Source organism: Lacticaseibacillus zeae DSM 20178 = KCTC 3804, assembly GCF_000260435.1.
GTDB lineage: Bacteria > Bacillota > Bacilli > Lactobacillales > Lactobacillaceae > Lacticaseibacillus > Lacticaseibacillus zeae.
This window is the reverse complement of the sequence record NZ_BACQ01000015.1, coordinates 1-57,671: the sequence shown is the minus strand read 5'-3', so window position 1 is coordinate 57,671 and position 57,671 is coordinate 1. Positions and strand designations below refer to the sequence as shown.

Sequence of the window (57,671 nt, the reverse complement as noted above, 5' to 3'; positions counted from 1 at the left end):
AAATCATCAACTAAAGGAATGACACATTGTGAATCATTATTGGCAACTGATTCAAAAACAGCATTTATCTGATTTGGCATTGCAGACCCGGATTGGCGTTGTGCGGACGGTGAAGCCGGAATTACCGGAAGGCGCGCAGTTGGCTGCCTGGTCCCAATTAAGTCGGCATGCATTGGTTCAGCCATTGTCGGCCTTGACTTTACAGGTGGTAACACCATTGCTGGACGATTTTGCCGGTGTGATTGCTGAATTACGTGCGGGGCTTAGTCGCATTTGGGCAAATTTGCCTGAAGGCGGGCGTCTGCCGGTTTTTTCCGAAGAGCACGTGAATCAGCAAGTCGTTCGCATCGTTTTGCCGGAAACGTTGTTTGAACGCTTATATACTGCAGAAAACTTTCAGGGGCAGGGTCCGGATTATGTGACCTATCGCAATGAAGTTTACGACTTGGTTGCGAATGGTCTGATGCGCCAGTTGCCTTTACTGACGAATTTATTTGCTGCAACGCCCCTGTCCGGTCACCAAGCATTTTGGCCATCATCGGATCAGGAGCGCCAGCTGGTTCAAAAGGTGACCGATCCGGATCATCTGGATCGAACGCTGGCCTTGGATGTCATGGTCGAACTTGATCCTTATACAGCTAGCGGCATAACGCCTCAAATGCTGACTTTTTTGCGGGATAGTTGCTGGTTTGTGTTGAGTCAGCCAGCGATTCCGGTCGCGGTGGCCAGCGAGGTGCGTCGTCACGATCTGGAAGAAGCACGGAAAATTGCTGCAATGGCGCCGGCAACGCCGGTTAAGGAGCTGACAGCGACCATGGATGCCATGGCCACGTGGTTGAATCATATGGGAATGACAGCGCAACAAAAGCAGGCATTTGAGCTGATGCAGACCCGTTTGATGAAACCGGAGACGACGGTTGCCGGTCAGGTTGCGGCCGCTTTTGGCGATAAAAATGCCGCGGCCAAATCGTTAAGTGAGGAAGCCCGCGCGGATTTGGTGGGGACGGATGGGTTACCGGGCATGGTCGACTTGTCAGGTAATACGCAGGCCTTGGTGCAGGCCGCCATTGACGGTGGTTATCAATTTACGCTATTGGATCGGCAGCAGGGGCTGGTGCAAATTGCAACAGATACGCAAACACAAGTGATTGTCAACGGCACTATTACCAAATACACGCCGGGCAATGCGTTGATGATTGCAACGCACCGGCATGCCGCGAAAAAATTACTTGCTGCGGCTGGCATACCGGTTGCCCGCGGTGCGAAGTTCACCCGGTGGCCAGATGCCAAGTCAGCGTTTGAGCGAAGTTTTGCACACAAAAGTATTGTGGTTAAACCGGAAGCGCGCAGCCAAGGCGTTGCGGTGGAACAGTTTGCGGTTCCGCCGACTGAAAAACAGTTTGCCCGCGCTTTTCATGAAGCCAACCGCTATCATGGCGTCTTAATTGAGATGATGGCGCGTGGAACGACTTACCATTTTACCATTGTCAATCAGCAGGTTCTCAGTGTTTTGGAAACCGCGGCGGCAAATGTGGTGGGTGACGGCCGCAAAGCCATTAAAGAGTTGGTGGCACTGAAAAATGGAACCCGACCGACTGCCCGTCAATTGCAACTCGATGCCGCTGCTTTGCGTCAATTGAAGTTGCAATCGGTAACCCCGGAGATCGTTTTGCGTCGTGGTCAGCAGATTTTTCTGGCGACTGCAGCGCATCCGCAAACCGGTGGTGATCTTTATGATGTCACGGATGAGATTGACGCAAGTTATAAAAAGCTGGCTGTGGACGCCGCGTCAGCCCTTGATTTGACGGTGGCCGCGGTCGATATCGTGATTGATAATCTGTATGCTGCGTATGATCCGGATGTGGCAGGACAGGCGGTGGTGATCAGCGTCAATCCGGCGCCAGACCTAACCTCACCGCAACAGCCGGATATGGGCACACCGCGGTTTATTGCGCCGAAACTGTTGAGTTGGTTATTTGCTGAAAAGTAATTGATGTCATAAAAAGTTCTGCTCCTCCAGCTAAACAAAAGTACTCCCGGAAACGTGCGCGTTTCTGAGAGTACTTGCTTTTATATTTTTTATTGATGTGAACCAGTTCACTGATTTTTTGCTTACAGATGCTTGAACAAATCGAAGCCGCGTTTTTTGGGTTTGGTTTTGTCTTGATCCTGATCCAGTGGTGGCAGGTCAATCGTGTTTTGGTTGATGGCTTTGTCTGAAACAATCAGCAGGCCAGCAGCTTTGTCATCGGTTTGGGCGGTTTCATTTGCCACCAGGGTAAACGGAATGTTGGCGTCGGTGAGCAATTTCATGTAAGGACCCGTGACGGCGTTGTCGAGTTTACCGTTCAACAAGGCCTTGTAGCCGTGGTCATGGAAATCTTTTAGCAGCGGTGCTAGTTGTTTCTGGCGATCGGGATCTGCCAACTCCTGATTAGAAAGGCGCAGGGCCACTCTTTCGCGTAAAGAGCCCATAAACCGCCGCCGCTCATCGGGGTTGGTCTGCGGGGGACCGTAAAGTGCACTATTCAGATGTTCCTGCATGTTATCGTCTGACATGATTGATGCGTCCTCCTTCAATTGATTTATCTGTGAAGCAGTGATGATCTATTCACTAATCACCGCCACTTCATGTGTCTCATTGTAACATGATCTTTTGTAAAGAAAGGGATGAGAGGCCGGTGTTTACCCAAGCAGATTTCGAGGCTTTTGCAGCGCCAACACTAGAGGCGCGGATGGCCTTAATTCGCGCGCGGCTAGATCCAAAGTTTGCCGAGGCCGCCAAGACAATTGTGCCTTTGTTGCAAACGTCTAGTCACCCGATTTTTGCCCACATTGCCAAACACCAGCGTCGCCATAAGAATCCGCCGCCTAACACATGGGTTGCCTTTTCCACGAGTCAGCGCGGCTATAAAATGTTACCGCACCTAGAATTGGGCTTTTGGGATGATCGCCTGTTTTTGTGGCTCGCCTGTTTGCGTGAAAGTAAGGCGATACCGCAGCTGTTGGCAGGCGTGGAGCCGATGATCGAAAAGCTCTCCGGGCAGTGGTTGATGGCCGATGACCATACTAACAAGGCTACGGTTACGTTAAACCCACCCGCGTTGAAGCAGAAAATCACGCGGTTTGATACGATCAAAAATGCCGAATTTCTTATCGGCCAGGTGTATTTAGCCGAGGATCCTATTTGGACAAACCCGGATGGCTTGTGGGAAGAGATTCAGCGGCGCGTCACACTACTGGCACCGATATTGAATCAGCTCGTGCAAAACGTGGCGGCTTATCAGGCGAAAAAGTGATGAACAGACTGTCAATTAGCCGCGAGGAAGAAATAGAGCATAAGCTTTTAAAACCAAGCATACCGAAGTTCAGGGTGGTAAAATCACATTGAATAGGAACTCATGTTGTTTTTAAATGTCAGCCTGCATCGAGCGACTGGTAACACCCGCAAATAAGGAGAAAGCCATGCCAGATATTCGGTTTCACAGTGTCTTTGATATTATTGGCCCCGTCATGGTCGGGCCGAGCAGTTCCCATACTGCCGGGGCGGCACGTATAGGCAAAGTCGTACGTGATATTTTTGGCGAAAAACCGGAAGTCATCACGATTTACCTGTATGAATCGTTTGCCAAAACCTATCGTGGTCACGGAACCGATGTGGCACTGGTTGCCGGGCTATTGGGAATGGCGCCTGATGATCCGCGGCTGCCAGAATCTCTGAAGTTGGCATACGACCAGGGGATCAAAGTCAGTTTTGTGCCGAAAAGTGATAAGGTCGACCATCCTAACACGGCTCATATCGTCTTGCAAGCGGGTGATCATCGACTGGCGGTGACCGGCGTTTCGATTGGCGGCGGTAATATTCAGATCACGGAGATTAACGGCTTCAAGATTTCGTTGAGTATGGGCCAGCCGACTTATATCACGATTCACGATGATATTCCGGGGATGATTGCGCGGGTGACCAGTATTTTTTCCGATGCAGGTATTAATATCGGCACGATGACCGTCACACGAACGTCCAAGGGCCAACAAGCCATTATGATTATTGAGGCTGACGATTATCAAGCTGATATTCTGGCAAAGTTGAAGTTGTTACCACATATGCGCAATGTGACGTATTTCGAATAAGCTGGTCGCAAAGTTTGCCACGGGTTAGCTGATAAAGGAGTCAATTATGTTTTATACCGTCAAAGAGCTTGTTGAGCAAAGTCATGCGTTTCCTTCTGTTGCGGCGCTAATGGTGCACACGGAAGTTGAAAATTCGACGCGAACTGAAGAACAGGTCCGCCATTTAATGAGCCGAAATCTTGAAGTCATGGAGCGATCGGTGAAGGAAGGTATTGCCGGCGTTAAAAGTGTCACCGGTCTGACCGGTGGCGAGGCGAAGAAACTAAATACCTATATTAACGACCAGCAATTTATGAGCGGCCAGCCGATTATGGAAGCAGTGCGTAATGCGATTGCGGTGAATGAAGTCAATGCCAAAATGGGACTCATCTGCGCAACGCCGACTGCTGGTTCGGCAGGCGTTTTGGCCGGGGTCTTATTGGCGATGCGCGATCGGCTGCATTTGAGTCACGATCAGCAGCTGGATTTTCTTTTCACAGCTGGCGCGTTTGGCTTGGTGATTGCCAATAATGCTGGGATTGCCGGTGCGGAAGGCGGCTGTCAGGAAGAAGTCGGTTCGGCCAGCGCAATGGCTGCGGCGGCGTTGGTGACGGCTAATGGTGGCACGGCCGAGCAAGCGGCTACGGCTGTTGCGATCACCTTGCAAAATATGATGGGCTTGGTGTGCGATCCGGTTGCCGGTTTGGTGGAAGTGCCGTGTGTGAAACGGAATGCGCTGGGTGCCAGTCAGGCTATGATTTCCGCTGATATGGCGCTTGCTGGTTGTATCAGTGTGATTCCGGCTGATGAAGTCATCGAAGCCGTGAATCGTGTGGGGATGCAATTGCCGGCTACGTTGCGGGAAACCGGTGAAGGCGGTTTGGCGACCACGCCAACCGGCTTGCGGCTGAAGAAGAAGATTTTTGGCAAAGCGTGAGTGTCGAGGATAACCGATTGAAGCATTTGGCGAAAGACAGCTATGATTCACTGTGGATGTCGGTGAATGGCACGTTTTGAAAGGGAGCAAACTGTGATTAATTTATACTTAGTCCGACACGGAGAAACTGCAGGTAATGTTCGCCAGTTGATTCAAGGTGTGACTAATTCGCGCCTGGATGCCCATGGGCGTAAACAGGCATTTGCTCTGGGGTTGGGCTTAAAAGCAAGTGGCTTGAAGTTTGATCGGGTCGTGTCCAGCGACCTCATTCGCGCTCAGGAAACGGCGCAGCAGATTCTTTTGGGGATGGATGAAAAACAGCCAATTGAGACCAATAGCGGCTTACGCGAGGAAATGACGGTATTTTTGAAGGTCGTGAACTCAAAGACGTTTCACAGGAGGTCTTTGGCGTCCCGGATTACCATCAACTCGTAACAAGTGGCAAGGTACCGCTTGAGACGATTCCTGATCGCTTACATGCCGCCGATGTGACCGATCAGGCGGAAAACACCCAACAAATTGTTTCGCGCTATGATTTGGCATTGCGCCGGATTGTTGCCGCAGCAGAAGCCGCTCATGAGACGAGCGTTCTGGTCGTCAGCCACGGTACCGCCAGTTTGTTGTGGCTGCTGGCACATGGCGCTGACTTACCAAATCGCACCGAACTCACAAATGCCAGCGTCAGCAAGGTCACGTACCAAAACGGCCGCTTCAAAGTGGACTGGCTGGATAACACAACGTTTCGGGATCAGGGGTTACAGGAAGCTTGGTCACAATGACGGAATTTCAGAAACGCAGTCTGCTTGTGCATGTAAGCAGGCTTTTTTCATTTTCGAACTAATCCCGCTGATCAGGATTTAAAAAAGATTGTGCACTATCTAAAAACAATCAGCACGCGTATACTAATGGTGAATCAATCACTGGAGGCGATGTGCGATGAAGATGGCGCCGGAAGTCTACCTTGCAAAGTTAACGAATTTATTGCTGGCACCGAGGACGAGGGCCTTCGAGCGTGAGCAATTGCTGCGGGCAAAGCAGCAAGTTGAAGCAGGGCAAACCGTCGGGGCGAGTTAGGATCAGCTAAAAGCCAGTTTGCGGCCGCTTGCGATCCGCGATAACCTAACGCCGGATTTGGCCGATTTTTATCGAACCCAAACCGGGGATGCTGAAGCGGCAAGCGAAACTGACGTGAGTGCGCATTTTCAGCGGGATCTTGCTTATCAGGATCGGGCAATCTTTGCGGGCGGCTGTTTTTGGTGCATGGTGGAACCGTTTGTCGATAGGCCAGGTGTTGAATCGGTTGTTTCCGGCTATACCGGCGGCCATATCGATCACCCGACTTATGAGCAAGTGATCAGCGACACCACCGGCCATGTTGAAGCCGTTGAAATTATTTTCGATACCCGGAAAATGTCGTATCGACAACTTGTCGACCTTTACTTTCAACTGACGGATCCGACCGACGCCCTGGGCCAGTTTCAGGATCGAGGCGGTCATTATCGGCCGGTGATTTTCGTGCGCAATGATGACCAGCGCCTGATTGCCGAAGAAGCGAAGACTAAACTGGCAGCCTCGGGTCGTTATTTGCGCCCGATTGTGACAGCTATCGAGCCGGCTGCAACATTTTGGTTGGCGGAAAACTATCATCAGGACTTTTACAAAAAGAACCCGAAACGGTATCGAATGGTTGAAAAGACCCGCCAGCAGTTTCTGAAGTTTCAGCATGCACAAGGTGATTTAAGGATGCTGTTGAAAAGGCGAAAGCGGACTTAAAATAGTCACTGACGGAGGTGACACAGATGCAGGCGCCTAAACGACATTGGACGGAACGCGACATGCCAGATCTTACTGGCCGATATGCAGTAGTCACTGGCGGCACCAGCGGCGTTGGTTTTGCCATGAGTGCGGCATTACTGCGACATGGCGCAACTGTGATCATTATTGGGAAAAATCGGCTTAAAGGGAAGACAGCGGTTGAAACGTTGAAGCAGCAAACTCAGCGGCAACTGATCCGTTTCATCGCGGCTGACCTGAGTGATCAAACTGCTGTGAATCAGTTGGCGGATGAGCTTTTGGCAACCTTGCCGCACTTGGATATTTTAATCAATAATGCCGGCGTCATGATGCCAGCTAAGCGCACGGTCACACGTGATGGGGTTGAATTAATGTGGGCGGTTAATTACTTCGCTGGGTTTATGCTCACTTTGCGGCTAAGCTCATTGTTAGAAAAAGCGCCGAATGCCCGGGTGGTGAACGTTGCTTCAATTGCCATGGGGCGACCGCATTTAACCTTTAATCAATTTGATGGGCGTGATTACCGCCCGTGGACGTTTTACGCCAACTCCAAATTAGCCCAGGCGATGATGGCGGTGAAACTCAATCAACTGTTCCATGAGGCGGGACAATCGGTCATGGTCAATGGTTCGAGCCCAGGCTTGGCGGCGACCAGTCTTAAAACGATTCAGTCATGGGCAACAGCTTGGCCAATGCGGTTGGCAGCATTGAGTTTTCGCATCATGCCGTGGCTGCGTCAGTCGCCTCAACGAGCAGCATTGCCTGCGCTTTACGCCGCAACGGATGCCCATGCACAAGGCGGTGTCGTGTATGCGCCGGCTTCATGGCATGGGTTGCGCGGTTATCCGGGGCTATGGAGCTGGAACGGTCGGCCCGAATTGCATGATCAGGACTTATTAAATCGGCTGTATCGTGCATCGCGGCAAGTTACCGGCGTTTGAGGCAGGACATTTTCCTGGCGTGATCAAAACACCAAATGTATTCTCGGCTTCCTGAAAAGCCGAGTTAATCACGATGGAAACGGTTTTATACATGTAGCACATGTTGTGGTAGACGTTACTATTACCACCAATATGTTGTATATGCAAGACTTACATTTCAAAAAATCTTGCGGCATAATAAAGACGTTCGTTATCATACGACGAAATTCAAGCTTAAAGGGGTCTTATTTCGTGCAAACGTCTGGGAATTATTTTAGTTGGTTGCTGCATCAGTTAAAGGGATGGCCGCAACAAAATTATTATTTGTTTTGGTTTGCTTTTGGCTGTCAGCTCATGACGCTGGTGGATGCCAAAATAACGGCAGTGACGGTGATTACATTCATCGGGACGACACTTGGCGTTCTTTGTGTTTTGGCCATCAACGCGACCAAAGCCGTTAATGGCTGGCTTGGTTTGTTGAGTGCCGCGTGCTTTATTTTTGTCGGATTCACCGCCCGCAATTATCTTTCGATGTTTGAACAGGTTGCGTATGTCATCACCCTTGATTTGCCGGTGTTGATCAGTGTGCGGACCTGGAATGACGATACTAAGAATCATCTGAAGACCTTCAACTTGCAAAAGTGGGTGCTCTCGATTGGGTTTACGTTGGTTGTCTGGGCTGTCAGTGCTTACTTAATCGGCCAGTACACCAATGATCCGCGGCCGATTTACGATGGCATGGCGTTCGCAATTTCGTTGACAGGCGGCATTGTTTGCTTCTTGCGTTACAACAATCAGTACTTCTGGTGGTTATTCAGCGGCATTGCACAGCTGATTTTGTGGGCGGTCACGTTCGCGCAAGGTGATGCCAGCCTGGCGATGGCCATCAATTCCAGTATTTACGTCATCAACGATATTCTTGCTTTCACGGTCAGCCCATGGTTCAATCGCGGCCGCAAGCAACTTGGCTTAAAGGCACTTTAAGTGGTGTTTTGAGGGCCATTGTGGTAATGTTTTGATTTGTTGTGATCATTTTAATTCGGATAATTGAGGAGCGAGATTCGTGATCTACATTCTGGGTAGTATTGGTGCAGGAAAAACTTCGTTGACAAAAGTTTTGTCGAAAGATATGGAAGCCCCTGCGTATTATGAAGATGTTGAAGGCAACGGCATGATTGCCAATATGTTGCAGAAATTTTATGGCGCCGGGGCGGACAGTCGCAAGCGCACAGGTGCCATGTTGCAGATTGCTTTTCTAACCTTCCGTTATCAGCAATTAAAAAAAGCCGTTACCCAGGAAAATGCCATTATGGATTCGTCGCTTGAGTCCGACTTTGTGATGGCATCACAGTTACATAAGCATGGTGAAATCGATGATGTCGATTTCAATGTTTATGTCACGCTGTCGCAGGAGATGCAAAGCAACGTCAACGGCAGTCCGTGGAATGGTTTACCGGACCTGGCAGTTTATCTGAAAATCGATCCGGACCACGAGCTTGATGAGATCCAAAATCGCGGGCGGGATATGGAAGACATTCGCCAAAAGCCGGAGTTAGTGGATTATTATCGGCGGGTGAACACCGCGTATCAAGAATGGGCTAAAGGCTACACCCGATCGTCCATGATTACGGTGGATCGCGATCGTTACGATTTCATTCATTCCGCGACTGACCGCGCCACGGTGCTTGATCAAATCGAAACCAAGTTAGTTGATTTGGGTAAGCTATCACCAAAAGAATTCGACGCCTTACAAGCTAAGCACGCAGTTGGTCCTATTTCAAAATTTGCTTGATTAATTTTGGCTTCGTCAGTTGTAACGTTAAAAATGGTCTTCGGTAAACTGGCTCGATTTCGGGTAGGTTGCTGAAGACCATTTTTTGTATCGCTGGTTTGTATACGGCTTTGGAGGACTTGAGTGAAGATGCTCAAGCTTTTGCTAGAACTTGCCCGCCGATTGTTGCCAGTTACCGTTGTTGCGCAGCTTTTATGCTATGCTTAATGAAGCGATGACATTAAATCAAACGGAGCGTCATTGTCTGCACAGCGTGACTTTTTTTGGAGGAGGCAATTAATTGTGGCGATTTACGATCAACACATGCACACTTTATACTCATTTGACTCTGAAGCCCAATTGCGCGATTATCTGGCGCAAACCAAGGCGCCAGTTGTGACCACCGAACACTTGGAATTCGATAATCCTGACGATGGCGGTCGCGATGATCTACCGGATTATGCCGGGATGGTACGGACTCAAGCAGCCCTTGCCACGAATTATCATAATGAGTTGCTGCTGGGTATTGAGGCCGGCTATTTTGCCCCAGCCGAACCGCGACTGCGCGACTATTTGGCGCATCATGACTTTGATCTTACGTTGTTGAGCTTTCATCATGATGGCAAACATGATTATTTGGACACGCAAATCGCAACACTACCACCCAAGCAAGTGCTGACGGACTATTTTTCACGCATGTTAACTGGTATCCAACGCTTTCATGATGCTGATGTGTTGGCGCATTTTGACTATGGCGTGCGGCAGTTTGAAATAACTCCGGAGCAGTTAGAAGCGTGGGGAAAAGCGGCGCTTGATCAGATTTTTGCCATTGCCGTGGATCATGACCTAGCGTTAGAACTAAACACCAAGTCCATGTATAAGTGGCATAATGCGACTTTGTATGATCTGGCCATCACTTGGTATCAAGCGGCAGGTGGACATTTGTTTACAATCGGCAGTGATGCGCATGAAGGTCCGCACTATGAGGCTAATTTTGCGCAGGCGTTGGCCATGCTCAAACGTCATGGCGTCAAAGAGATCGCCACTTATCGCCATCACAAGCGAACCATGGTGCCTATCGAACCGCCAGTGATTGACGCAGATAATGCGTATTAATCCAAAAATGGAAACACTAAAAAGCCGGCTCGCGCATCGGAGTCGGCTTTTGGTTTACTTCAAATAGGCATAGACAAAGTTAAAACTGTTCCCGGGACTGGTTTTGAGATCATGCATTTTCGGATTCACCATACGGGCGGCGACGAGCTGATAAAGCGGAATGGCGCCGGCCTGATTGACTAACAGTTGTTCGGCTTGCGTCATGTCTTTGAACCGCGCTGTCGGATCATTCGCATCAGTTGTGTTGGCCTTGGTCATGAGCTTATCATAGTCGCTGTTTTGCCATTGACCGTGGTTGTACTCACTCGTGCTAGTGAAAAGATCCAGATACGTGTTGGGATCGGGATAATCGGCACCCCACGTACTCAGAACCATATCAAAATTGCGGTCTGACGCGCGTTGTTGGCGATTTTTGGCCGGCACACTGGCGATACTGATTTTAAGCCCCGGCAGATTTTCCTGTAACGTTCCCTGAAGATACTCTTGCGTGGCTTTAACCGCATCAACATCGTCACCGAGCAATTCAACACTGACACTCTTGAGGCCGGTTTCCTTCAACCCTTGTTCCCAAAGTGTTTGGGCCTTTTTCTTGTCGTAAGACGTGACAGCTTTAGTGCCTTTAGCGACGGCGGTTGCAAAATCCGTCGAGCTATTTGGCAATTGGCTGAGATCGGCGGGCGTAATACCGCGGGCAACGATCGAGCCGTCAGCAAGCACATTTTTGACAAAAGAGTTCCGGTTGATCGCCATGGAAATTGCCTGGCGAATTTTAGTGTTCTTAAAAGCCGGCACCTTATTTTCATTCAGTTCCAGAAAGTAAGTGCGCGCCCGCTTGTTGGCAACATACCCGGTTTTACCTTTTTGCTGAGCGGCGAGCTGACCGGTTAAGGTGGCGTCATCCAATTTGCCGGTATGATAAAGGTCAAGCGCGGTATTGCTGTCTTTGACAACCTGAACATCGATTTGCGTCAGGTGGACGTTCTTTTTATTCCAATACTGGTTATTTTTGACCTCCACCCATTTATCGCCGGTCCCGCTCCAGTCCTTAGATTTAAAGGCGCCATTGGAAAGCGTGTAGGCAGATTTAGTGCCGTACTTGTTGCCCCATTTTTGAACCTGTTTGGCCGGTTGCGGGAAAAAGGCGACGTTGTTTAACAGACTATTGAAATATGGGATGGGATGTTCCAAGGTAACTTCCAGTGTTTTGTCGTTAAGCGCCTTAACGCCCAACGTTGACGCAAGTTTCTTTCCAGCGCGAATGTCATCGGCGTTTTGAATGCCGGAATACATGTTGGCCTGCGATGATTTCGTGGCTGGGTTAACCGTGCGCTGCCATGCGAAAACAAAATCCTGAGCGGTCACCGGCGAGCCATCGCTCCATTTTGCATTTCGCAGTTTAAACGTATAGGTTAGTCCATTGTTGGTTGGCTTGACGATTTTCGTTGCCATCGCCGGTTGTAAATCATGTCCTTCGTACTTATAAAGGCCATTCATGGTGTCAATGATCGCCTGCCCAGAGACGCCTTCGGATGCTTTGCTAGGGTCGAGCGTTTGTAAAACATCCGATTCCATTCGGTGTCAGACCTGTTGTTTGCTCGCACTAGAACTGGTTTTAGCTGATGACTGGCCGCATGCAGCCAGAACCAGAGTCAGTGCAGCGGTCATCATCACGAGCCATTTTTGTTGCGTTTTCAAAGCGAGCCCCTCCATTTCGTAAACTGCTTTTAGGATAACAAGATACTTACAAAAAGCAAGTGTTTTATCTTGGGGAGGGAAGAATGAATTGACTCAGGAATTCGGCTAAACTTTTAAAATAATCGTCAGTTGGTGCGATTATTTTGTGCTTTCACGAAATATTAGTTTGACAGTGAAGGTATGATCATGCGCGTCAATGACCATTTTCCCACTAAGCGTTGTCGTCAATGATTGAACAATGCTCAGCCCTAAGCCAACACTTTGAGTGGTTCGCGCAGTGTCAGTGGTATAAAATCGGTCGGCCAACCGCTCAACGTGGCGAACCGGCTCTGCCGTTTTGTTCGCAAAAGTCATGACGATATGGTTGGCATCTTGGCGGGTGAGGGATAAACATGCTTGGTTTTTAGCGTATTTAAGCCAGTTGCCAATTAAGTTCTGGATAATTCGGCGTAATAGGGTCTCATCGGTGACAAGCGTCAGTCCATCGGCAACTTCAGGCTTGACCTGCAAACCATTGGCAGTGAGCTGATCGTAATAATCGAAAAGTTCTGTCTTAAGCAACGTCGAGACGTCAATTGGCTTGCGATTTAAAGTGCGCGTTTTTTCCTGGATTAGATTGAAGTCCATCAGGTAGTGCAGGTAATAGTTAACCGAGCGTAAATTATTGGCAATGCGGGTTAGGGAGGGTTTGGCATCGGCTTTGGGCTCGCGATCAAGTAACTGGACGTAGCCAGTAGCAACGGTGAGCGGTGTTTTGATATCGTGAGTCAGATCCATCAACATTTGATGAATCTTTTTTTCCTGTTCGATTTGTTCGATCTGTAGCTTGCGCATCGTATTGAGATTCCAATTAATACCAGCAGTCAGCCCGCGGATCAAAGGAAGGTTGGTGTTGCTGGTCACGCCAGCGTTTGTCTCGTGATGATTGATATAGTTTAAGTCGTGATTGATCCGTCTCAGGTCGATGATGACAAGCAAAAACAGACTGGTCACCAGCAAGCAAATAAGACTAAGTACGATAATGATTGCAAGCATCATAAAAAATCTCCTTGTCAGACGAGTCGAACACCGATGCCCCAGATCGAAATGATGTATTTCGGATTCTGAGCCAGATCGTTGATTTGGGTTCGTAAATTGCTGATGTGGACGTTAAGCGTGTTATCGGCATTTAAAAAAGGTTCGCCCCAGACCTGTTCGTAAAGTTGGCGTTTATCAAACACTTGATGAGGATCGCGCATCATGAGTGCCAATATGGCGTATTCTTTTTTAGGTAATGTCAATGGCTGGTGATTGACGGTGACGGCATGGCGTTTTGGATCGAGTAAAATTTCGCCAACTTGTAATGCATCATCTTCCTGTGCGGTGGTGGGTTTATTTTGACGTAGCTGAACCTGAACGCGCGCAAGCAGCTCGTCGATGTCAAACGGTTTAGTCAGATAATCATTAGCCCCTTGTTTGAGCAATGCCACGGTTTTCTGCTTATCCTGAATAGCGGTCAAAACAAGGACCGGAACTTGCGAAGTCTTACGGATTGTGGTCAGAACACTCTCGCCGGTGACATTCGGTAACATGAGATCGAGAATCACAAGATCAGGGTGTACGCGGTGAAATTGCGTTAAAGCCTGAATCCCATCGAAGGCTTGAACAACTTCGTAAGTTGGTGCCAGCACATCTTGTAAAAGCGCTTGTATATCTTTGTGGTCTTCAACAATTAAAATTTTAGCCATGACGTCGCGACCTCCTACTAATGACAGTGTAAACTAACAAGCCTGGATGCCACAATTTAGGTTTAATTAAGGATTGATTATGCTAGTAATTAAGAAAGACTCGGTAGTCTGGGATTGTAGAATAAAAGCAAATTAAAAATTTTGGAGGCTAAGCATCATGAGCGAACCAATATTAACGATTCAACAGGTTAGCAAACACTTCGGTCATTTTCAGGCATTAGATCACATCAACTTTACCGTTGAACGCGGCGATATTTTTGGGTTAATCGGTGAAAATGGAGCAGGGAAAACAACTCTCATGCGGCTTATTACGGGACTTTCGCCGATGCAAACAGGGACAATTACGTTATTGGGGGAAAATGCCGGACACTACCAGCGCGCATTGAGTCGCATTGGTGCTGTGATCGAAAGCCCAGCCGCGTTTGAAAAATTGACCGTCTTACAAAACTTACGTCTCTGCGCATTCAACACGGCATTGATGATCAAAAGGTGATTGCTGAAACCGTTGATTTTGTGGGCCTTCAGGAAAAACAGCGAACACAAGCACGCCACCTTTCATTAGGCCAGCGACAACGGTTAGGGCTAGCATTGGCTATTTTGCTGCGCCCAGATTTTTTGATCTTGGATGAACCGATTAACGGACTGGATCCATCCGGCATTATGGAATTTCGCCTTCTGCTCAAGCGGTTAAACGAAGAACGGCAGACAACAATGCTAATTTCGAGTCACATTTTGAGTGAGCTTTATCAGGTCTCGACAAGATTTGGCATTATTCACCATGGCAGGATGATCAAGCAACTGAGCAAGACCGAATTGGATCAAGCTAATCAATCAGGCCTGGCGATAACAGTTGATCAAGCGCCTTTAGCCGCGCAGGTGCTTGATCACAACGGTTATAAACCTTTCGACGTGCTTGACGATCATCACCTGTTGTTGCGCAAAGGGGATGTTGATGCTGGCCGTGTGAATCAATTACTGGTGACAAATGGCGTTTCGGTTCAGGACATTAGCCACCAAACTGGCTCACTGGAACAATTCTATATGCAACTGTTGGGTCAGACAGAAAAGCAGGAGGCCAACCATGATTAATCAAATTCGCGCAGACTTCTATCGGCAACTACATACGGTCGGCATGTATATCATGCTGACTGTGACAATCATTTATGCTTTATGGGCAGTGCTAGCCAAAAGTGTTGGTGGCGTCACGGTGTCTGTTGGCAGCAGCGTTTTTACTCAAATTGCTGATCGGCCATGGACGGTGTTGTTTGGTTTGAAAGCCGCCAATATGACCGCGACGCTATTGTTGTACTTCTTTATTGGCGTCTTCGTGATTGTCTTTGGGTACGAATTTACACAAAAAGTTTACAAAAACACGTTGATTTCCGGAATCTCGCGACTGCAATTCATATTGGCAAAGTATTTGGTGATGTTGTTGGACCTGTTGATTTTGTTTACGGTTAACTTTGGCATGGTGCTTATCGGTGGGTTAATCAAAGGCAGAGCATTAGGCGGAGATTGGTCAACAATTTTGCAGACAATGGGACTAAGTATTGTTGCAGCGACCTTTTTTCTGAGCGTTGTTTTCAGTTTCGGCGTTTTCTTGTTGATCGCAACCGGCTCGATGACAATTGCTACGATTGTCGTGGTGCTTTTCCCGATACTCATCGAAGTTCTCAATCTCATCGCACATTGGGGCTGGCTCAAGTATTTTAATTTCTTCGGTGTCTCGCAGAGTCTCGGCGTTGGCAGTATGAAAATGAGCGCGTTGCCGCCGTATATTGCCGTGAGTTTCGGGTTTTTGATTGTGATGATTGGGCTGTCGGTTTTGATTTTGCGGCGGAAGGAATTGTAGGGTGGTTTAAGAGGCGTTCCCTAGAAACGACTGAAGTGTCATTTCAGACTAATGACCGATATTTTCGCACAAAACTAATGTTAATATAAAATAAATCGTAAACAGGTGAGAGTGATGTGTTCTTTGTTTTAATTTGAGCTCTAATAAAGTTCAAAAATGCAGTTAAGCCTGTTATTCAATGATTTGTGAAAATAACGATCAAGTTGAAGACAATCAGAAGGGAATGGTAAAGATGATTAAAAAACTACAGTCACTACACGATTACGTTAAGAAAAATTACGAGGCTGGTAAGTACGATGCATCGGCAAATGAATATAAACAGTGGACGGAGGATTATCAAGCCGCAGCCACAACGAGTGGACATACAGATGATGACAGTGATTATGACATGGGTTACCAGCAGGCGATGACCGATCACGACCATGGCTTTAGTTTTCGAAATTACCCCGAAGCTGCGATTGATTTTGGGAATCTTGTCTCGGGCAATCGGATGCATGAAGTTGCCGATTTTATCAAGGGGTATAATGCTGCCAAGAAAGACATCATTGACAAGGGCCACTTGTGATTGTTGAATTTTGGAAAGGGTTAAGAATACGGCATGCCTGTTACTAATGTGACGGAGCTTTTGCCGTTTTTTGATGGGCAAATGATGGTACTGACATTTTGACCCATTTATTTACGAATAAGATTGGTTTTGGCATCGTCTTGTTTTAATGGCGTTAAAGAACTATGCTAGTTTTATGGATATCGAACAACGAGATCAAAAAATAGCAGATATGTTTAGAGTTCTCGGTGAACCGCACCGCATTGAGATTTTGCGGATACTTTACCATGCAGGACGAGAGCTGACGTGCTCGGAGGTTAGTGCGCAGCTTAATTTGAGTAAGTCGACAGTCTCGTATCATTTTCGTGCCATGCGATTAGCGGGGTTAACACATACACGCCAAGTAGCCCAAACCAAGTATTTATCGATTAACGAGACAACTTTTGATCGGTTTTTACCAGGATTTTTGGCGACACTTTAATTTTTTGCCTTTTAATTCGATATTCATCGAATAAAAGGAGATGCACAATATGCTTAGGTTATTTTACGCATCAGGCACCAGTGCAATGGCGCCGCATATTTTGTTGACAGATGCTGGTATGGATTTTGAGACGGAAAAGGTCAACCTGGATCGCAAAACTTGGCGAGGCGGTGATTATAATCAGATCAATCCCAAGTCATATGTACCAACGTTGCAGATTTCGCCGACAAAATATTTGACTGAATGCGCTGTGATATTGGAGTATATAGCCTTAAAAGCTGAAGGTGATTATCGAAGCCAGGAGAACGTTATGGCTTACTGGCAGGAACGCATGTGGCTAAATTATATTGCGACAGAATTGCACAAGAATTTTATATCACCATTTCGCCGTGGTAATTGGTTGCCAAATACCGCGGATTCAAAAAAGTTGGTGTGGCAGCGCGTGGTACCGAGATTGCGGTATGTTGAGGAACGTCTTCAGGGGCCATGGTTGATGGGTAAACGGTTTTCGATGGCGGATCCGTATCTATTCGTCATGACTAACTGGATGCGACGGCTTGGCTTTTCGTTTGATGGGTTGCAAAAGCTACGGGCGTTTGACGAATCAATGCGTGAGCGGCCTAGTGTTGAAGAGGTACTCAGGGTTGAGGGCAAGCCGCATAGTGTCACGGATGGGTGAAAAAAGACTAACACTATATTAAAAATCGCAAGATATCTAAAGAAATTAACTGTATGAACTATTAACGATATGAGCTGTAGACAACTTTGATGACTGCTATTATCTTGTCGGTTTTAGCTTTATGGCGAAAGGATTTGTAGGTAAATTCAGCAGACATTCCAAGCAAATAAGCCAGCATGTGCCAGACTTCCAGTCGGGTTTCATGCTGGTTTTTTTGCGGAGAAAGTGCAGGCTTCAAGCAATAATTTTGCTTTGCGCATCCCATTTAATTGGAATGATTTAACCCCCATATGCTTCTTCAAAGGGCGTATTTTAGCTCATGTAATTATGAGGATTACGAGACTTAATTGCCGCTATAATCAATCCTATTTCAATTCACGCAGTCACGTAGACTGCGACCTCCTTGCCCATCCGCAGATGTGCCTTTAGTTGCGATTTCAATTCACGCAGTCACGTAGACTGCGACGCAGACACCAACGAGACCAGACAGGTATTTTGGAGTATTTCAATTCACGCAGTCACGTAGACTGCGACGGTGAGCACACGCAAGGGCGGTCAATGGCTCAATTTATTTCAATTCACGCAGTCACGTAGACTGCGACGCGATCCATTTACGACAACGTTAAGCACAAGTTCCTGATTTCAATTCACGCAGTCACGTAGAGTGCGACTCGTGGTTATTACACGGCGGTGCTAAGGCCGGGAATTTCAATTCACGCAGTCACGTAGACTGCGACAAAGCAAAATTCAATCAACTCATTAAGAAGATGTATTTCAATTCACGCAGTCACGTGGACTGCGACAGTTTAGTAATAATCGGTTCCGCGCCGGCGACTATATTTCAATTCACGCAGTCACGTAGACTGCGACACAAAGTCAATCCGAGAGTGGAGGTAAGTGAGATTATTTCAATTCACGCAGTCACGTAGACTGCGACGGTGCAGATTCAAACGCGATTCTGAATGCTGTTATTATTTCAATTCACGCAGTCACGTAGACTGCGACGCTTATGCGTTTGCATATCCATTACCCTAACGGGATTTCAATTCACGCAGTCACGTAGACTGCGACACGAGGATATGTACCAGAAATGGTTATCTTCGGAATTTCAATTCACGCAGTCACGTAGACTGCGACGACCACTCATATCAATATTCAAGCCCATATCTTGAATTTCAATTCACGCAGTCACGTAGACTGCGACAAAACAAGATTTATTTAAACTTATTTAAATACGAAATTTCAATTCACGCAGTCACGTAGACTGCGACTTCCGGGGTTTTAGGGCGTCCGTTAAAAGAGGTAATATTTCAATTCACGCAGTCACGTAGACTGCGACGAAATATTGTCATTGCGTGCGCTTGCACAATAAATTTCAATTCACGCAGTCACGTAGACTGCGACTTATGAAATTTATGATTAATCAGGGGGTTAACACATATTTCAATTCACGCAGTCACGTAGACTGCGACAACAGCTAAAAACGGCTAAGCAAAATAAAATTGCGATTTCAATTCACGCAGTCACGTAGACTGCGACTAAGTTATCTAAGGCACAGACAGCCCACCAGCGCATTTCAATTCACGCAGTCACGTAGACTGCGACGTCCTCCCTCGCCTTCTTCTCGTTCATTTCCGGCTATTTCAATTCACGCAGTCACGTAGACTGCGACGCCCGCGAGCTTGACAACCGCGCCATCAGTCGTAATTTCAATTCACGCAGTCACGTAGACTGCGACCCGGCCGTTATTATATGACGGCAACCCTTGCCGATTTCAATTCACGCAGTCACGTAGACTGCGACAGGGGCGTACTACATGCTGATTCGTCATTCACAGCAATTTCAATTCACGCAGTCACGTAGACTGCGACGACGGCGCAAGCTTTATTAAGACCAACGCCAAAGCATTTCAATTCACGCAGTCACGTAGACTGCGACGTTTACGACACTAATAAACAGTGGTCGGTTAACATTTCAATTCACGCAGTCACGTAGACTGCGACTTCCAGCATTGCCGGCATGGCCGATACGCCACAATTTCAATTCACGCAGTCACGTAGACTGCGACTAGTTGATTATGTTAATCAACATCGGCTTAAGGTATTTCAATTCACGCAGTCACGTAGACTGCGACGTTTGTCAGTGATAGCAAGGGCGGTTATACGGATGAATTTCAATTCACGCAGTCACGTAGACTGCGACACGAGCAAGTCGGTTATTCAGACTGTTGTTGATCCATTTCAATTCACGCAGTCACGTAGACTGCGACAAGGGCACAAACATGAGTGCCTTTCCAACTGGTAAATTTCAATTCACGCAGTCACGTAGACTGCGACACCAGCCTTAGTAATCTTCTCTTGGTCAGATACAATTTCAATTCACGCAGTCACGTAGACTGCGACCTTTGTAATTGGTGTCCAGATCTTATTCCAAGTGATTTCAATTCACGCAGTCACGTAGACTGCGACTGACTATACCCACAGGGGGATTTGAATATTCCAATTTCAATTCACGCAGTCACGTAGACTGCGACCTGCATTAGTTGCTGGCGTACTTGTTGCCGGATATTTCAATTCACGCAGTCACGTAGACTGCGACGCTAAAGTCATTTGTTAGACTGTTTAGGCCTATTAAATTTCAATTCACGCAGTCACGTAGACTGCGACCATCGACAAGTCCTGTATCACGAGAGAATGAGCATTTCAATTCACGCAGTCACGTAGACTGCGACTTAGCCGTTGCTCGTAGTGGTAGTAACCTACTGGATTTCAATTCACGCAGTCACGTAGACTGCGACAGCATACCGGACGCTAAAAAGGCCATGCTTATAGATTTCAATTCACGCAGTCACGTAGACTGCGACCTGGTGATATATTGTTATTGCTAGTTTGTGTATTAATTTCAATTCACGCAGTCACGTAGACTGCGACCACAACATAATGTGTTTCCTAACACATAACACGAATATGTTGTGGCTGGAACTATTTATAAAACACAAGAAAAGCAAAGAGCAAGTCAAATTGCGAAATATACTTAACAACAGGAGTGCGAATGTACCGGCGATTTCATGTGTGCCCTACATTCGCACTCAGACCTTCATTGTCGAAAACATGTTGTTCTTCAATAACAATATACCATAGTACGTTAACGTATCTTCAATGCCTGCCTGATATGATCAACTAAATTTTGAAAAAGCTTTTGGCCACAAACTTGTAAGCGCTATATTTTTGACTTCTTATGCTGGTAATCAAAGACGATAGGTGAAATAATGAGCATAGGCGAATTTAATAGCTGCTTTGGAGGTGACTCAATTGTATTATTCAGAAGAGGATTGGCTTTTAATATCCGGCATTCAGCATTTCGTTTTTTGCAAACGTCAATGGGCACTTATTCATATTGAACAAGCCTGGAAAGACAATGTACTTACATATGAAGGCACTCAACTCCATACGAATGCTGATGATGTAACCTTTAAGGAAAAACGTAAAGATTTATTAGTTGTTCGGGGATTACGTATCCATTCCGCGGAATTAGGTATTAGTGGCATTTGCGATGTTGTTGAGTTTAATAAGTCGCAAGATGGCGTGCAACTTAATGGTCGCAAGAGCCGCTATCAGCCGCTTGTCGTGGAATACAAGCACGGGCATCAGAAGCGGGATCTTTCCGATACTTTACAGCTGGTGCTAGAAACAATGTGTCTGGAGGAGATGCTCGGTGCCAATATTGATAAAGGAGATCTTTTTTACTTTAAGACGCGCCAACGCGAGACTGTCCTTGTTTCAGAAGAGCTTCGAGAGTCTGCCAAAACAGTTTTGGCAGAGATGCATCAGTACTGGCAAAAAAGATATACCCCCAAAGTACGAATCACGGCAAAATGTAAAAGTTGCTCATTGGCTGACATTTGCCTGCCGGTTCTGAATAAGAAAAGATCGGCAGCCCGTTATATTGAGGAGAGGTTAATAGACTAATGAAAACGATCCTAAACACCTTGTTTATTTCTGGAGATGATTCGTATATTTCTCTCGACGGCGGCAATGCGAGAGTGTCAGTTGAACATGTCGTAAAAGGCAAAGTGCCACTTGTCAATCTAGACGCTATTGTCGCATTTACTCGTTTGGGTGCCAGTCCTGCATTGCTAGCTGAATGCTTGCAAAGAAATATTCCTATAAGTTTTTTGACACCTTCAGGAAAGTTTCAAGGAACCGTTGTTGGTGCAGTGAATGGCAATGTTGTGCTTAGGAAGCAGCAGTATCGCATCTCTGATGATCAAAATGCTTCGATTCCGTTTGCCAGAAACTTTATCATAGGCAAGATTTTTAATCAAAGATGGATGGTCGAAAGATACTTGCGCGATCATAGCTTAGTTGTTGACGTAAATCAGCTTAAACAGCTCTCACAAGCGCTTCAAGAGGCTATTGAAAAGCTACGTGAAGTCGACAGTCTGGCCGAGGTGCGAGGTATTGAAGGAAATGCAGCGGCAAATTATTTTGGAGCCTTTGACAGTTTTATCCTGAAAAAGAGTACGGTTTTTACATTTAACGAACGCTCAAGAAGACCACCTATGAATGCCACTAATGCCTTGTTGTCATTCGCCTATTCGCTATTGGCTAATGAATGCGCCTCGGCCTTAATCACCGCTGGTTTAGATCCATATGTAGGTTTTCTCCATCAAGATCGCCCAGGAAGGCAATCCTTGGCATTAGACTTGATGGAAGAACTAAGAGGCGTGTACGCAGATCGGTTGGTTTTAAAAATGATCAATAAACAGATCTTAACCAAAACCGATTTTTTATATCAAGAAAGCGGTGCAGTTTTTCTGAACGAAGAGGGAAGAAAGAAGTTTCTAAATCAGTGGGCAAAGAAAAAGACAGAGAAATTAACCCATCCCTTCATTAACGAGCCAATCATTTGGGGGATGGTGCCAATGATTCAAGCAATCTTACTGGCTAGAACCATTCGCGGTGATTTAGATGCCTATCCGCCGTTTCTGTGGAAATGAGGTGCAGAATGTTAATTGTGGTTGCTTATGACATCTCAGTTAAAGATCAAAAAGGAGCCAAAAGGTTAGCGAGAGTTGCAAAGATATGCTCACGCTATGGGCAGCGCGTTCAGAACTCGGTCTTTGAATGCCTGATCGATCAACTAACCTTTGTCAAACTGAAAACAGAATTAACAAAAGTAATTGTCGAAAAGACTGACAGTTTGCGTTTCTACAACTTAGGGGATCACTACGAGAATAAGGTAACGCATATAGGGACGAAAGAAGTGCTCGATTTGACTGATGCGTTGATATTTTAACTTGCAATGGCGGTGGGCAATGCGCTACTTTGTTATTGAAGGACATGCTCTTCATCGCAAGTCAGTTTGCCAATGTCAACCACTTGCGCGAATTGAAAAAGTTGTTTTATGTGTCAGGATGAAGGAGGAGACTCCTTCTTAGAAAAAACATGTATTCAGTTGTTTTATGTGAAAGCATGTGATAATCTATCTGTGTGGAAAGGAGGCGGTGCTTCAACAAAACAATCGTAAGCGCTATCAATAAATTGAAACATCAACATTGGTTTATGAATTTGGAGGTGATGAAATGTCAACACAGAATTTTACGTTTGAGGTTTGGGGTGAGAACGCTCTTTTTACCGACCCTCTAACGAAGAGCGGTGAAAAGATGACTTACCAGGTGCCGACGTATCAGGCGTTAGTCGGTATTGCTTCGTCAATTTATTGGAAACCAACATTTGTTTTCATAATTGATAAAGTGCGAATCATGAACGAAATTCGCATTGAATCAAAAGCAATGCGACCATTTGACAAGAACCTTTCTCTGAGTAAGAATACGCTCGCTTACTATGCCTATTTGCATAAAGTCCGCTATCAGGTCGAGTGCCATATAGAGTGGAATTTACAACGTCCGGAACTGGTCGATGATCGCAATACCAAAAAGCACGCCGCGATTTTTAACCGGGCTTTAAAGGCTGGTGGCCGTCGAGATATTTTCTTAGGAACTCGAGAATGCCAAGGTTATGTCAAGCCGGTCACTTTCGGCGAAGGAACCGGACATTACGATGACACTGATCGTCAGTTCGGCGTCATGGTACACGGATACAACTATCCCGATGAAACAGGTGATCCAATGTTGTCGGTTCGCTTGTGGGCAGCGAAGATGGAGAAGGGGGTCATTCATTTCCCACGTCCCGAGGCATGCACAATGGTTCAACCAATCAGAAAGATCAAGCAGTATACATGGCAGCATCCTGATACGATACAGACGGCGGATGCTCTGTACGCAGAAATGTTTGGAGGTGGCAGTCGATGACAGTTTTTCAAGAGTTGGTAAAAGTTTATGATGCCAATGAAGCGGCTGCCGGAAAGTTTGATCCAGCTGCTGGGTACACGCTCCTGCCACTTGGACATGTTTCAGTCAAGGTTGAGATTGAAGTGGCAATTGATCAACAAGGGAATTTTTTGGCAGCACGAGCATTGCCAAAGGATGAGCAACTGACGGTCATTCCAGCAACCATTGATGCGGCTACTCGTGCGAGCAATCCCGAAGCGTTTCCATTGCATGATAAGGTCAAGTATTGTGCCGGTGACTTGCTTCAATATGCCAAGACGGCAAAGAATAAACGAGACTTTGAAACCGCCCATCAAAAATATCTAGATTTATTAACTATGTGGGCAAGTGATCCGCAAACACCACCTGAGATCGGCACGATCTTGAAATATATTCAAAAAAATCGCCTAGTCAGTGACCTAGCTGCATCGCTTTCAGATAAGAAACTCATCCAAAAGGTCGAAAAAGGTGAGCCTTTTGTGAGATTTAGGGTAGATAATCCTGGACAACAACCGCCTTGGCGCGACATTAATTTGTTTAAAGCATGGACTGAGTTCTACCTTGCAGAGCAAAAGGCCGAAAATGATGATTTAGGAATTGACTATATTACGGGCGATAAAGTGCCTACCACCAAAAAGATTGAGAAAAACGTTAATGCCTTGGCCAGTAATGCAAAACTTATTTCTGCCAATGACAACGCTAATTTCTCATATCGTGGTATTTTCCTGAATGACGATTTCTATTCTGTAGGGTATGCTCAATCGCAGAAAATGACCCATGCATTAAAGTGGCTCATACAGAGACAAGGCATTCAAAAGGATTCGCGCGTATTCCTTTTTTGGACTAACGATCGCAACAACGAAACCATCAGTGACGCTGTTTCGACAATAACGCGTGGCAGACCTCTCAGCCAGCGGCGACTGCGGTTAATTGAAAAAGAGAAGAAAAGTCTTGAAAAAGTTTCTGATACAGGTCAGGAAGTTGCCTATAACTATCGTCGACGGTTAAAGGGTATGCTGGGTGACATTGAGATTGGCGATAATCATCCTGTCAATGTTCTTTTTCTTGACGCTGCCACAACAGGCCGCATGAGTGTCACTTATTATGATTTATTACAGACCGATGTTTTGAAAGCTAACTTAGAGCGGTGGGGGAACCAAGCTGCGTTTATTCGCTACTTTGGCGGAGAACAGCGGATTGTCATTCCTAATTTTTCTCAAGTTCTTCGCGCTGCTTATAGCACTGGGCATACAGGCGAACGCTTCAACACTGTAGCAAAACGCGCTATGACCAGATTGATGGTTGCCGTGATTCATGGCCGATCTGTGCCATCGGAAACCTTTAATGCCATATACAGGCATGTGCGACACCCAAAAAGTTATGACCATTTCACTGATTGGTACCGCGATCTTATCTATTTTTCTGCAGTTCAAAATTATAATTCAAAAGGGGCGACGGGCATGAGTCTTGATAAGAACAATCACGACCGATCTTATGTATACGGTCGGCTGCTTTCGGTAGCTGATACGGTAGAACGTACAGCACTTTATCAGCTGAAAGCACAAGGAACAAATCAATCAGATAGGGAAACAACAGCTTTGAGGTTCTTTACCAACTTTTCTGAACGTCCGGCTACAACATGGAAGCGAGTTTGGTTGGCAGTTGTACGATCTTATCTAAATCGTTTAAGTGGTGGTTCAAGGACTTTTTTCCTACATCAAATTGATGAAATCACTAATTTGATGCCGCCGGAGGAATTTGCAAGTGACGAACCACTTTCCACAATGTTTCTTTCAGGATTTTCAGCACAAAACGAGGCAAATCACATGAAGACAACCAAACAAGGAGGAGATACAAATGACAAGTAACCCTTTGGATCATAAAATTGATTTTTCTGTTGTGATTGGCGTTAAAAACGCAAATCCAAATGGTGATCCGCTTGATGCCAATCGGCCACGGGTTAATGCTGATGGACTAGGCGAGATCAGCGATGTAGCCATTAAGCGCAAGATCCGTAATCGTTGGCAGGACATGGGGCTCCCTACTCTGGTACAACAACAGGATCGCATTACCGATGGTGTCACTAACATTCGGGATCGGGTAAAAATGAGTCAGGCAGTAAATGATGTTTTGGCCGAAAAACCAGACAAGGAGCCAAATTGGCGGGAAAAGTTTATTCAAGCAGCGACACAAAGTTGGCTTGACGTCAGAGCATTCGGGCAAGTGATGCCATTCAAAAAAGGGTTGAATGATGGTTTAGACGGGGTTTCTATTCCTGTGAGAGGCCCCGTTACCGTCCAAGCAGCCTATTCCATTCGCCCAATTACTGTAAAAGAAGAACAGATCACCAAGTCGATTAACTTAGAACCAGGGGATACAAAAGGCTCAGATACGATGGGTACCAAGGCTATGGTGCCGTTTGGGGTTTATAAGTTTAATGGCAGTATCAATGTTGAACAGGCCGAGCGAACTGGTTTTACAGAAGACGATGCCGAAGCATTGAAAAAAGCTTTAGAGACTCTGTTCGTCAATGATGCTTCGGCTGCCCGCCCTGAAGGATCAATGGTCGTACTAAAAGTAGTTTGGTGGGATCATGATTCCAAGCTGGGTAAATTGCCTCCATACCAGGTTCATGAAGCAACACAAGTTTCATACGGAGAAGATGCGTCAAGCTTTGCCCAAGTATCAATTAAAGTGAACGACCCTCATGTAGATGGCCTGCATGTTCAGGAAATTCAAGGGTATTAGTACTATGACAAGGCCGACTTTTATTGCTCACTGTACTGACGACAATCGATTTCAATCAGTGCACGATCATCTTTGGGCAGTCAAAAATCTCTGTGAAACTTATGCTGAGCCACTTCATCTATCACATGTGGCAGGATTAGCGGGATGGCTACACGATGCTGGCAAATATGCCCAAACCTTTCAGGACTACATTAACAAATCGCACGATGGTGATCCTAATACACATCCTGGGCAGGTCAATCATGCTTTTGCCGGTGCCAGACTTTTGGGAGCTTTTTTAAACCAAAATTTTGATGACGATGCGATTTATCTTAGTGAATTGATCGAAAATGTTGTCATGGCGCATCACAATGCAGGAGGGCCCTATGACTATGTGACGCCAACCTCTGGCGAGTCACCATTCCTACAGAGACAATCTCAAAAAATCAAAGACTGGACTATCTCAGAAATTAAGCAACACTTTTTTGAGGATTTTTCGCAAGCCTCTTTCGAAGCCTATCTGGATGAAGCAATCCACGAGGTCTCGATGATTCCCGACAAACAACAAGAAACTCAGGAAAATTTTTATCTGCGGTATATTGCTAGCTGCTTAATTGATGCTGATCACCTGGAAACAGGTGATTTTATGGTTGGCAAAACAACGCAACAGGAATCCCAAGGCGCTTCATTAGACGCATTGTGCAGAATAAATGAAGAGAAAGCGGCTTTACAGGCGAGGCAGAATGCAACAGATACCACAAGCGGGCAGGGGATGATCAATCGGCTTCGAGGCGAAATGTCGCAATATTGTTTAGCTGCTGGCCAGGCTGATCAGGGCATTTATAGCTTAAGCGTTCCGACTGGTGGTGGGAAAACTTTAGCGGGTTTGCGATTTGCCCTTAATCAGTGCGTGACGCATTATTTGGATCATATTATCATTGTTTCACCATATACGACAATTATCGAACAAAACACGCGTGCTATTCGTCAGCGGCTTGATATTGAGCCGAGCGACCGATCAACAGTACTGGAATATCATTCCGCAATCGGGAACGACCAAGTTGAACAGGATGACCCTAAAAATGATCGCTACTACTATGCACGAGACACTTGGGATGCCCCCATTATCATGACAACGCAGGTAGCGTATTTAAATGCGTTATATGGCAGGGGTAGCAAAAACCTTAGGCACATGCATCGTATGGTCAATAGCGTGGTTATTTTTGATGAGATTCAAAGTATGCCTACCAAAGCAGTTGAGATGAACAATGTCGCTATGAATTGGTTAGCACATGAAGGCAAGTCAACGTTGTTACTGTGTACGGCAACGCAGCCGTCATTAAGTCACGATGTTTTGCCAATCGGAATTGATGCGCCAAAGGAAATAATTCCCGACATTCCCAGTGTGGAAACAGCGTTCAAAAGAACCGAGCTAGTTGATCATACTGCGAAAGTGTGGGAACTAGATGATTTAATGAATGGCTTGAAGTCTGAGCTGACACGTGTTTCAAGTGTTCTTGCGGTTATGAATACTAAAAAGGCGGCGCGTCAGGCTTTCCAGCAGTTTAATGAGTTAAATCTGGATGTGAAAGGGTACCACCTGTCAACTGCGATGTGTGCTGCCCACCGTAAAAAGGTTATTAAGGCAATTCGTGAAAACCTGAAGAACCAAATGCCAGTTGTTGTGTTCTCGACACAGTTGATTGAAGCAGGTGTTGATCTTAGCTTTGGCTCAGTTTTTCGGTCATTGGCCGGCATTGACAGTGTTATTCAAGCTGCTGGTCGATGTAATCGAAACCACGAGACCAAAATTGGCCGAGTGCACTTGATGCGATTGGATTCAGAGATTGAAAACATCAGCCACGGTTTGAATGATATTTCTGCAGGTGCTCATATTACCAAGACGTTGTTAAATCTTTATCCCCATGTTGATCCACTTTCAGCGAAAATTGTGTCCCAATATTTTCAACGTTACTATCAAGATCGTGGTGCTCAATTAAACTACCCTGAGACAATAGATCACCAGAGGCTGAGCCTTCTCTCACTGATTTATGGGCAAAATGCTGAATCCGATCCGTTGATAAACAAGCACGGGGTTGACGCGTATGAGCAAAAACATGGGCATCGTGTTTATAGCGATCTCTTACATGTTTCTGCTCCTCAGAGTGTAACGAGACTGTTTGATCCAATCAACTCGAATACCATCCCAATTCTTGTTCAATGGGGACAAGGAAAAGAGATTGTCGGAAAAATTTTAAGCGGTCAGACACCCCTCGAAGAACTTTACCGACTATTAAAACAGGCTCAACAGTACGTCGTTCAAGTATTTGGTGATCAGCGTACTAGCGAAAACTTGGTTAAAAACGGTGTTGCACGTTTCGATGAGCATACGGGATTATGGATAGCCAGAGAAAGTCAATATGACGAAGATTTTGGATTGGATACAACGGACAAGGCCATGAACTATTTTGTATAATTAACAATCTTAAGTTGAAATTTAGATAACTTGATTTGTTGTCGAAGTTTCAAGGACAGGGTAATCTGAAGTGAGCGGTATTCAGTTGAATTGAAAACTGCTTTCTGGTGACAAGATGATTTCTAGCATCACTTTTTGTAATGCCTTCCCTTGGTGCGAATGGTGGGTAAACATATAAACCCGGGGAGATTCGCACCAGATTTATATCTGAAAGTACCGTGTTGACGTTTTATCTAGACTTTTTGATGTGTATAGTTAAGCACCAGCCGCAAGATGTTGTGATCTTTAGGCTTTTTGTGCAATATCTTGCGGTCGCAGTCCACGTGACTGCGTGAATTGAAATCATCATAGTTGAGCGTTTCTCCTGCGTCATAAGTTGCGTCGCAGTCCACGTGACTGCGTGAATTGAAATCTTGGCCTTTAACGTCCACTGAAACAGTGACTGTGTCGCAGTCCACGTGACTGCGTGAATTGAAATGGTTTTCTTTCCCCACAAATAATCGTGTAGGTTGGTCGCAGTCCACGTGACTGCGTGAATTGAAATGTCCTCCTCTGGTTGAGACACTGCTATTTGCTCCATGTCGCAGTCCACGTGACTGCGTGAATTGAAATCTCTTGATAGTCACGCAGCTTAAACTTACCTTTTGTCGCAGTCCACGTGACTGCGTGAATTGAAATCCTTACTTTTTAGGCTTTGAAGATACCGATGTATTGTCGCAGTCCACGTGACTGCGTGAATTGAAATTTGTATCGAGATTACGCACGTGAGAAGATATAGCTAACGTCGCAGTCCACGTGACTGCGTGAATTGAAATATTCAATTGATAAAGCATCTTGCGCCGCTTAATTTCGTCGCAGTCCACGTGACTGCGTGAATTGAAATTCATACGACACAATCATGGGGCGCTCACCGCTGTTGTCGCAGTCCACGTGACTGCGTGAATTGAAATATAATCAATACCATTAAGATAAGCATTGTTTTTCAGTCGCAGTCCACGTGACTGCGTGAATTGAAATACTAAGGGTCGCTTAAACCGGCGCGTTAACTATGCAGGTCGCAGTCCACGTGACTGCGTGAATTGAAATTGGATTAGTTATACGGCCAGATGGTATCTATAACGTCGCAGTCCACGTGACTGCGTGAATTGAAATCAATTGATGGCGAAACCTTAGCAAACAAAATAAAAGTCGCAGTCCACGTGACTGCGTGAATTGAAATTGGTGAACTTGGTGGTGTCCGATTCACCACAGCGGGTCGCAGTCCACGTGACTGCGTGAATTGAAATCTAATTCTGACGTCCAAATTAACTATTTACCAGGCGTCGCAGTCCACGTGACCGCGTGAATTGAAATAGTGACTTGTTTCTTCCCCCACGCAAGCGGCGTCCCGTCGCAGTCCACGTGACTGCGTGAATTGAAATATTCAGATTGGTAATGGAAGACTTATAGCCTTCCAGTCGCAGTCCACGTGACTGCGTGAATTGAAATGAAGCGCCAAAACTAGAAACGGCCTTGCGGAATGGGGTCGCAGTCCACGTGACTGCGTGAATTGAAATCAGTAAGATATTCGCATGAAAATACTATCAGTATCGGTCGCAGTCCACGTGACTGCGTGAATTGAAATTAACGGTCGTTGCTCGTTTGGTTTGGCGTGACGGGTCGCAGTCCACGTGACTGCGTGAATTGAAATTAACAACCAGCAAAGTAGACCAGTTGGCCGTTTGGTCGCAGTCCACGTGACTGCGTGAATTGAAATAACATCGACATAAGCCGGCAAAACCTGACCAGCAAGTCGCAGTCCACGTGACTGCGTGAATTGAAATAAGATTCATGCTGATGTTGCTTCGGGTACAAATCGTCGCAGTCCACGTGACTGCGTGAATTGAAATCCGATAACGCTGACGATAAAACAGTAACATGGAAGTCGCAGTCCACGTGACTGCGTGAATTGAAATTTACCATTTACATGTAGGTATTACTAAAATGGACTTGTCGCAGTCCACGTGACTGCGTGAATTGAAATCAACACAGACGGGTCAAAACGTGTGCTATTGGTGGTCGCAGTCCACGTGACTGCGTGATTTGAAATCATAAAAGACGCGGTTAACTTGTGTATCGGCAAGGTCGCAGTCCACGTGACTGCGTGAATTGAAATATAGATGGTTTTAGTTTTATAGTTACGCGTTTCCGTGTCGCAGTCCACGTGACTGCGTGAATTGAAATAGGACCTCTTCAAGAGCAAATGAAGAAAAACGGGGCTTGTCGCAGTCCACGTGACTGCGTGAATTGAAATGTGGAATCCAAAGCTGACTAAGGACGTTGAGATCGGTCGCAGTCCACGTGACTGCGTGAATTGAAATCTATCACGGGTATGCTGATGTTTGGACGTCAAGCGTCGCAGTCCACGTGACTGCGTGAATTGAAATATTGCCCCAAAAGTGTCGTACAAAGGTCTGGCAAGTCGCAGTCCACGTGACTGCGTGAATTGAAATAAATTCTCAACGACCGCACCCGCCCGCGCAGCTTTTGTCGCAGTCCACGTGACTGCGTGAATTGAAATATATGGATTGTGCACTACGATACCAGCCTCCTCAGTCGCAGTCCACGTGACTGCGTGAATTGAAATAAGTTTTCAAGGTATCGGGAAGACAATAGGCGAAGTCGCAGTCCACGTGACTGCGTGAATTGAAATTAGGTGGTGGGTTGATGCCTGGGCGTTTGCTAACGTCGCAGTCCACGTGACTGCGTGAATTGAAATCGCTGAAACTTATGCACGGCGTTACTCCTTGTCGTCGCAGTCCACGTGACTGCGTGAATTGAAATTTCTGCCAGTAGACTGAGAATCGCATACCGCTTTGTCGCAGTCCACGTGACTGCGTGAATTGAAATTTTTTTATTGCGGCTAGTCGCTTGTTTAATGCCGTCGCAGTCCACGTGACTGCGTGAATTGAAATTTTTTGTGCAGAATTCAGACGCGACTGAAATAACAGTCGCAGTCCACGTGACTGCGTGAATTGAAATTGGAAAAATAATGAAATGCCTAACCCATTTATGCAAGTCGCAGTCCACGTGACTGCGTGAATTGAAATTTTCCTTTTTGGCCTTTTCCACGGTCTCACCTCCTGTCGCAGTCCACGTGACTGCGTGAATTGAAATTTGTTGCCAAAAACATTGTAGTAACGCTTGGCCGGGTCGCAGTCCACGTGACTGCGTGAATTGAAATTAATAAGGGTATTAAGGAATCTACTGAGGAGAACGTCGCAGTCCACGTGACTGCGTGAATTGAAATTTGAATGTCATTATATGCTTTTACGCCGATGAGAGTCGCAGTCCACGTGACTGCGTGAATTGAAATTTGTTGGCGATAGCCTCAAGACTGTCAGCCACGTTGTCGCAGTCCACGTGACTGCGTGAATTGAAATGCAAGGGTTTAGCGGTGCAGGCCATTAGCAACAAGGTCGCAGTCCACGTGGCTGCGTGAATTGAAATGAAAAGACTAGCACGGCGCTCGGTAAGGTTAATGCGTCGTAGTCCATGTGACTGCGTTATTTGAATTTCTTATGATCTTAAGGTTGGTGGAGCACAATTTTTAGTCCACATGGCTACATGAATTACAACTCGCGACTGTCTGAACCAAAACAACGTTGCAGTTAGGCGTTTTGATAACTACCTGCAGCGTAGTCCTCGTAATTGAGTGCCTCGAGAATAACAACAATACTCAATAACGGTGATTTTAAAAATGGCCTCTTCCAATAACAGGGAAAACGCCATTTTATTATATTGAACATTGAATTACATATCGACCATGATTAACATCTGTAAATCAACAATCTCACAGGAAAATACGCCGTTCATTCGTGCACTTTGACAGTTTGATGATCTTGAAAATATGCGTGGGTTATCTCTCTCCAGCGTGTTTCATGAAAGACGGCTGCCTGATAAGGGTTAAGACCATATGTGCCAAGGGAGAAGCCATCGTTTGCCTCAACGACTAAAGTACGATTATCTGCTGTAACACCAATATCAATGGAACACGTGTTTGGTGCTTCTTTCCAAGCCGCCACGGCAGCATCGATTATTGTGGGATCATATTGAACATGATAGTCACCCTTGTAGGGGCGAACATCTAAAACATGATGATTTAAAATAAAGCAGCGCCATTCGCGTACAAAGTGGACAGGTTCGCTTATCCAAATGGGGTAGTCGTAGGTAACATTGAGACCAATTAAATCTTTTCGAGTTCTAACAACTCTACCTTCAAATAATTTTGTGTCAGCTTTTGGTTTAATAAAAACATTCCAATTTGTTTTGCTTTCAAAAATTTGACTGATTGTTCCAGACTCAATTTTCCGACCGTAAAATGTCTGTAATTGATTAGGGTAATCAATGGGGCGAACCTTAATGTTCATGAGGTTAAAGATATGCTGCATTTGAAAGACATAATCTACAATGATATCTTGATCAACAAGCTCGCCAATCTCATTAAAAGTATTGTACTGGACGATTTCTTCCCCACGAAGATAGAATCCCGTTAATAGCGTAAATGGCGATACCGAAAAATCAGTGGGAGGCTCTACCTTACGAACGTATACTGTCACTTTAATCTATCTCCTTGCTCAAGTCCAATTCGCTGGAACCACTGGTGATAAAATTTTCTCGTGTCATAATCTTGCAATCCAGAAACCTGGCCGTCACCAATTTCCACTATGATTAAAGTGCCATCCGTTTTCCTAGCAAAATCAATCGTGAAAAAAGGAGACCGAATTCTTTGGGCACTTTTACGAACGAAGATCAGGTCACCGTCACCTAAACTATCAAAGTTATGATGCCAATAATCAATCATTGCAAATGGTTCTGAATGCCAATAAAAAACGCGATATTCTTCGTAAATTGGTGTCTCGTTTTTGAGATGCACACCGGTTTGTACGAAAGGCACAAACTCTCGGATGACGATGCCACCGACCAAATTTTCAGCTTGGCGTTGAATGAAGTTATGGATGATTGCTAATGCCTGATAATGATTTTGAGGATTCGGAATGTAAAATGCCGAATACCATTCATGCTTTCTGCTTTTGACAAAATCCTTGACAGTGACAGGACCATTGAATTGATCCAACAGTTTAATCAGTGCATTGTCAGTTAGATCGGTTGTCCATGCAGATTTTAGTGTATTTGCATGATGTGCCCAGTTAGGAAGAAGATGTGTCATTTGGTAGGCTTCTTTATTTGTGAGCAAGCTTGCATTGGCACTTTCAACCAAAGTTTGCAGTAGAGCATAATTTTCGGGCGTAAGCATCCACCCGCGGTAAATGACGATCGTTGATGATGGAAACTTTTTATTTAATTTTAGTTTCCCTTCCCCAAGCAACAAATCAAGATCAAACACACGGACATGTGTGAAATCGCCAGCAACCTGGTATTCTTCTGCATAGTCTGGGTCGGGCTCTCTTGGCTTTAATGGATTACTTGGAAACATTAAAGTTAAATTTCTTGGATTCATGGGTAAAGTCCTCGTTGTTTGGGTGTCAAAACAAGCTGCTATAGACAGCTTTTTTCTGGATGGACTATTGGTTCACCTAATGATAGTTAAAACGATGTCTATCGGCAAAACTATTTGTCATCAATTGCAACGCTAGCAACCCTAAGACAACCACTTATTCCGCTTCGCCATCTCCACCGCCTCAATCCGATTATGCACCCCAAGCTTGCTAAAAATGGCCGATAGATAGTTACGCACCGTACCTTCAGATAGAAACAAGGACGCAGCGATTTGTTTAGATGACAACCCACTAGCAACCTCGGCCAAAACTGCGAGTTCGCGGTCGGTGAGGGGATTGCTTTCAGTCGTAACCATGTTTGTCACCAGCTCTGGCGCGTAAATCGTCTGCCCGGTCATTACTTTGCGGATGACGGCGATCAAATCGTCACTAGGGCTATCTTTTAAAAGATAACCATTTACTTTAGCCGCAACGGCGCGCTCAAAATAGGCCTTTTGCGCAAAAGTGGTTAAAATAATGACTTTCGTTGGCAAGTCACTCTCATGAATTTTATCGGCGACATCAAGTCCGGTTAGTTTGGGCATTTCGATGTCTAAAATGGCAACGTCAGGTTTGAGCCGCTGGATATCTTGCCATGCCGTTGCACCGTCTCCAGCACTTCCAAGCACGTGCAGATCATCCTCTAAGTCCAATAACTGGGGGAGTGCCGAGTTTAACATGCTTTGATCTTCCGCAAGATATAAGGTAATCATGAGACTTGTTGCTCCTTTGGTAGTGTCAGTGTGACAAGGGTACCTTGTCGAGTGTGGGTGATTGTAAAGGTACCGTTCACTTCATTCATTCTTTGCTGCATGCCGCTGATACCATTTGATCCAGCACGAGCATAATTATTTTTGGATCGGCCGTCATCTTGAATGTTGACGATATAGGCGCTTGGCGTTTGTTCGAAGGTAATCTCAACTTGATGGGCATGCGCATGGCGTATCACATTCGTAATGGCTTCGGAAATGACCGGACTTAGATGAATCTGCACCTTGGTTGGCCATTCTGTGGCGGCATTTTCGCCGTCCGTCAGCAAAACAACATTGGCTTCCGCAAGATTTTTTCCTTGCGTTAACATCATCTCACTTAGCGACTGTTGGTGCAGGTCATTGACGATCGAGCGGACCAACTGCAAATCATGCCGACTGGTTTGGGCAATGTCGTCCAGTTCCGGTCCGACGCGCTCAGGTGCCTTGTCCAGCAGCTTTTTGGCGAGCTCAGCCTTAAGGGTCATCATCGAAAAGCTCTGGCCGAGGGTGTCGTGCAAGTCGCGGGCAATCCGCTCGCGCTCACCGCGGCGAACGATGGCTTGCAGCCGCCGATTTGTTTGCCGAAGTTGGCGTTGGCGGATAATGGATCGTGAGGCGGTATAGGCAAAGATTGGGGAGACAAGCGGGAAAACAAGATTGAGCAGGTTACCATTTGAGATGTTTAAAGTACCCGGATGGACCAGATTGGCGCGCCATAGACCCACGAGAATAATGAGGTAAAATGCTGTGGCGAACCAGTGAAAATATTTTCGTGGGTACCTAGCTAAAATAAAGGACACTTGCCAACCGGGATAAATAATCATGTAATCGTTGAAGGCGAAGATGGCAAATAAACCGGTGATCGCCAGCTCCAGCGGAATGGTGACGAGTAACCATCGGTCGATTTCGTTAACCAAAATGTAGACGACCAGAAACACCACGCCCAAGCCGAGCCAAATCCAGTCAGTGATCGATTTTGTCGGAACATATTGAGCCATGATATACGGCAAATAGACCAGCCAAATATAGCTGGTCCATTCAAGATTCATTAACCATGACCGAAGATTATGCTTCACCCAAAGCCACGCCCTTCCGTTGTTCATGTTTAGTCATGACAACCACCAGCAAACTGCCGAGTACAAACCAAACGGCAATCCCGACTAGATTTGTTAAGTCTACTGTAGCACGTGAGGTCACCTGATTTAAGAGATTATTCACGAAGTAAGTCGGTGTCTCCTTGCCGATGGTTTGTAACCATTTCGGCAGCAGGCTGATCGGCCACCATAAGCCGCTGATAATGGCCATGGGAAAAGTGAGTAAGTTACTGGCAAGACTGAGCATTTCTTCACGTCGGATATAGGACAACGCAATACCGATCATCAGGATAGGCAATTGACCGACCAAAATAATGCCAAGGAAGCCTAACCACTGACCAGCATCAAGACTGACATTGTTAACGCCAATCGCAATGCCGCCTAAGACAATCACCGAAAGCAGGCTCATCATCAGCATCCAGAAAGTGATTGAAACGTAATAGGGAACCATGCCTTTGGGCGATAATCTTAAAAAAGTCGTGAATCCCTTATCGCGATCGCGTTTCAAGATGGACGCAATGCTGAAGAGTGCTTCGAGGAGAATGCTAAAGACAATCATTTGATCCATATAACTAATATTAAATTGTTTGATTGCCACAGCAGAGCCACTGATCATGGCTTTGGTATAAAGCAGATAGAATCCTGCTGGCATCAAGAGCGAAAGGAAAATAAACGAAAAGTTGCGGAGCACCAGGCGCTTGCCGTCAAAGGCCACTTGAGCTAAGAATGTTTTCATGATTGTGGAACCTCCTGTTTGGTTAACTGTAGGAAAATGTCTTCAAGTGATTCGCGATTCAGGCTGATCTGATGCAGTCGATCAAGCATCGGCACGAGTGCTTTAAGCGTCTGATCACCGTTGCGGCTGTGAATGACCAGTTTGTCACCCATGCTGTGGACCTGGTCAACATCAGCCAGTCCGCTAAAAATGGCTGGTTGCAGATCGGTTTCACAAGTAATTGTGGCGCCCAAGTGTTGTTTTTGTAGCTGTTGTAAGGTGCCATCAAATATGAAGCGGCCATTTTGCAAGATCAATAAGCGATCGGCAATTTGCTGAATTTCTTCAAGGTAGTGACTAGTGATGACGATGGTCTTGCCTTGTTGTCGCAGTTGTTCAACTTGATCCCAAAAGGCTTTTCGAGCATTCGCGTCCATGCCGACAGTCGGTTCGTCTAGGAACAGCAGATCGGGTTGGCCGATTAATGCAACAGCAAAAGTGACACGGCGCAGTTGGCCGCCGGAGAGATTGCCGAGACGCTGGGTCTTGAGTTGCGTTAGGTTCAGATCGGCAAGCAAGCTGTCTGGGTCAAGCGCATGCTCAGTCTGTTCAGCGGCAAGTTTTAACATATCGCCAACAGTAATGCCGGGGATGATCATGTCGCCTTGAAGCATCGAGCCAATTCGGGCCTTGCTATTGGGGTCACCGGGCTTTTTGTCAAAAACGCTGACGGCACCTTCTCCTGATAAAAGCCCTAGCAAGATGTTCAGTAGCGTCGTTTTACCAGCACCGTTGACGCCGATCAAGCCGATGATTTCACCGCTGTGTACGGTTAAGTTAATGTCTTTTAAAACCTGTTTCTTGTCATAGTTAAATTTTAGATGTTCTGTTTGAATGATTGTGGTCATGTCGTCCACCTCCACAACTGATACTACGTGACTATGGGATTGGGTAGTAGTCGCGAATGTCATGAATGTGGTGTGACAAATGTCATGTTTGGCAAAAAGTCTGACAGCCTGCTGGATGTGGGCGCTATTGTGCGCGGCATTCTTCTTGTATAATGGAAGGCATCAGACAGTGGTATGGACATAGAAAGGAACCAGCTTATGGCAGCAGCCTTATCAGCACCTTTTCGGCAGTTATTATTGGCAACTCAATTAGGTTTGAGCGTGCATCATCCGCTTGCCGGGTGGTTCGTGTTGACAATTCTTTACCGCGATGCCGGCAGTAGCAGTGAACCCGTGACGTTAAGTTACTTGGCGCGTAAATATAACAACGATTATCTGGACACAAGCGGCGGCGAAACGCCGATTGCCGATGATGTTTTGAAGAAAGTGCTTGATGTTCTGGTGACACAAGCCGGTTTGGTCGAGATGAATCCGCGAAAAGTGCGCGCCCGCATGCATAATGGCAGCTACCATATTATTCAATCTTATGTTTATCGGATTACCAGCAGTGGCATTGAATATTTGAAAATGATGCAAAAAGTCATCGACGCTGAAACAACGATTACCGCTAACACAAATCGGATTCAGGAATATGTTGATTTGGTGGCAAAACTGAGTGTACCGGTACGCTCAGGCGCTGACACGCAGCTTTACAATGATTTTCAAAACATGCTGAATGCATACGATGATGTCATGAAAGGTATCCATAAACTTGAGGATGACCTTGATGAACTAGCCAATGATATCGCCTTCAATCACGGTAATCAGGCGGCCAGCCACCTGCAGCAGATGTTGCGCCACAAAGCCATTCCCGCTTATCAGCAGATGCTGAATCAGGCGTCACGGATTCAAGGCTTAGCAAATGACGCAACTTTTGCCGATCAAATTGCCCATTCCCAACAAGGCAGTGATGATCTTGATGCTGCTCGGGCGGTTGGTCGCCAGGAAGCGTTGGTCATGCGGCTGCAGCGTACCAAACAATGGGCGCAGGCGCAGATGACACGGTTAGCGCTCAGCATGAGTCCGACCGCCACGGCGATTGATAGCAGTCTGGACTCGATTTATTTGGTGTTTAACACGTTATTGGGCATTGTTCACTTGCTGAGTCAGGAGTTTGAACATGCCAAGCGCCAAACCATTGACATCAAGGTGCTGTCCAAAAAGTTAGATGGCTTGCTGGCGCACTATCAACAACTTCACATTCCGGCGCAGGTGCCACGGCACTTACCGGCAGATCGCGAGGTAGAAGACCCGGGCGATTTGCTTGATGCTTCAACAATGGGGCCGGTCAGCTACTTGGCGAATCCGACCCGCAAGCAGCCAGCCAGCGAAACCGATAATCCGGATGTCACCGATGATGCACCTACCGAACAGGCACAGATGGCCGGGCTACGCGAATTTCGTCAAACGCTGATGGTAGATGATCGTCACGGTCGGGTAGATCACGATTTGACGTTGCAGACCGTCACGGCGCGAGATGAGATTATCAAGTTATTTGCAGCAACATATCACGAGGATCTGACTGGTTTTGCTCCGTTCGGTCGTCCCGCCAAAACGGTGAATGCTTTGCCAGACACGCCGCCATTACAATTGCAGGTGGCCGGAGAAGATTATGCAGTCGTGTTGCCGTGCGGTTTTAAATTTACGTTTGCTTGAGAAGGGCACTTATGGCCAGAATTACCAAGTTAGACCAACTTGTCATCAATGAACTGCTGGATCATGGTGTGTTCACAACGACCCCTTTACCCGCTGCGACCCAAATCAGTCGCGCTGCCATTAGTGAACTCAAAAAGCCGTCTGTGCAGCAAAAGCTTAGTTACTATTTCAAAAACATGTTCGGTGCAACGCCGGAGAATTTTCAGGAGAATCTTTTCTTCATGATCGGTAAGGAAGAACTTTCGCCAGAAGTCGTGCATGTGCTTTTGGCAACCGTGAAAACGATCATCAATGAACCGGAATTACAGAGCAATTTGGAAGATCGCGCCATTCCTACGCAAAAAATCGTCCGTCAGGTGCACAGTGAAGTGACTGAGCTTGACGAACGCGAATTACTGCGCTGCATTGACGCACTGTTTGTGAAACGTTTTGGGTTGTTCACACCGGATCGCCTTGAGGATGGCGCGGAAAATGTCCCTGCCGAAATCGATGATTACTGGGAGATCCATCCCAACTTTAACGAATTTGCCCAAAACCTGATCGATTTTCTGACCAATGAACAAACGAAACCGGTCTTGAGCGATGTTCAAAAGGTCAATCGGGTGTTGTTGACGGAACAATTCATGAGTCCCAAAACGACGCCGCAACTTTGGCCTATCCTTGTGGCGCACAAAGAAGCCATTGCTGAACAGTGGACTCAAGGCGGCCGTTTCGTTTTGGAAGTCGGGGATCAGTATGCGTTATTGTTGGATCAACAACGGCAGCCCAGTGTTGCGAAGCCTTATCTTGCCGCGTTAGTTGTCGCCCATCAACTGGGGGCAGGTGTGGCCGCCGATGACTTAACTGGCTTAATCAAAAACGTGACGGCCGAACTTTTTCCAGGCTTCACGATTCAACCGAGTCAGGTAAAGGCCGCCTTACTTGAAAATGATTTAATGCGTGCTCAGGATGATTACTGGGTGCCAACGCCAATTGTGGCGCGATTTGCGGTGACGCAGGATGAAGAAAGCAAAGAAGGGGCTAAATCTTGACGCAACAATTAGTGCCAGTCAGTTATCATTTGCGTAATTTTAATAAGTACGCCAAATTGGACATGCAAGCAGCCGAAAATGGCAATCTGACTTTGATCGGTGAAAATGCGGTTGGCAAAACAACCCTTGCCAACTGTTTCTTTCCGATGTTGATTGATGGTGCCATTACAACGCCGTCGTTTAACCCGGCCAAGAACACGGAAAAAGTTTCGCAGAGTGCGAGTGTCCGCAATAGCAGTCGGGATACGCGGACTTTTGAATCAATGTTGCTTGGCTGGGGTCCGGGCGCCATGAAAGTGCGGACAGGTTATAGTTATGTTTTGATGCGCTCGGATCAGCGTCAGGTTATCTTAGGCCTCGGGGCGACGCGGGTGCAAGATGATCCGCGCAAGCCGACCTGGTGGTTTATTGTTATCGCGCCGAACCCGACTGATGCGTTAGAGCTTCAGACAACGGATGCTGAAGGGAAAAGTCTCGATAAAAACCAATTCAAAGCTGCGAACGCCGCGATGGGTGACCAATTGCATGTGTTTGATCGGCCGGAAGATTATCGAGAATTTGCGGCAACGCGGATTTATGGCTTCAGCGACGGCAAAGTACTAGGCCGTCTAGCAAATGCTTATCGCCTGTTAGCCTCGCCAACGTTGACGTCCGGCAATGAAAAGTTCGCGCCGATTCTTGCGGCGTTAAAAGATGCCCAGGAAGGGATCGATGATATGGTGATTCGCCGCGTGGCCGACAGTCAGCGGCAGGTGAATACTTATCGTGGACTGTTAAAACGAATCAGCGAAGGCCAGCGGCGGTTGAAGCAAATGAAGTCGCGGATCTTTTGGCATAACCTGAATCATCTCCAAGAAATTTTATTGACGCCGTATAGCCAACGGTTTGCCCGCAATGCTGCCAACCAGGAAAAATTGACCCATACGCAGCAGGAAGTACAGGCTTATTCCGCACAATTGGCTGATTTAAAGCAAGCGGTAGCGGAAATAACGGAGCAGGTTGAGCAGTTGCGCAATGAAAAAGCCGAGCAGGATCAGCTGATTAAGCGCCGGGCGCAATATGAGCAACAGATTAAAACCAGCCAAGCTGAATTAGATCGTTATCGCGAGACACAGCAAAAAGTCGCAACATTACAGCAGCAGCTGGCAACCTTGGCCATCAAACATGACCGGATTAAACAACAGCTAGCCGATCACACACAAACCAATCTTTCTCCGATCAGAGTCAAATTACTTGCCCTGACCAGCACCTTGAACAATTTTTCTCAGGTGATGCAGGCTGATGACTGGCAGGATATTGAAGCAGAGCTCGGACATTACATCCATCAAGTGTCAGCGGCAAAAGTTCAGTACGATGGGATAGAGGAGACGATCAATCGCCTCAGCGCCGACGTGGGTATTACCAAGCAGATGCAAGCCAAAATGGGAACCGCGATTGATACGCGAGTACAGGGGTTTGGTAGCGGCCGGGTTCATGATGGTTTGCAGGAAGACAACCGGACCATTCATGAAGCAGGCGCGGCGCAAATGAACACGCAATATCAGCCTTTGCGTGACCAACAGTCGGCGATTCTGAAAAAGCAGCCGGATTTGACTGTGATTTTGAAAGATCCAACAATTTTGTCTCAGTTAAAGGATCTGCGCAAACAGCTCAAACCGCTGGTGCAGACTTTGCTTCGCATACAGTCGCTGTTAACTGCTAACGAGAGCGAGCAAAAAGCGCAGCAGAGCAACCTTGATACTTGGTTAGACTTTTTTGATCCTGACTTCGACGCGGATGAATTGGCGCAAACCATCGCGCGGCTCAAGGCTGAACAGGCAGCTTTGAAAATTGATCCGGAACTGCCAAAACGTTTGGGCGCGGCAGTTACCAAGCAAAGAAAGTTAACCCAACAGTTGCAAAGCGTGGAAACCGAAATTGCTACTAGGCAAGGGGTCATCAATACTTTGACTGGTACAATTAAAGCAGACACGGCGCAATTAGCTAAAGAGGGGACAGATGCTGCAGGAAAGCTTAAAACGTTGAGGCCGTATTTTCCAGAGGACGTTCACCTTACTGCCATTGATGAGCTGTTGGCCTTTGCCACGAGCAATCGCGCCAAAATTCGCAGCAGCAGTTATAGCGATATCAGCGCGCAGATTGGCAACCTGATTCACCGGCATGACGGTCATGGTGAGGATCAAAATGCACTTGACGCACTTTTTGCCGATCGCGGTTTTCCTGCCGAGGCAAGTGCGATGCGCCAACAGCGTTCGGTTGCCAATAATGGTTTGACTGTGGTGGCGTTTGACGTTAACAAGGCACTGAAACTTTTAGATGATGATCATACCGCGGTGGAGAAAGCTTTAGCTGAAGAACAAAGCGGCAATGACATGGCTTATACGACATTTGTCCAGGCGGCAACGGCTGCCATCAGTGCGCAGTACAACGTCATCACAACTTACAACCAGATTCTTGCGGCTGGTGCCGGCCATCAACACATCAAACTGAAAGTCCGGTTGACGCCGATCAAAGGGATCGCCCCTGAAGCCATCGAAGAAGCCTGTGATCCGCAGCGCCAACAGCGGCCACATCTTGAAGCGTTGGTGAAACAGCGTCTCGATCAACTTGCCAACAACACCGAAGTCTCAAACGACGATGACGCGTTCTTTGCTGCTGCGCGGGAGTTGCTCGATACGCGCGAATGGTCTGACTTTGAGGTATTGATTCGACGGCGTCAAAGCGGCGAAAACGATTTTGAAGTCGTTGACGATAAATTTGTCCAGTCCGGCGGTTCAGGCGCAGAAAAGGCGCAGGCGATGGTATTGCCACTCTTGCTGGTGCCGAAAATGGTTTTGCAACGGTCGAATCGTGCCGATGCACCGCATTTGGTCATGTTTGACGAGTTTGCCGATAAACTCGATCCGGAAACGGCTAAATCTTTTGCCAAAACGATTGTTAATTTCGGATTCAGCTTCATCGCCACCATGCCAAGTGGCGCGCAAAACAAGCTTTTGGCAGACGGCGTTGACAACATTGTGTGGGACGTCATGGCCTCACCGCAGCAAGGCGACGGCCGCTTCCATTTGAATCGCGTTCAGCAGAACTTTATTTGGAAAAAGGACACGGATAACGTTTAAAACGTATCGGGTAAGCAAAGGGGGATGACAGGCGTGAGTCGTTACAGCAATGCTTTTGAAAGCCAGACAGGCCAAGTGGCACCGGAAAAAGCCGCGCAACTGGATCAGTTGTTTGATCAAATTGGGCGGGGGAAAGCCTTGCCGCCTCGTGGACATCAGGCAGTCGCGCTGGGATTAAGCGCTCATACCTTGAACGATCCGCGCGAAGATCCGCCGCTTTTTGCCTATTATCGCTGGGTCATGACCCATTGCTTTCAGTCCGGCCAAGTCAATGAACTGACGGCGCGCCTCATCGGAATGGCGTTTACCTCGGCCAATATTTTTGCGACCGACCTGCCTCAGCCGCTGACATTGAATCCTTGGCAACTCACACCAATGCTCGACTTTCCGTTGAAAAACACGCAGGCGGTGGTAATTGAAAACAATGGCGTCTTTGCGTTGCTGCATCAAGAGCATCCGGATTGGCCATTAATTTTGCAATCCGGCAATGACTTCAATGATGTTTATGTTCAGCTTATCCAGCATCTGGAAGAACGCGGCATGCGTTATGCGTATCTAGGCGATCTCGACAGCAAAGGCGTTCAAATGGCCGATCAATTCGCGCGATTGTTAAAACAGACCGCTGCAAAAGACGTGGCGGCTTTGCAGACACCTAAAGATGTTCGCATCTGGCTGGCCGATATGGGGAGAAAAGATCCGCATCGCACCAGGCAACTAAAGGTCGTGACGCCTGTCTATCAGGCTGAGATGACAACGATCAGGCTATTTGGAAAGTTTGTTGAGCAAGAGCAGTTGATGGGGATTTATGAAAAGCGGATTGGTCAGTGGCTTGACGCGGGAAAGTAAGGTACCGAGATTGATTGATGGAAGATGTTTACAAAATGGGGAGGAACGATGGTCGCATACACAATTAAAAATTATCAACCGGAAATGCTGGAAAGCTGGTTGCGATGTCGGGCACTGGCATATATGCGTAGTTCGTTTCAAGACGAGATTACCGCCGAAAAGGAAACTATTTCGGATGACACAGGTGTTTCACTTGTCGCAATTAAGGATCAACAAGTTATTGGTATTGCAGAGGCTATCTTTTTGGATCAAGGCCAAGCAAGAGCAGCCTCTTATGGTCTTCCTGAAGGGACAGTCCTGACCACACTTGATACCCTTGCAGTGCACCCTGATTATCAACATATTGGGATCGCTAAAGCCTTGCTGAAGCAATTGCGCGGACGATTGAAGATGCGTGGTGGAGTTTTGTTAATTTATACGCTTGATGATGAAGCGGCCAATGGGTTGTACCAGGCAATTGGCGCAAGACTTTGTTATCAAGCATCAATTGTTCATGGTCACAGTTCCAAGAATCATGTACCTGAATGGACTCATTTCCGTGTCACCAATGATAAGCAGGTAGCTGTTTACGATGAACACGATCACGAGATTGCATACGGTCAGGACATGGAGACATATTATGTCGGTAAGTCTGAAAACATCAAACAGTTGACAGATGTTCACAAAGTTGTAACCGAAAATGTCTATACTCTGGAACTCTGATCAGTCTTGCTTTAAATTTACCAAGTAAGGGTTCTAGTTCTTTGAAAGATTTCTGAAACGGTGATTGTTTTGTCAGTGTGCTTATTACAAGTGTGCTGGCATTTTTAGTTATCTCGCAAATGAGGTGACACGGTGTCACCTCACGCTTCAAAATCTGAAACTGTTATTAATAAATGCCGCGAAAATACTTAATGTTGCGAATCCATTCCCGCTTAATATATGGAAAAACACACTGCACGTAAGCATTTTTATTTTGCGGTTCCCAGCCGTTCATTAAAAGCCAGTGCTCATCGAATAACTTCTCCCAGTCATGATCATTACCAGAAAGATTGTCGGAAAAATTGCTATGACCTAGCGGGATATGCCACGCATCAAAATCACTCGCTAGAACAAGTTGGCCGGGAATATCAACGATTAACTGAACTGACGCAGCGCGCCGATCATTGAAGCCGCGATATTGGTCCTCCTCGTGAAGCGGATGAATCCAGCCCCAGAGCAACGCATTATCAGGATTTAGCGGCATTCGGCGAAGTTCAAACTGATGGCGCATCCATTCATAAGGTTCCCGAAAATCGCTAAGATCGGGCTCATGCCAGACCTCGCGGGAACGCGGAGTGGTTAGCATGTTACCCGGTTGTTTGATAAAAGAGCGGCGTTGCATCGTTCGAATAAGCATGTTTTCCTCCAACAATTAGGGCAGTTTGCCCAACGCCTCGTAGCTAATATTCCATTATCCATTTAAAAATTTTCGCTAGCTATGTTAACAGAAATGACGCTTTTAGCAAAATCTATTATTAACACACTAGCTGACAAACAATGGTCAGTTGAAACTGGGGAGGCGCAAATGACTAGAAAAAAACTTAAAAAGTTAGGCTCTGACGAACGCTTCACGTTTCAGGCAACTTATGCCGGCATTGGGATGAAGCGAACGATGCGCGGGAAAATCAATACGCGCTTTTTGCCAACTATCTTGTTTGAACACGTTATGCTTGGCGATCAAGAGGTGACGGATCATCTTTGGCTTAACTATACGAAGCAGTTTGCCGAATTGGGACTTTTGACCAAAGGCGAGATTATTCAATTCAATGCGCGTGTGCATCGGTATAAAAAAGGCTATGCTGAAGCAAAGGTCACAGATTACGGTTTACAACGGCCAACCAAAGTATCGATTATCAAAAGCCTGACAGAAGACCGTGCCAAATTACCGCCGTTACCTGATGAGAAGAATGCCTTGATCGGGCTTATTATGAAAACCAATAAGGACTCTTACCTCAAAAGCGGTCGCGGATTTGACCAGTGGTATGTCGATCAATATGAAGCGTGGTTGCGGACGGAAAGCAACTTGACCAAGTACTGATCTTTTGCCGAAAATCAGTCAAAGTACGAATCCTTAAAAGAAAAGCAGCCGCAATTTTGGTAATATAGTATTTATTGAGTCAACAACAAGCCAAGTAGAAATTGTGAGGAACGTTAAATTGATTGAAGAACAAACTGTCCAGTTAATGCAACAGGGTTTAACCGACATCACCCATCATCAGATCAGCGCCGTTTTGAATTTGATGCAAGAAGGCAATACGGTGCCGTTTATTGCCCGTTATCGAAAAGAAATAACCGGCAGCCTCGACGAAGTGCAAATTCAGGCGATCGAGGAAGCATACAAGCATGTGACGGCCTTACAGGATCGCAAAGAAGCGGTGATCAAAAGCATTGCCGAGCAAGGGAAGCTGACGCCTGAACTGGAACAGCAGATTCACGCCAGCACGAAGCTTCAAGATGTCGAGGATATTTACTTACCTTACAAGCAGAAGCGGCAAACCAAAGCAAGCATTGCCAAGGAGCGCGGACTTGAACCGTTTGCGCGCTGGTTGCTGTCCTTTCCCGCTGGCAGTTTGAATGACGAAGCGCAGAAATACGTAGACGCAGACAAAGAGCTTGCATCAGTGCAGGATGTTTTGGACGGAGCACACGAAATTCTGGCAGAAACGTTCAGCGAGATTGCCGCCATTCGTAACTGGGTGCGCAATTTTACGATGCGAACCGGAACCATTCGCACCACGGTTAAAACCAAAGGCAAGGAACTAGACGAAAAAGGCGTTTACCAGCAGTTTTATGATTTTGAAGAAACCATCAAAAAGATGACGCCGACCCGAACCCTGGCCATTAACCGCGGCGAAAAAGAAAAGATTCTGACGGTCAAGGTACAAGTTGATCCGGCTTCCGTTATGCAGTATTTTCATTTCAAAATCATCGACAATCGTCCTGACAGCGAAGCAACGGCATTCATTGAAGACGCCTATCAGGATGCTTATAAGCGGTTTGTCGGACTGGCCATTGAGCGGGAAGTGCGCGGCACGTTAACGGTTGATGCTGAAGAAAAGTCGATTAAAGTATTCGGCCAGAACTTGTACAATTTGCTGATGCAAGCACCAATTAAGGGCAAGGTTGTTCTCGGTTTTGACCCCGCCTACCGCACCGGTTGTAAGTTGGCGGTGGTAGATGAGAATGGTAAGTTTCTCGATAAAGCGGTCATCTATCCGCACAAACCAGCGCCGGAAAAGAAGCGCGAGGCAGCCGCGTCTGAGCTGATTGCGTTACTCGAAAAGTACCAGGTAACCATGATCGCCATTGGTAATGGAACGGCCAGCCGCGAATCCGAACAGTTTGTTTCGGAGACGCTCAAGCAGATTAAACGTGATATTTACTATGTGATCGTGAATGAAGCCGGGGCGTCGGTTTATTCTGCCAGTCAGGAAGCGCGCGACGAATTTCCTGATTTGCAGGTTGAACAGCGTAGTGCGATTAGCATTGCCCGCCGGCTTCAGGATCCACTTGCCGAACTGGTGAAAATTGATCCGGAGTCGATTGGCGTTGGCCAGTATCAACATGATTTACCGAGTAAAGAGCTGGCTAATGAAGTAGATGCAGTCGTTGAACGCGCAGTTAACCGAGTTGGTGTGAACCTGAACACCGCTAGCTACCAACTGTTGACCCGTATTTCTGGTTTATCAAAAACAATCGCACTCAATATTGTGCACTACCGGGATGAAAACGGTCGGTATAATAGTCGCACTGAGCTAAAGAAAGTGCCACGTTTGGGACCGAAATCGTTTGAACAGTCAGTCGGTTTCCTGCGTATCATCGGCGGCAAGCAGCCACTGGACAACACCGACATTCACCCGGAAAGTTATCCTGTCGCTAAAAAAATCCTGGCCGCGGCGGGGTTATCCGAAGCAGACCTTGGCGATCAACAAGCGGTCGCCAAAGTCAGCAACGTTGACCTAGCACCATTCGTTAATGAAGGCGTTGGTGCCGAAACACTCGAAGATATTGTCGCCAGCTTGCAGAATCCGGGTCGAGATTTGCGCGACAACATGGCAGCACCGCTTTTGCGCAAGGATGTTTTAACCATGGCGGATCTGAAGCCGGGGATGAAGCTGGAGGGAACCGTGCGCAATGTTGTTGATTTTGGCGCCTTTGTCGACATTGGCGTGAAACACGACGGCTTGGTCCATGTCTCCAAAATGGCCCACAGGTTCGTTCGCGATCCGAAAACTGTTGTGGCGATTGGTGATATTGTTGAAGTCTGGATCGAATCGGTGGACTTGGCTCGCGAGCGCATTCAGTTATCGATGGTCAGCCCTGAAAAATAATCAATGATGATGGGCAGTTATTAGTATTTGTAAATTAGACAAGTTAAATGAACGGATTGCCATTCCTGAGTTGCGGATGGCGATCCGTTTTTTGCGTCACTTTTTAAGAAAATCACGTCGATTCGAAATAAGCGTATTTGGACGTTCTTAAAGGTCCAAAATGCCACCGGTGTAAGGAAAAATGTTATTTTAAATGGCACAGTCCAAAAAGAAATTGCTGCCTCATATTAAATTCTTGGTTGAAAATAATTATATAAAGATTAAAATACAAGAATATCTAAAATACAAGGAGCTGATAAAATGCGACCGATTATCGCACTTACAGGTGATTCAATGGTCGCGCCTTCGCCTGTCATTAATCTCAATTACGCAGACATGGCGCCCAATATGATTAAAAACGCCATTGTGAAAGTTGGCGGTGCGCCTTTGATTTTGCCTTATCCGGAAGATGATGCTGTTTCCGAAACGCTCGCACAACAGTATGTGGCTGTTTTCGACGGATTGGTTTTGCCAGGCGGGCCGGACGTTGACCCGACGTTTTACCATGAAGAACCCATTCAAGCCATGGGGCGCGCGACTTATCAAAAGGATCAATTCGAGATAGCCTTAATTAAGGCAACTTTAGAAGCAAAAAAGCCGATTTTTGCCATTTGTCGCGGTATTCAAATTTTAAATGTGGCATTAGGCGGAACACTTTATCAAGACTTACCGAGTCAAAATCCTAAAGCCACAATTCGGCATTCACAAGCCGCCCCGGGGCAATGGCCAACGCATCATGTCGCGATTACACCCGGTTCGCACTTAGCGTCACTGATGGGTACGAGCAGCTATGTGAATTCCCGCCACCATCAAGCGGTCAAAGCGGTCGCGCCGGATTTGCAGGTAACCGCGCAGGCTCCTGATGGCGTGGTTGAAGCAGTGGAAAGCAAAGATTCTGATTTGATTCTCGGGGTCCAGTGGCACCCGGAGAACATGTGGTCGAGTTTCCCCGACCAATTACCATTATTTAGCGACATTGTGAAACGCGTAGGAGGTGAGGCTGATGAATAATAGCATCGTGAAAAAAGAGCAAATGGGCTACTGGAGTATGATTTTACTTGGCATCAATGGCATCATTGGTTCCGGCATTTTTCTTTTACCCAATCAGGCAGCCAAATTAATGGGTTCCGCCAGCATTTTCGTGTTATTGTTTGATGCGTTGCTCGTGATTACGATTGCGCTTTGTTTTGCGCAGGCAGCTACTTATTTTGATCGTGATGGCGGCCCATACTTATATGCTAAAGATGCGTTTGGCGATTTTGTCGGCTTTGAAGTTGGCTTTGTGACTTGGGCGATCCGCATTATTGCCGAGGCCACGATGGCTGTTGCCTTTACCACCGCCTTGGTCGGCACATTCCCGTCACTAAACCAGCCAGTGATCAAAGACGCGGTTATTTCGGTCATGGTCATTGGGCTAGCCCTGATGAACATCGCTGGGGTTCGGGTTTCAACCGTCGTCAACAACATTATTAGTGTTTCCAAATTGGTCCCGCTGGTGTTATTCGTTGCGATTGGCATTTTCTTTATTAAAGGCAGCAACTTCACGCCATTATTCCCCGGCGGCAGTTACAAATCCGGCAGCTTCGGCCAAGCCGCAGTTGTTATGTTTTACGCGTTCACCGGATTTGAAGGCCTCGTGGTTGCGGCAGGCGACATGAAAAATGCCAAGCGAAACCTGCCTAAAGCGGTGGCCACAGTCATGACGGTGGTCGCACTCTTTTATATTCTGATTCAGGTTGTCAGCACCGGCATTTTAGGTAGTGCATTGGCGAATACCGACACGCCTATTCAAACAGCCTTTGCCAAAGTGGCAGGCGGCTTCGGTAATGCTCTAGTTGCGGCTGGGACATTGCTATCAACTGGCGGGCTGCTGGTGGCCAGTTCCTTCATCACTCCACGGTCCGGCGTGGCACTTGCGGAAAACCACATGATGCCGCAATTGCTGGCCAAGCGTAATCGCGTGAACTCGCCATACGTTGCCATCATTGTGTCCGCCACCATCACCCTGATCATTGCTTACTCCGGCACATTTGGCTACTTGGCTCAGATCAGCGCAGTCTCGCGATTTGCCCAATACATCCCAACTTGTCTCGCCGTCATCGTATTTGCCCACACCAAAACCAAAGACAAGGGCAGCACCTTCCATTTGCCTTTAGGTCCGATTATCCCGGCAGTAGCAATTCTGGTCAGCTTGTGGTTGCTGGTTCAGGTACAGGTCAGCCAGCTTGTCATTGGACTCGGCGCGCTTGTCGTCGCGGTGCCATTTTATTTCTTGACGTATACGTATCGAGAGCATGGTAAGGCGTAAGTTTAGAAGAATTCTCTAAAAAGAAAGCCAGCTGGACTTGGAAGAGTCGGGCTGGCTTTATTAGTGCTATCTTCAAGATTAAAAATTGACGTTGCGGGCAGGGGATAATGGCAAACGCTTCTGTCGGTTAATTTTAATGGCGAATTTTTGTAAAAAATACGATGTGCATACCCGGTAAAATCTGCTCATGGCGATCAGGATCTTGAATGTACCCCATTTTTTGATACAAATGGATAAGTTTTGGTTCTTCAGCGATTGTGTCCAAATGCCACCTGTGGACGGTTGGATACAACTGTTCAATTTGTTCTAGCATCAGCTGAGCATAGCCATGACTCTGGTATTTAGGCAGTATTAACAGAGGTGAAATTCGTGCGTCATTACCGGTGCTGGATGTGATAACACGAATCATCCCCAGTCGCTGTTTTTCCTTCTCAAAGAAGTAAAATTTGCTGGACGGTTGCTGCCATTTTTTGTTTAATGAGTTTAGGCTTTCTAAATAAGGATCTGTCTCATCATCGTGATATTTTTCGTAGATTGGTAGAAAAGCGTCGCGATACATAGCTTGAAGTTCAAGAAGATCCTTCTTTGTTACTAAGGTGAAATGGAAGTTAGCTGTATTCATGCTTGCACCTCGCTTTTTTTGCATGTCAGATCGCCGAAAGCTTGTTTAATCAAAAAGGATGTTGGCATAGTTTAGCACTTATTGATTGTTTTGGGGTTGTAAAGTTTTGAATTCTCAGCCGACAGCCTTTTACGCATGGTTTTTCAAAAAAGTCACAAAAGACACCGCAAAAAGAGATCAACCATGCAATTGATTTGCGTGCTGAATTTTACCGTGATTATAAGGAGGAAGACGGCCGATGAGTAAAGACTTGCATGAATTTACGATGGAACATACAGGTGATCTTGATGCTTATTTTGCCGGAATGATGAAGGATTCCTCTTTCCGACAAACCTATGCCGAAGAAAAGAATAAGATGGCAAGCGCATTGGCTTTGTTGGAAGCCCGTGAAGAAGCGGGTCTGACTCAAGCAAAACTAGCGGAGAAATCTGGCGTTCCCAAGACAACGATTGTCCGGATCGAGAACGGAAGCAATACCACGATTGAAACTTTGACAAAACTTGCTAATGCTTTGGGTCGACCACTGACATTGAGGATTGACCCAATGTCTGCACTTTAATCCTAAAATATCCGAGACCATGCCCGATTTTCGGGTACTTTTCAAAGTAAGGCTCTTGTGAGCACAATATTACCAGAAAGCCAGCTTGACATGGAAGAGTCGGGCTGGCTTTTTGCTGACATTGTGTTTTTAGGTATTATGTATTGCATGCTAGGCCAACTTGGGGTATATTATGTGCAGGAACTAGATGGTATTACCAACTAGCAGAGAAAGTAAAAAAGATGGCGCAGGATTTGCACACACAAATGCTCAAAGGTATCTTACAAGGTTGCGTCTTGATCATACTTAGTCGGGGCGAATACTATGGCTATACCTTAAGCCAGGAACTCGAAAAATATGGCTTTGCCGAAATCTCCAAGGGCACCATTTACCCACTGCTCATGGCTTTGGAGAAAAAGGGGCTGATCACCAGCCAACTGAGGTCATCACCGGACGGTCCTCCCCGAAAGTATTATCAAGTTACTTCGGACGGTATGGATGCCCGTCATGATTTTATTCAGCAATGGCACCAATTATCCCAGCATGTTACCCAATTATTAACCGCAGAGGAGGGCATGAGCCATGACGACCAAGGAAGACCAACTCGTTGAAGAAAATAATCATCTCCGGACGCAACTGACAGCTGCCAATAAGCATTATTATGAGGATTTGCTGGTATATATGCGTACGGGAGCGGTATTAAAGGACAGCACAGCCATCGAACAAGAGTTACTCACGATTCTGACAGATATTTTAGCTGCGCAAAAAGATGGCGTCACAGCCTTAGAGTATTTTGGCAAACAACCAAAGGAAACCACCGATGATATTCTGGCTGAAGTCCCAATCAGCTGGTTTAAATCATTCAAAATGGTCGGTTACGTTTTGATCACCTATTTTTTGGTAACAACCATTCCTGCCTTAATGATGCCAACGCAACCTTGGGACATCGGTGAAGAACTTCTTGTTGGCATCTATTTCACCTTTGTGGCGCTGGGAATTGTCACTTATATTGGGCACACAACTTATAAAAGAAATCAGCAATGGGGGCGATGGAGGATCTTTCTCCTTTGGCTGGCGTGTTGTGCGCTTATTGCGCCAGGGTTCCTGCTGCCACTATTCTTGAAAACACCTTGGCAACTTGATTTATCAGGTGTCAGTGGCGTTGTACTTATTGTTATCTTGTTAATCGCACTGGGATTTGCTTTTTGGCGGCAAGCCGATAAAACAATGTGGTTACCATTCGTTCCGATTATCGGTATCATGGCCGTTCTCGGAATCGCCACCCGTGTCCCGGCCTGGCAACCTTTCCTGCTCAAGAGCACAGTAGGACGGATCGTCTTGGCGTCAGTGTTGATTTTGGGGATTATTGTTTTCAACGTGTTGATCTGGTTGACCGTTCGTAAGATGAAGCGGGATGAATGAAGCCGATTAAGTTAATGATTAGATACAAAAAGATCGAGTCAGGGAAGCATTCCTGATCCGATCTTTTGATGTATAAAAAAACAACCAACTCATAGAATAAGTTGGTTGCACCATTTGAAGTATTAAAGTTTCTGGTTATAGTATTCAACAACCAGTGATTCGTCAACTTCTGGTTCGAGTTCGCCACGTTCTGGTAAGCGAACGAGGGAGCCTTCCTTCTTGTTGTCGTCAAAGGTGACGTAGGCCGGACGGGAAACGGTGTTCTCGATGGCGTCATTGACGATAGCGAGGTTTTGTGAGCGTTCGCGAAGACCGATCACTTGACCAGGCTGTACTTCGTAGGAAGGAATATCAACGCGCTTGCCATCAACGGTGATGTGACCGTGGTTAACAAGTTGGCGTGCTTGCGGACGGCTGGAAGCCAGACCTAAGCGGAAAACCATGTTGTCCAAGCGGGTTTCGAGCAGGATCATGAAGTTATCACCATGGGTACCTTCTTTGATCTTGCCGGCGCGCAGGAACAGGTTCTGGAATTGACGTTCGTTTAAGCCGTACATCCAACGTAGCTTTTGCTTTTCACGCAATTGCTGACCGTATTCGGAGATCTTCCGACGGTTGTTGGCACCATGATCACCAGGTGCGTAAGGACGACGAGCTAATTCTTTACCAGTGCCGGAAAGGGATAAGCCGAGACGACGGCTTTGCTTCCAGCGAGGACCAGTATAACGAGACATATAGATATTCCTCCAAGTTTTTATTTGGAGTAAAATAACGAATTGCGGCTTTAGCACACGGGCAGTCCTGCAAAGGTTCACCTTTGCAGCCGCGGTTACTACTGTCACCGGCTTGACGCCGAGGCAGGACTGGAGCCGACCATGCCGGCCGCTGCTGCATTATTTTACACGCGAGCTAGTATACCGTGTTTAACGCGGCAGTGTCAAGGTGTTCGGCCAGTGTCTGTCCGAATTGCGTCAGGATCTTTTCGTCTTCTTCGCTAAAACGATCGAATTTTGGCGAATCGATGTCCATGATGGCAACTGTTTTACCGTCAACGCTTATCGGAATCACGATTTCGGCATTGCTGGCGGAATCGCAGGCGATGTGGCCGGCAAATTCGTGGACGTTAGCAACCCGGATGACGGATTGTTGCTGGAAGCTGGTGCCGACAACGCCTTTGCCCGGCTGAATGTGCATGCAGGCAACTTTGCCTTGGAAGGGTCCAAGGTCGAGTTGCCCGGTTTTGGTATTAAAAAGGTAGAAACCGGCCCAGTTGAGGTCGGCCATGCTATCGTTTAGCAACGCGCTGGCATTCGCGAGTGCGGTAATAGGGTTGGTTTCGCCTGTGAGCAGGCCATCGAGTTGGTCGATAATGATGGGATCGAGCGTCGTCATTTGATCAGTCCTTTTAGGAATTTATGAAAAGCGGCATATAGGCCTTTTAACTGAAGGCTTTTTTTGCGATACTTGTAGCTAGGATATTCTCGTGTTTTGACACTTAACGGCATTTTAGCTGTGAAGCGGGCGAAATGCAATCAGAAAAGATAATCGGTAAAGCAGAGGGTGTAGGGATGATCTGGTTCTTTATTATCGTCGTGATTATAATTGTGGCCGCTGGCGGTGTCTGGTGGCTGCAGCATTATTTTCAGACTCGCATCAAGAACTTAGACGAAAAGGTCGAGGCGATTGATATTGGTGCGCTTTCGAGTCAAATCCGCAGCATTGAGCAACTGAAGCTGACCGGCGACAGCCTTGCGACGTTTGGCAAATGGGAGCGGGCATTTGATCAATTAAACGATCATGACTTGGCAGATCTCCAGAAAATTTTGCTTGATTTGGAAGATCAGGTCAGACGATTCCGGTTTGATCACGCCTCTAAGATTGCCAAAGTGTTGGAAGCCAAAATCGAAACGGCCCGCCACCAATATGAACTGATTAGTGATGCCTTGCAGGATATTCGGCATGATGAAGCAGATAATCGGAGCAAAATGTTGCGGCTGCGGGATGATTATCAGGTTTCCCGCAAGACCATCCTTGCTAAAAGCTTTGTTTTCGGCGATGCCCAGCCGGCATTGGAACAACGGCTGCAACAACTCGCCCAACTGTTCCAAAAAATCGACCAGATCAACAACGATGGCGATCACCAAACGGCTAAGGCAGAGATTAAGCAGTTGGCCGAGCAAATGGACGAGTTAAAAAAGCAGGTCAAGGAATTGCCCCCACTGGTCAATGAACAGGTCAATGAGTTCCCCGGCCAGATTAATGAAATCCAACATGGCTATCGGCAATTAACCACCGCCCATTACGTTTTCACGGATGATATCCCAGGCATGGTGGCGGACGTCGAAGCAAAAATGAAAGACGCGAACGCCACATTGAAGTCAATTGACGTGGCTGCGACTGCTGCGGCTAATGCTGAAATCGAAGCCGAGATCGACAAGATGTATGCGATTATGGAAAAGGAAATGCAAGCCAAGAAGCGGGTTGATGCGGCCACCCCTGACTTGCGGCGTTTCATTGACCATGCGTTGCGTCAGAATCGCGAGTTGCAAACCGAGCTGGAGCATCTGGATCAAAGTTATACCCTGAATCATCATGAAATCAAAACGGCCAAAAATCTAAAAATGCAACTCGACACGATTGATGCCAATTATACGAAAGACATTGATGCCATCGAGGCCGGCAAAGCAGTTTATTCTGATGTGATTGGCAGGTTTGATGCGACGAAGGAGCAATTAACCGCAATTGAAAAGCACCAGGTTCAAATTAATCAAGATGTGGCCGGGTTGAAGAAAGGCGAGATTGTTGCCAATAAGCAGGCAGAAAACTTTGAGCTTGATATGCGCAACATCAAACATGAAATTGTACGCCACCACTTGCCGGGACTGCCGCAGGATTATGTAGATCAGGTGAAGCATGTCACCTCGGAAATCGAACAGCTGAATCACGATTTGAATCAAGTTAAAATCGATATGGATGCGATTGCGAAGTTCTTGATTAAAATTGCCAACGATATTGAAGCGTTGAAAAAGGCAACCAGTGCATTGATTGATGCTGCCGGTCTGACTGAGGAATTGATGCAGTATGCCAACCGCTACAAGACAACGGTTAAGCCGGTAGCCGATGCGGTGAAGCATGCGACGGAACTTTATCTGCATTTTGATTATCAGCAAGCTGCGGATACACTAGCAACGGCGCTGGAACAGACCGAGCAGGGGAGTTATCAGAAGGTCGAAGATGCTTATCTTGCGCGGAAGAAAGCTTCATTATATTAGGAGTTGTTGGGAAGCCAGTCTGATGGGGCTGGCTTTTGTTTTGGCGTGAGTGTGTTGTTGGTGTGTTGTCGTGGGAAAAACGCGCTCACAGTCGCAGAAATCTCCACATAAGGACCTCAAGCCTAAATGGTCAAAGCCCAGCCATTTAAGCTTTCTGGCGAAAAAACGCGCTCACCAGCCCAGAAACCTGCGTGTAAGGACCTTGGACGCAATGGCCAAACCCGGGCCATCACGCCCAAGGCCACTTACACTCCGGTTTCT

At 46.6% G+C, this 57,671-nt stretch carries 45 protein-coding genes, 4 pseudogenes and 2 CRISPR repeat arrays; of the genes and pseudogenes, 35 read left to right on the top strand and 14 right to left on the bottom strand.

Annotated elements, in window-relative coordinates; genetic code table 11:
* Window positions 1-25 precede the first annotated feature (25 nt).
* Entirely contained in the window at window positions 26-1,990 is a 1,965-nt protein-coding gene (locus GSO_RS03035) for a hypothetical protein (protein ID WP_029345507.1), read from the top strand.
* A gap of 122 nt (window positions 1,991-2,112) precedes the next feature.
* On the opposite strand, the gene GSO_RS03030 is transcribed toward GSO_RS03035, so the two are convergent.
* Window positions 2,113-2,559, bottom strand: coding sequence for a YueI family protein (locus tag GSO_RS03030; RefSeq protein ID WP_010488817.1), 447 nt, complete (start codon window positions 2,557-2,559; stop codon window positions 2,113-2,115).
* A gap of 122 nt (window positions 2,560-2,681) precedes the next feature.
* On the opposite strand from GSO_RS03030, the gene GSO_RS03025 reads away from it, so the two are divergent.
* The 9 genes and pseudogenes from GSO_RS03025 (at window position 2,682) to GSO_RS02980 (ending at window position 10,648) form a co-directional block, all read left to right on the top strand.
* Window positions 2,682-3,299: a DUF1054 family protein gene (locus GSO_RS03025; protein ID WP_010488815.1), complete on the top strand. Its 618-nt coding sequence runs from the start codon at window positions 2,682-2,684 to the stop codon at window positions 3,297-3,299.
* A 166-nt stretch (window positions 3,300-3,465) separates the two neighbouring features.
* Complete coding sequence (gene sdaAB / locus GSO_RS03020; RefSeq protein ID WP_010488813.1) at window positions 3,466-4,131, top strand: L-serine ammonia-lyase, iron-sulfur-dependent subunit beta; 666 nt, start codon at window positions 3,466-3,468, stop codon at window positions 4,129-4,131.
* A 46-nt stretch (window positions 4,132-4,177) separates the two neighbouring features.
* On the top strand, window positions 4,178-5,047 hold the full coding sequence (gene sdaAA, locus GSO_RS03015; RefSeq protein ID WP_010488811.1) for an L-serine ammonia-lyase, iron-sulfur-dependent, subunit alpha: 870 nt from the start codon (window positions 4,178-4,180) through the stop codon (window positions 5,045-5,047).
* Between the two features lie 93 nt (window positions 5,048-5,140).
* Window positions 5,141-5,826, top strand: a pseudogene (locus GSO_RS15470) (histidine phosphatase family protein).
* A 163-nt stretch (window positions 5,827-5,989) separates the two neighbouring features.
* Window positions 5,990-6,820 (top strand): annotated as a pseudogene (msrA, locus tag GSO_RS15465) (peptide-methionine (S)-S-oxide reductase MsrA).
* A 26-nt stretch (window positions 6,821-6,846) separates the two neighbouring features.
* A complete protein-coding gene (locus GSO_RS03000; RefSeq protein ID WP_010488809.1) occupies window positions 6,847-7,782 on the top strand; it encodes an SDR family NAD(P)-dependent oxidoreductase in 936 nt (311 codons plus the stop codon).
* A 231-nt stretch (window positions 7,783-8,013) separates the two neighbouring features.
* Window positions 8,014-8,745: a nicotinamide riboside transporter PnuC gene (pnuC, locus tag GSO_RS02995; RefSeq protein ID WP_010488807.1), complete on the top strand. Its 732-nt coding sequence runs from the start codon at window positions 8,014-8,016 to the stop codon at window positions 8,743-8,745.
* Between the two features lie 79 nt (window positions 8,746-8,824).
* Window positions 8,825-9,553: a deoxynucleoside kinase gene (locus GSO_RS02990; RefSeq protein ID WP_010488805.1), complete on the top strand. Its 729-nt coding sequence runs from the start codon at window positions 8,825-8,827 to the stop codon at window positions 9,551-9,553.
* Between the two features lie 282 nt (window positions 9,554-9,835).
* A complete protein-coding gene (locus GSO_RS02980) occupies window positions 9,836-10,648 on the top strand; it encodes a PHP domain-containing protein (RefSeq protein ID WP_010488803.1) in 813 nt (270 codons plus the stop codon).
* Between the two features lie 54 nt (window positions 10,649-10,702).
* Here the strand turns inward: GSO_RS02980 and GSO_RS15460 are convergent.
* The 3 genes and pseudogenes from GSO_RS15460 to GSO_RS02965 form a co-directional block, all read right to left on the bottom strand.
* Window positions 10,703-12,343: pseudogene (locus GSO_RS15460) on the bottom strand (peptide ABC transporter substrate-binding protein).
* A 138-nt stretch (window positions 12,344-12,481) separates the two neighbouring features.
* Entirely contained in the window at window positions 12,482-13,378 is an 897-nt protein-coding gene (locus GSO_RS02970) for a sensor histidine kinase (protein WP_010488798.1), read from the bottom strand.
* Between the two features lie 17 nt (window positions 13,379-13,395).
* The gene (locus GSO_RS02965; protein WP_010488796.1) at window positions 13,396-14,070 is read right to left on the bottom strand and encodes a response regulator transcription factor; all 675 of its coding nucleotides are present in this window, start codon (window positions 14,068-14,070) and stop codon (window positions 13,396-13,398) included.
* A gap of 157 nt (window positions 14,071-14,227) precedes the next feature.
* Here GSO_RS02965 and GSO_RS15455 point away from each other — a divergent pair.
* The 12 genes and pseudogenes from GSO_RS15455 to GSO_RS02910 all read left to right on the top strand — a co-directional run bounded on the left by GSO_RS15455 (window position 14,228) and on the right by GSO_RS02910 (window position 29,160).
* Window positions 14,228-15,159, top strand: a pseudogene (locus GSO_RS15455) (ABC transporter ATP-binding protein).
* A complete protein-coding gene (locus GSO_RS02955) occupies window positions 15,152-15,922 on the top strand; it encodes an ABC-2 transporter permease family protein (RefSeq protein ID WP_010488793.1) in 771 nt (256 codons plus the stop codon). Before GSO_RS15455 ends, GSO_RS02955 begins: the two are co-directional and overlap by 8 nt.
* A gap of 232 nt (window positions 15,923-16,154) precedes the next feature.
* Window positions 16,155-16,487, top strand: coding sequence for a hypothetical protein (locus GSO_RS02950; RefSeq protein WP_010488792.1), 333 nt, complete (start codon window positions 16,155-16,157; stop codon window positions 16,485-16,487).
* Window positions 16,488-16,662: 175 nt separating this feature from the next.
* A complete protein-coding gene (locus GSO_RS16455) occupies window positions 16,663-16,947 on the top strand; it encodes an ArsR/SmtB family transcription factor (protein ID WP_010488790.1) in 285 nt (94 codons plus the stop codon).
* Between the two features lie 49 nt (window positions 16,948-16,996).
* The gene (locus GSO_RS02945; RefSeq protein ID WP_010488788.1) at window positions 16,997-17,626 is read left to right on the top strand and encodes a glutathione S-transferase family protein; all 630 of its coding nucleotides are present in this window, start codon (window positions 16,997-16,999) and stop codon (window positions 17,624-17,626) included.
* A gap of 367 nt (window positions 17,627-17,993) precedes the next feature.
* Window positions 17,994-20,556: a CRISPR direct-repeat array (repeat unit 32 nt; unit sequence ATTTCAATTCACGCAGTCACGTAGACTGCGAC).
* A gap of 381 nt (window positions 20,557-20,937) precedes the next feature.
* Complete coding sequence (gene cas4, locus GSO_RS02940; protein WP_010488786.1) at window positions 20,938-21,594, top strand: CRISPR-associated protein Cas4; 657 nt, start codon at window positions 20,938-20,940, stop codon at window positions 21,592-21,594.
* Window positions 21,594-22,625, top strand: coding sequence for a type I-C CRISPR-associated endonuclease Cas1c (gene cas1c, locus GSO_RS02935; protein WP_010488784.1), 1,032 nt, complete (start codon window positions 21,594-21,596; stop codon window positions 22,623-22,625). The genes cas4 and cas1c overlap by 1 nt, the downstream gene beginning before the upstream one ends.
* Window positions 22,626-22,633: 8 nt before the next feature.
* Entirely contained in the window at window positions 22,634-22,924 is a 291-nt protein-coding gene (gene cas2, locus GSO_RS02930) for a CRISPR-associated endonuclease Cas2 (RefSeq protein ID WP_010488782.1), read from the top strand.
* Window positions 22,925-23,210: 286 nt separating this feature from the next.
* On the top strand, window positions 23,211-23,939 hold the full coding sequence (gene cas5c / locus GSO_RS02925) for a type I-C CRISPR-associated protein Cas5c (RefSeq protein WP_010488780.1): 729 nt from the start codon (window positions 23,211-23,213) through the stop codon (window positions 23,937-23,939).
* A complete protein-coding gene (gene cas8c / locus GSO_RS02920) occupies window positions 23,936-25,825 on the top strand; it encodes a type I-C CRISPR-associated protein Cas8c/Csd1 (RefSeq protein WP_010488778.1) in 1,890 nt (629 codons plus the stop codon). Before cas5c ends, cas8c begins: the two co-directional genes overlap by 4 nt.
* Window positions 25,815-26,705: a type I-C CRISPR-associated protein Cas7/Csd2 gene (gene cas7c, locus GSO_RS02915; RefSeq protein ID WP_010488776.1), complete on the top strand. Its 891-nt coding sequence runs from the start codon at window positions 25,815-25,817 to the stop codon at window positions 26,703-26,705. The genes cas8c and cas7c overlap by 11 nt, the downstream gene beginning before the upstream one ends.
* 4 nt (window positions 26,706-26,709) lie before the next feature.
* Window positions 26,710-29,160, top strand: a complete 2,451-nt coding sequence (locus GSO_RS02910; RefSeq protein WP_010488774.1) for a CRISPR-associated helicase/endonuclease Cas3 — start codon at window positions 26,710-26,712, stop codon at window positions 29,158-29,160.
* Between the two features lie 311 nt (window positions 29,161-29,471).
* A CRISPR array of direct repeats spans window positions 29,472-32,716; the repeat unit is 32 nt; unit sequence GTCGCAGTCCACGTGACTGCGTGAATTGAAAT.
* Window positions 32,717-33,011: 295 nt separating this feature from the next.
* On the opposite strand, the gene GSO_RS02905 is transcribed toward GSO_RS02910, so the two are convergent.
* The 6 genes from GSO_RS02905 to GSO_RS02880 all read right to left on the bottom strand — a co-directional run bounded on the left by GSO_RS02905 (window position 33,012) and on the right by GSO_RS02880 (window position 38,166).
* Window positions 33,012-33,758, bottom strand: a complete 747-nt coding sequence (locus tag GSO_RS02905; protein WP_010488768.1) for an ATP-grasp domain-containing protein — start codon at window positions 33,756-33,758, stop codon at window positions 33,012-33,014.
* The gene (locus GSO_RS15445; RefSeq protein ID WP_010488766.1) at window positions 33,755-34,660 is read right to left on the bottom strand and encodes an ATP-grasp domain-containing protein; all 906 of its coding nucleotides are present in this window, start codon (window positions 34,658-34,660) and stop codon (window positions 33,755-33,757) included. The genes GSO_RS02905 and GSO_RS15445 overlap by 4 nt, the downstream gene beginning before the upstream one ends.
* A 141-nt stretch (window positions 34,661-34,801) precedes the next feature.
* Entirely contained in the window at window positions 34,802-35,410 is a 609-nt protein-coding gene (locus GSO_RS02895; protein WP_010488764.1) for a response regulator transcription factor, read from the bottom strand.
* Window positions 35,407-36,498 carry a sensor histidine kinase gene (locus GSO_RS02890; protein WP_081379809.1) on the bottom strand — a complete coding sequence of 364 codons (1,092 nt, stop codon included), beginning with the start codon at window positions 36,496-36,498 and terminating at the stop codon, window positions 35,407-35,409. Before GSO_RS02890 ends, GSO_RS02895 begins: the two co-directional genes overlap by 4 nt.
* Window positions 36,499-36,514: 16 nt before the next feature.
* Window positions 36,515-37,279 carry an ABC transporter permease gene (locus tag GSO_RS02885; RefSeq protein WP_010488761.1) on the bottom strand — a complete coding sequence of 255 codons (765 nt, stop codon included), beginning with the start codon at window positions 37,277-37,279 and terminating at the stop codon, window positions 36,515-36,517.
* Window positions 37,276-38,166, bottom strand: coding sequence for an ABC transporter ATP-binding protein (locus tag GSO_RS02880; RefSeq protein WP_010488759.1), 891 nt, complete (start codon window positions 38,164-38,166; stop codon window positions 37,276-37,278). The genes GSO_RS02885 and GSO_RS02880 overlap by 4 nt, the downstream gene beginning before the upstream one ends.
* Window positions 38,167-38,364: 198 nt before the next feature.
* Between GSO_RS02880 and GSO_RS02875 the strand changes: the two genes are divergently transcribed.
* From GSO_RS02875 to GSO_RS02855, 5 genes are read left to right on the top strand one after another with little or no spacing between them, the layout of a single operon-like run.
* Window positions 38,365-39,861, top strand: a complete 1,497-nt coding sequence (locus GSO_RS02875; RefSeq protein ID WP_010488757.1) for a hypothetical protein — start codon at window positions 38,365-38,367, stop codon at window positions 39,859-39,861.
* An 11-nt stretch (window positions 39,862-39,872) separates the two neighbouring features.
* Window positions 39,873-40,892 (top strand): hypothetical protein, encoded by a 1,020-nt coding sequence (locus GSO_RS02870; protein ID WP_010488755.1) that lies wholly within the window; start codon window positions 39,873-39,875, stop codon window positions 40,890-40,892.
* Entirely contained in the window at window positions 40,889-44,011 is a 3,123-nt protein-coding gene (locus GSO_RS02865) for an SbcC/MukB-like Walker B domain-containing protein (protein WP_010488753.1), read from the top strand. The genes GSO_RS02870 and GSO_RS02865 overlap by 4 nt, the downstream gene beginning before the upstream one ends.
* A gap of 33 nt (window positions 44,012-44,044) precedes the next feature.
* Window positions 44,045-44,857: a DUF2399 domain-containing protein gene (locus GSO_RS02860; protein WP_010488752.1), complete on the top strand. Its 813-nt coding sequence runs from the start codon at window positions 44,045-44,047 to the stop codon at window positions 44,855-44,857.
* A gap of 48 nt (window positions 44,858-44,905) precedes the next feature.
* Entirely contained in the window at window positions 44,906-45,559 is a 654-nt protein-coding gene (locus GSO_RS02855; RefSeq protein WP_010488750.1) for a GNAT family N-acetyltransferase, read from the top strand.
* Window positions 45,560-45,725: 166 nt separating this feature from the next.
* Here the strand turns inward: GSO_RS02855 and GSO_RS15440 are convergent, their stop codons facing one another.
* On the bottom strand, window positions 45,726-46,235 hold the full coding sequence (locus GSO_RS15440) for a hypothetical protein (RefSeq protein ID WP_010488748.1): 510 nt from the start codon (window positions 46,233-46,235) through the stop codon (window positions 45,726-45,728).
* A 168-nt stretch (window positions 46,236-46,403) separates the two neighbouring features.
* Here GSO_RS15440 and GSO_RS02845 point away from each other — a divergent pair, with 168 nt between their 5' ends.
* The 4 genes from GSO_RS02845 to GSO_RS02830 all read left to right on the top strand — a co-directional run bounded on the left by GSO_RS02845 (window position 46,404) and on the right by GSO_RS02830 (window position 51,556).
* Window positions 46,404-46,916, top strand: coding sequence for a hypothetical protein (locus GSO_RS02845; protein WP_010488746.1), 513 nt, complete (start codon window positions 46,404-46,406; stop codon window positions 46,914-46,916).
* Window positions 46,917-47,034: 118 nt separating this feature from the next.
* Window positions 47,035-49,209: a Tex family protein gene (locus GSO_RS02840; protein WP_010488744.1), complete on the top strand. Its 2,175-nt coding sequence runs from the start codon at window positions 47,035-47,037 to the stop codon at window positions 49,207-49,209.
* Between the two features lie 300 nt (window positions 49,210-49,509).
* The gene (locus GSO_RS02835; protein WP_010488742.1) at window positions 49,510-50,259 is read left to right on the top strand and encodes a gamma-glutamyl-gamma-aminobutyrate hydrolase family protein; all 750 of its coding nucleotides are present in this window, start codon (window positions 49,510-49,512) and stop codon (window positions 50,257-50,259) included.
* Window positions 50,252-51,556 carry an APC family permease gene (locus tag GSO_RS02830; RefSeq protein ID WP_010488739.1) on the top strand — a complete coding sequence of 435 codons (1,305 nt, stop codon included), beginning with the start codon at window positions 50,252-50,254 and terminating at the stop codon, window positions 51,554-51,556. The genes GSO_RS02835 and GSO_RS02830 overlap by 8 nt, the downstream gene beginning before the upstream one ends.
* Before the next feature lie 133 nt (window positions 51,557-51,689).
* Here GSO_RS02830 and GSO_RS02825 read toward each other — a convergent pair whose 3' ends face one another.
* Complete coding sequence (locus GSO_RS02825) at window positions 51,690-52,178, bottom strand: GNAT family N-acetyltransferase (protein ID WP_010488737.1); 489 nt, start codon at window positions 52,176-52,178, stop codon at window positions 51,690-51,692.
* A gap of 238 nt (window positions 52,179-52,416) precedes the next feature.
* On the opposite strand from GSO_RS02825, the gene GSO_RS02820 reads away from it, so the two are divergent.
* From GSO_RS02820 to GSO_RS02805, 3 genes are all read left to right on the top strand, one after another.
* Window positions 52,417-52,737: a helix-turn-helix transcriptional regulator gene (locus GSO_RS02820; protein WP_010488735.1), complete on the top strand. Its 321-nt coding sequence runs from the start codon at window positions 52,417-52,419 to the stop codon at window positions 52,735-52,737.
* Between the two features lie 221 nt (window positions 52,738-52,958).
* The gene (locus GSO_RS02810; RefSeq protein WP_010488733.1) at window positions 52,959-53,327 is read left to right on the top strand and encodes a PadR family transcriptional regulator; all 369 of its coding nucleotides are present in this window, start codon (window positions 52,959-52,961) and stop codon (window positions 53,325-53,327) included.
* On the top strand, window positions 53,299-54,138 hold the full coding sequence (locus GSO_RS02805) for a DUF1129 domain-containing protein (RefSeq protein ID WP_010488731.1): 840 nt from the start codon (window positions 53,299-53,301) through the stop codon (window positions 54,136-54,138). Before GSO_RS02810 ends, GSO_RS02805 begins: the two co-directional genes overlap by 29 nt.
* A 122-nt stretch (window positions 54,139-54,260) precedes the next feature.
* Here GSO_RS02805 and rpsD read toward each other — a convergent pair whose 3' ends face one another.
* Both rpsD and GSO_RS02795 read right to left on the bottom strand, forming a co-directional pair.
* Complete coding sequence (gene rpsD, locus GSO_RS02800; RefSeq protein WP_010488729.1) at window positions 54,261-54,872, bottom strand: 30S ribosomal protein S4; 612 nt, start codon at window positions 54,870-54,872, stop codon at window positions 54,261-54,263.
* A 175-nt stretch (window positions 54,873-55,047) separates the two neighbouring features.
* The gene (locus GSO_RS02795; RefSeq protein WP_010488727.1) at window positions 55,048-55,530 is read right to left on the bottom strand and encodes a free L-methionine (R)-S-oxide reductase MsrC; all 483 of its coding nucleotides are present in this window, start codon (window positions 55,528-55,530) and stop codon (window positions 55,048-55,050) included.
* 176 nt (window positions 55,531-55,706) lie between these two features.
* Between GSO_RS02795 and ezrA the strand changes: the two genes are divergently transcribed.
* Complete coding sequence (gene ezrA / locus GSO_RS02790; RefSeq protein ID WP_010488725.1) at window positions 55,707-57,410, top strand: septation ring formation regulator EzrA; 1,704 nt, start codon at window positions 55,707-55,709, stop codon at window positions 57,408-57,410.
* The last annotated feature ends 261 nt before the right edge of the window (window positions 57,411-57,671 follow it).

Coding starts and splice junctions, on each gene's coding strand:
- GSO_RS03030 (WP_010488817.1), bottom strand. CDS start 2,559: ATGTCAGACGATAACATGCAGGAACATCTGAATAGTGCACTTTACGGT.
- sdaAB (WP_010488813.1), top strand. CDS start 3,466: ATGCCAGATATTCGGTTTCACAGTGTCTTTGATATTATTGGCCCCGTC.
- sdaAA (WP_010488811.1), top strand. CDS start 4,178: ATGTTTTATACCGTCAAAGAGCTTGTTGAGCAAAGTCATGCGTTTCCT.
- GSO_RS03000 (WP_010488809.1), top strand. CDS start 6,847: ATGCAGGCGCCTAAACGACATTGGACGGAACGCGACATGCCAGATCTT.
- GSO_RS02970 (WP_010488798.1), bottom strand. CDS start 13,378: ATGCTTGCAATCATTATCGTACTTAGTCTTATTTGCTTGCTGGTGACC.
- GSO_RS02965 (WP_010488796.1), bottom strand. CDS start 14,070: ATGGCTAAAATTTTAATTGTTGAAGACCACAAAGATATACAAGCGCTT.
- GSO_RS02955 (WP_010488793.1), top strand. CDS start 15,152: ATGATTAATCAAATTCGCGCAGACTTCTATCGGCAACTACATACGGTC.
- GSO_RS02950 (WP_010488792.1), top strand. CDS start 16,155: ATGATTAAAAAACTACAGTCACTACACGATTACGTTAAGAAAAATTAC.
- GSO_RS16455 (WP_010488790.1), top strand. CDS start 16,663: ATGGATATCGAACAACGAGATCAAAAAATAGCAGATATGTTTAGAGTT.
- GSO_RS02945 (WP_010488788.1), top strand. CDS start 16,997: ATGCTTAGGTTATTTTACGCATCAGGCACCAGTGCAATGGCGCCGCAT.
- cas1c (WP_010488784.1), top strand. CDS start 21,594: ATGAAAACGATCCTAAACACCTTGTTTATTTCTGGAGATGATTCGTAT.
- cas2 (WP_010488782.1), top strand. CDS start 22,634: ATGTTAATTGTGGTTGCTTATGACATCTCAGTTAAAGATCAAAAAGGA.
- cas5c (WP_010488780.1), top strand. CDS start 23,211: ATGTCAACACAGAATTTTACGTTTGAGGTTTGGGGTGAGAACGCTCTT.
- cas8c (WP_010488778.1), top strand. CDS start 23,936: ATGACAGTTTTTCAAGAGTTGGTAAAAGTTTATGATGCCAATGAAGCG.
- cas7c (WP_010488776.1), top strand. CDS start 25,815: ATGACAAGTAACCCTTTGGATCATAAAATTGATTTTTCTGTTGTGATT.
- GSO_RS02910 (WP_010488774.1), top strand. CDS start 26,710: ATGACAAGGCCGACTTTTATTGCTCACTGTACTGACGACAATCGATTT.
- GSO_RS15445 (WP_010488766.1), bottom strand. CDS start 34,660: ATGAATCCAAGAAATTTAACTTTAATGTTTCCAAGTAATCCATTAAAG.
- GSO_RS02895 (WP_010488764.1), bottom strand. CDS start 35,410: ATGATTACCTTATATCTTGCGGAAGATCAAAGCATGTTAAACTCGGCA.
- GSO_RS02890 (WP_081379809.1), bottom strand. CDS start 36,498: ATGAATCTTGAATGGACCAGCTATATTTGGCTGGTCTATTTGCCGTAT.
- GSO_RS02885 (WP_010488761.1), bottom strand. CDS start 37,279: ATGAAAACATTCTTAGCTCAAGTGGCCTTTGACGGCAAGCGCCTGGTG.
- GSO_RS02880 (WP_010488759.1), bottom strand. CDS start 38,166: ATGACCACAATCATTCAAACAGAACATCTAAAATTTAACTATGACAAG.
- GSO_RS02875 (WP_010488757.1), top strand. CDS start 38,365: ATGGCAGCAGCCTTATCAGCACCTTTTCGGCAGTTATTATTGGCAACT.
- GSO_RS02870 (WP_010488755.1), top strand. CDS start 39,873: ATGGCCAGAATTACCAAGTTAGACCAACTTGTCATCAATGAACTGCTG.
- GSO_RS02855 (WP_010488750.1), top strand. CDS start 44,906: ATGGTCGCATACACAATTAAAAATTATCAACCGGAAATGCTGGAAAGC.
- GSO_RS15440 (WP_010488748.1), bottom strand. CDS start 46,235: ATGCTTATTCGAACGATGCAACGCCGCTCTTTTATCAAACAACCGGGT.
- GSO_RS02845 (WP_010488746.1), top strand. CDS start 46,404: ATGACTAGAAAAAAACTTAAAAAGTTAGGCTCTGACGAACGCTTCACG.
- GSO_RS02835 (WP_010488742.1), top strand. CDS start 49,510: ATGCGACCGATTATCGCACTTACAGGTGATTCAATGGTCGCGCCTTCG.
- GSO_RS02830 (WP_010488739.1), top strand. CDS start 50,252: ATGAATAATAGCATCGTGAAAAAAGAGCAAATGGGCTACTGGAGTATG.
- GSO_RS02825 (WP_010488737.1), bottom strand. CDS start 52,178: ATGAATACAGCTAACTTCCATTTCACCTTAGTAACAAAGAAGGATCTT.
- GSO_RS02820 (WP_010488735.1), top strand. CDS start 52,417: ATGAGTAAAGACTTGCATGAATTTACGATGGAACATACAGGTGATCTT.
- GSO_RS02810 (WP_010488733.1), top strand. CDS start 52,959: ATGGCGCAGGATTTGCACACACAAATGCTCAAAGGTATCTTACAAGGT.
- GSO_RS02805 (WP_010488731.1), top strand. CDS start 53,299: ATGACGACCAAGGAAGACCAACTCGTTGAAGAAAATAATCATCTCCGG.
- rpsD (WP_010488729.1), bottom strand. CDS start 54,872: ATGTCTCGTTATACTGGTCCTCGCTGGAAGCAAAGCCGTCGTCTCGGC.
- GSO_RS02795 (WP_010488727.1), bottom strand. CDS start 55,530: ATGACGACGCTCGATCCCATCATTATCGACCAACTCGATGGCCTGCTC.
- ezrA (WP_010488725.1), top strand. CDS start 55,707: ATGATCTGGTTCTTTATTATCGTCGTGATTATAATTGTGGCCGCTGGC.